The 56,723-nt window shown below is 70.0% G+C and carries 52 protein-coding genes and 3 tRNA genes (1 of these 55 running past the window's edge); 35 read left to right on the plus strand and 20 right to left on the minus strand.

Annotated elements, in window-relative coordinates:
- Positions 1-62 precede the first annotated feature (62 nt).
- Positions 63-1,364, minus strand: coding sequence for an outer membrane protein assembly factor BamB family protein (locus ACWDU4_RS01960; RefSeq protein ID WP_450112157.1), 1,302 nt, complete (start codon positions 1,362-1,364; stop codon positions 63-65).
- Between the two features lie 271 nt (positions 1,365-1,635).
- On the opposite strand from ACWDU4_RS01960, the gene ACWDU4_RS01965 reads away from it, so the two are divergent.
- On the plus strand, positions 1,636-1,905 hold the full coding sequence (locus tag ACWDU4_RS01965; RefSeq protein WP_450112158.1) for a hypothetical protein: 270 nt from the start codon (positions 1,636-1,638) through the stop codon (positions 1,903-1,905).
- A 17-nt stretch (positions 1,906-1,922) separates the two neighbouring features.
- Positions 1,923-2,666, plus strand: a complete 744-nt coding sequence (locus ACWDU4_RS01970) for an acyltransferase (RefSeq protein ID WP_450112159.1) — start codon at positions 1,923-1,925, stop codon at positions 2,664-2,666.
- Between the two features lie 68 nt (positions 2,667-2,734).
- Here ACWDU4_RS01970 and ACWDU4_RS01975 read toward each other — a convergent pair whose 3' ends face one another.
- Genes ACWDU4_RS01975 through ACWDU4_RS01985 form a run of 3 tightly spaced genes read right to left on the minus strand, consistent with a single transcriptional unit; the run spans position 2,735 to position 6,353 of the window.
- Entirely contained in the window at positions 2,735-3,979 is a 1,245-nt protein-coding gene (locus ACWDU4_RS01975; protein ID WP_450112160.1) for a glycosyltransferase family 4 protein, read from the minus strand.
- Positions 3,976-5,532 carry a 1,4-alpha-glucan branching protein domain-containing protein gene (locus ACWDU4_RS01980; protein WP_450112161.1) on the minus strand — a complete coding sequence of 519 codons (1,557 nt, stop codon included), beginning with the start codon at positions 5,530-5,532 and terminating at the stop codon, positions 3,976-3,978. Before ACWDU4_RS01980 ends, ACWDU4_RS01975 begins: the two co-directional genes overlap by 4 nt.
- Complete coding sequence (locus ACWDU4_RS01985; RefSeq protein WP_450112250.1) at positions 5,529-6,353, minus strand: methyltransferase domain-containing protein; 825 nt, start codon at positions 6,351-6,353, stop codon at positions 5,529-5,531. Before ACWDU4_RS01985 ends, ACWDU4_RS01980 begins: the two co-directional genes overlap by 4 nt.
- A 255-nt stretch (positions 6,354-6,608) precedes the next feature.
- Between ACWDU4_RS01985 and ACWDU4_RS01990 the strand changes: the two genes are divergently transcribed.
- The 9 genes from ACWDU4_RS01990 to ligA all read left to right on the plus strand — a co-directional run bounded on the left by ACWDU4_RS01990 (position 6,609) and on the right by ligA (position 16,414).
- The gene (locus ACWDU4_RS01990; RefSeq protein ID WP_450112162.1) at positions 6,609-7,394 is read left to right on the plus strand and encodes an electron transfer flavoprotein subunit beta/FixA family protein; all 786 of its coding nucleotides are present in this window, start codon (positions 6,609-6,611) and stop codon (positions 7,392-7,394) included.
- A 45-nt stretch (positions 7,395-7,439) separates the two neighbouring features.
- Positions 7,440-8,393 (plus strand): electron transfer flavoprotein subunit alpha/FixB family protein, encoded by a 954-nt coding sequence (locus ACWDU4_RS01995; protein WP_450112163.1) that lies wholly within the window; start codon positions 7,440-7,442, stop codon positions 8,391-8,393.
- A 198-nt stretch (positions 8,394-8,591) separates the two neighbouring features.
- Positions 8,592-9,386: a GNAT family N-acetyltransferase gene (locus ACWDU4_RS02000; protein ID WP_450112164.1), complete on the plus strand. Its 795-nt coding sequence runs from the start codon at positions 8,592-8,594 to the stop codon at positions 9,384-9,386.
- Between the two features lie 41 nt (positions 9,387-9,427).
- Positions 9,428-10,234: a lysophospholipid acyltransferase family protein gene (locus ACWDU4_RS02005; protein ID WP_450112165.1), complete on the plus strand. Its 807-nt coding sequence runs from the start codon at positions 9,428-9,430 to the stop codon at positions 10,232-10,234.
- Positions 10,235-10,405: 171 nt separating this feature from the next.
- Positions 10,406-11,692, plus strand: coding sequence for a cysteine desulfurase family protein (locus ACWDU4_RS02010; RefSeq protein WP_450112166.1), 1,287 nt, complete (start codon positions 10,406-10,408; stop codon positions 11,690-11,692).
- On the plus strand, positions 11,692-12,807 hold the full coding sequence (gene mnmA, locus ACWDU4_RS02015) for a tRNA 2-thiouridine(34) synthase MnmA (RefSeq protein ID WP_450112167.1): 1,116 nt from the start codon (positions 11,692-11,694) through the stop codon (positions 12,805-12,807). Before ACWDU4_RS02010 ends, mnmA begins: the two co-directional genes overlap by 1 nt.
- Positions 12,804-13,829, plus strand: a complete 1,026-nt coding sequence (locus tag ACWDU4_RS02020; RefSeq protein WP_450112168.1) for a methionine synthase — start codon at positions 12,804-12,806, stop codon at positions 13,827-13,829. The genes mnmA and ACWDU4_RS02020 overlap by 4 nt, the downstream gene beginning before the upstream one ends.
- A gap of 9 nt (positions 13,830-13,838) precedes the next feature.
- Entirely contained in the window at positions 13,839-14,282 is a 444-nt protein-coding gene (locus ACWDU4_RS02025; RefSeq protein WP_450112169.1) for a DUF1801 domain-containing protein, read from the plus strand.
- Positions 14,283-14,323: 41 nt separating this feature from the next.
- Positions 14,324-16,414, plus strand: coding sequence for an NAD-dependent DNA ligase LigA (ligA, locus tag ACWDU4_RS02030; protein ID WP_450112170.1), 2,091 nt, complete (start codon positions 14,324-14,326; stop codon positions 16,412-16,414).
- Between the two features lie 31 nt (positions 16,415-16,445).
- Here the strand turns inward: ligA and soxR are convergent, their stop codons facing one another.
- On the minus strand, positions 16,446-16,919 hold the full coding sequence (soxR, locus tag ACWDU4_RS02035) for a redox-sensitive transcriptional activator SoxR (protein WP_450112171.1): 474 nt from the start codon (positions 16,917-16,919) through the stop codon (positions 16,446-16,448).
- A 299-nt stretch (positions 16,920-17,218) separates the two neighbouring features.
- Between soxR and ACWDU4_RS02040 the strand changes: the two genes are divergently transcribed.
- Positions 17,219-17,707 carry a GNAT family N-acetyltransferase gene (locus tag ACWDU4_RS02040; protein ID WP_450112172.1) on the plus strand — a complete coding sequence of 163 codons (489 nt, stop codon included), beginning with the start codon at positions 17,219-17,221 and terminating at the stop codon, positions 17,705-17,707.
- A 31-nt stretch (positions 17,708-17,738) separates the two neighbouring features.
- Here the strand turns inward: ACWDU4_RS02040 and ACWDU4_RS02045 are convergent, their stop codons facing one another.
- Positions 17,739-18,389, minus strand: coding sequence for an amino acid-binding protein (locus ACWDU4_RS02045; RefSeq protein ID WP_450112173.1), 651 nt, complete (start codon positions 18,387-18,389; stop codon positions 17,739-17,741).
- Between the two features lie 298 nt (positions 18,390-18,687).
- Between ACWDU4_RS02045 and gatC the strand changes: the two genes are divergently transcribed.
- Positions 18,688-18,987, plus strand: a complete 300-nt coding sequence (gatC, locus tag ACWDU4_RS02050) for an Asp-tRNA(Asn)/Glu-tRNA(Gln) amidotransferase subunit GatC (protein ID WP_450112174.1) — start codon at positions 18,688-18,690, stop codon at positions 18,985-18,987.
- On the plus strand, positions 18,984-20,459 hold the full coding sequence (gene gatA / locus ACWDU4_RS02055) for an Asp-tRNA(Asn)/Glu-tRNA(Gln) amidotransferase subunit GatA (protein ID WP_450112175.1): 1,476 nt from the start codon (positions 18,984-18,986) through the stop codon (positions 20,457-20,459). Before gatC ends, gatA begins: the two co-directional genes overlap by 4 nt.
- A gap of 121 nt (positions 20,460-20,580) precedes the next feature.
- Here the strand turns inward: gatA and ACWDU4_RS02060 are convergent, their stop codons facing one another.
- The 4 genes from ACWDU4_RS02060 to ACWDU4_RS02075 form a co-directional block, all read right to left on the minus strand.
- Positions 20,581-22,740 carry a molybdopterin-dependent oxidoreductase gene (locus tag ACWDU4_RS02060; RefSeq protein WP_450112176.1) on the minus strand — a complete coding sequence of 720 codons (2,160 nt, stop codon included), beginning with the start codon at positions 22,738-22,740 and terminating at the stop codon, positions 20,581-20,583.
- Positions 22,741-22,842: 102 nt separating this feature from the next.
- Positions 22,843-23,979, minus strand: coding sequence for an NAD(P)/FAD-dependent oxidoreductase (locus ACWDU4_RS02065; protein WP_450112177.1), 1,137 nt, complete (start codon positions 23,977-23,979; stop codon positions 22,843-22,845).
- Between the two features lie 55 nt (positions 23,980-24,034).
- Positions 24,035-25,375, minus strand: a complete 1,341-nt coding sequence (locus ACWDU4_RS02070; protein WP_450112178.1) for an alpha/beta-hydrolase family protein — start codon at positions 25,373-25,375, stop codon at positions 24,035-24,037.
- Positions 25,372-26,004: a hypothetical protein gene (locus tag ACWDU4_RS02075; RefSeq protein ID WP_450112179.1), complete on the minus strand. Its 633-nt coding sequence runs from the start codon at positions 26,002-26,004 to the stop codon at positions 25,372-25,374. The genes ACWDU4_RS02070 and ACWDU4_RS02075 overlap by 4 nt, the downstream gene beginning before the upstream one ends.
- Positions 26,005-26,170: 166 nt before the next feature.
- On the opposite strand from ACWDU4_RS02075, the gene ACWDU4_RS02080 reads away from it, so the two are divergent.
- Positions 26,171-27,406, plus strand: a complete 1,236-nt coding sequence (locus tag ACWDU4_RS02080) for a sensor histidine kinase (protein WP_450112180.1) — start codon at positions 26,171-26,173, stop codon at positions 27,404-27,406.
- Positions 27,407-27,415: 9 nt separating this feature from the next.
- Complete coding sequence (locus ACWDU4_RS02085; RefSeq protein ID WP_450112181.1) at positions 27,416-28,078, plus strand: response regulator; 663 nt, start codon at positions 27,416-27,418, stop codon at positions 28,076-28,078.
- A gap of 59 nt (positions 28,079-28,137) precedes the next feature.
- Here the strand turns inward: ACWDU4_RS02085 and ACWDU4_RS02090 are convergent, their stop codons facing one another.
- Entirely contained in the window at positions 28,138-29,091 is a 954-nt protein-coding gene (locus tag ACWDU4_RS02090; protein ID WP_450112182.1) for a quinone oxidoreductase family protein, read from the minus strand.
- A gap of 102 nt (positions 29,092-29,193) precedes the next feature.
- On the opposite strand from ACWDU4_RS02090, the gene ACWDU4_RS02095 reads away from it, so the two are divergent.
- Positions 29,194-29,769 (plus strand): TetR/AcrR family transcriptional regulator, encoded by a 576-nt coding sequence (locus tag ACWDU4_RS02095; RefSeq protein ID WP_450112183.1) that lies wholly within the window; start codon positions 29,194-29,196, stop codon positions 29,767-29,769.
- A 24-nt stretch (positions 29,770-29,793) separates the two neighbouring features.
- On the opposite strand, the gene ACWDU4_RS02100 is transcribed toward ACWDU4_RS02095, so the two are convergent.
- Positions 29,794-30,321 carry a mycothiol transferase gene (locus tag ACWDU4_RS02100; protein ID WP_450112184.1) on the minus strand — a complete coding sequence of 176 codons (528 nt, stop codon included), beginning with the start codon at positions 30,319-30,321 and terminating at the stop codon, positions 29,794-29,796.
- 119 nt (positions 30,322-30,440) lie between these two features.
- Between ACWDU4_RS02100 and ACWDU4_RS02105 the strand changes: the two genes are divergently transcribed.
- The 3 genes from ACWDU4_RS02105 (at position 30,441) to ACWDU4_RS02115 (ending at position 34,416) form a co-directional block, all read left to right on the plus strand.
- Positions 30,441-31,472 (plus strand): ATP-dependent 6-phosphofructokinase, encoded by a 1,032-nt coding sequence (locus ACWDU4_RS02105; protein WP_450112185.1) that lies wholly within the window; start codon positions 30,441-30,443, stop codon positions 31,470-31,472.
- 75 nt (positions 31,473-31,547) lie between these two features.
- Positions 31,548-33,059: an Asp-tRNA(Asn)/Glu-tRNA(Gln) amidotransferase subunit GatB gene (gatB, locus tag ACWDU4_RS02110; protein WP_450112186.1), complete on the plus strand. Its 1,512-nt coding sequence runs from the start codon at positions 31,548-31,550 to the stop codon at positions 33,057-33,059.
- Between the two features lie 133 nt (positions 33,060-33,192).
- A complete protein-coding gene (locus tag ACWDU4_RS02115) occupies positions 33,193-34,416 on the plus strand; it encodes a cation:proton antiporter (RefSeq protein ID WP_450112187.1) in 1,224 nt (407 codons plus the stop codon).
- Between the two features lie 56 nt (positions 34,417-34,472).
- On the opposite strand, the gene ACWDU4_RS02120 is transcribed toward ACWDU4_RS02115, so the two are convergent.
- Positions 34,473-35,612 carry a PQQ-dependent sugar dehydrogenase gene (locus ACWDU4_RS02120; RefSeq protein WP_450112188.1) on the minus strand — a complete coding sequence of 380 codons (1,140 nt, stop codon included), beginning with the start codon at positions 35,610-35,612 and terminating at the stop codon, positions 34,473-34,475.
- A gap of 76 nt (positions 35,613-35,688) precedes the next feature.
- Here ACWDU4_RS02120 and ACWDU4_RS02125 point away from each other — a divergent pair, with 76 nt between their 5' ends.
- Positions 35,689-36,510: a DoxX family protein gene (locus ACWDU4_RS02125; protein WP_450112189.1), complete on the plus strand. Its 822-nt coding sequence runs from the start codon at positions 35,689-35,691 to the stop codon at positions 36,508-36,510.
- Between the two features lie 88 nt (positions 36,511-36,598).
- Here the strand turns inward: ACWDU4_RS02125 and ilvD are convergent, their stop codons facing one another.
- Entirely contained in the window at positions 36,599-38,440 is a 1,842-nt protein-coding gene (ilvD, locus tag ACWDU4_RS02130; RefSeq protein WP_450112190.1) for a dihydroxy-acid dehydratase, read from the minus strand.
- 188 nt (positions 38,441-38,628) lie between these two features.
- Positions 38,629-39,171 (minus strand): PH domain-containing protein, encoded by a 543-nt coding sequence (locus tag ACWDU4_RS02135; protein ID WP_450112191.1) that lies wholly within the window; start codon positions 39,169-39,171, stop codon positions 38,629-38,631.
- Positions 39,172-39,455: 284 nt separating this feature from the next.
- Between ACWDU4_RS02135 and ACWDU4_RS02140 the strand changes: the two genes are divergently transcribed.
- The 6 genes from ACWDU4_RS02140 (at position 39,456) to ACWDU4_RS02165 (ending at position 47,663) form a co-directional block, all read left to right on the plus strand.
- Complete coding sequence (locus tag ACWDU4_RS02140; protein ID WP_450112192.1) at positions 39,456-41,399, plus strand: acetolactate synthase large subunit; 1,944 nt, start codon at positions 39,456-39,458, stop codon at positions 41,397-41,399.
- Positions 41,396-41,899: an acetolactate synthase small subunit gene (ilvN, locus tag ACWDU4_RS02145; RefSeq protein ID WP_387469874.1), complete on the plus strand. Its 504-nt coding sequence runs from the start codon at positions 41,396-41,398 to the stop codon at positions 41,897-41,899. The genes ACWDU4_RS02140 and ilvN overlap by 4 nt, the downstream gene beginning before the upstream one ends.
- Positions 41,900-41,962: 63 nt before the next feature.
- Positions 41,963-42,964: a ketol-acid reductoisomerase gene (gene ilvC, locus ACWDU4_RS02150; protein ID WP_450112251.1), complete on the plus strand. Its 1,002-nt coding sequence runs from the start codon at positions 41,963-41,965 to the stop codon at positions 42,962-42,964.
- A gap of 150 nt (positions 42,965-43,114) precedes the next feature.
- Entirely contained in the window at positions 43,115-44,803 is a 1,689-nt protein-coding gene (locus ACWDU4_RS02155) for a SulP family inorganic anion transporter (protein ID WP_450112193.1), read from the plus strand.
- Positions 44,804-44,959: 156 nt separating this feature from the next.
- Complete coding sequence (gene serA, locus ACWDU4_RS02160; protein WP_450112194.1) at positions 44,960-46,552, plus strand: phosphoglycerate dehydrogenase; 1,593 nt, start codon at positions 44,960-44,962, stop codon at positions 46,550-46,552.
- A gap of 97 nt (positions 46,553-46,649) precedes the next feature.
- Positions 46,650-47,663: a 3-isopropylmalate dehydrogenase gene (locus ACWDU4_RS02165; RefSeq protein WP_450112195.1), complete on the plus strand. Its 1,014-nt coding sequence runs from the start codon at positions 46,650-46,652 to the stop codon at positions 47,661-47,663.
- Between the two features lie 106 nt (positions 47,664-47,769).
- On the opposite strand, the gene ACWDU4_RS02170 is transcribed toward ACWDU4_RS02165, so the two are convergent.
- Positions 47,770-48,984: an MFS transporter gene (locus tag ACWDU4_RS02170; protein ID WP_450112196.1), complete on the minus strand. Its 1,215-nt coding sequence runs from the start codon at positions 48,982-48,984 to the stop codon at positions 47,770-47,772.
- A 75-nt stretch (positions 48,985-49,059) separates the two neighbouring features.
- Between ACWDU4_RS02170 and ACWDU4_RS02175 the strand changes: the two genes are divergently transcribed.
- The 5 genes from ACWDU4_RS02175 to ACWDU4_RS02195 all read left to right on the plus strand — a co-directional run bounded on the left by ACWDU4_RS02175 (position 49,060) and on the right by ACWDU4_RS02195 (position 51,875).
- Positions 49,060-49,833, plus strand: coding sequence for a fumarylacetoacetate hydrolase family protein (locus ACWDU4_RS02175; protein WP_450112197.1), 774 nt, complete (start codon positions 49,060-49,062; stop codon positions 49,831-49,833).
- 96 nt (positions 49,834-49,929) lie between these two features.
- Positions 49,930-51,405, plus strand: a complete 1,476-nt coding sequence (gene gltX / locus ACWDU4_RS02180; RefSeq protein WP_450112198.1) for a glutamate--tRNA ligase — start codon at positions 49,930-49,932, stop codon at positions 51,403-51,405.
- 137 nt (positions 51,406-51,542) lie between these two features.
- Positions 51,543-51,614 (plus strand) — tRNA-Gln (locus ACWDU4_RS02185).
- A gap of 84 nt (positions 51,615-51,698) precedes the next feature.
- A tRNA-Glu gene (locus ACWDU4_RS02190) sits at positions 51,699-51,774 on the plus strand.
- A gap of 28 nt (positions 51,775-51,802) precedes the next feature.
- Positions 51,803-51,875, plus strand: a tRNA-Glu gene (locus ACWDU4_RS02195).
- A 65-nt stretch (positions 51,876-51,940) separates the two neighbouring features.
- Here ACWDU4_RS02195 and ACWDU4_RS02200 read toward each other — a convergent pair.
- The 3 genes from ACWDU4_RS02200 to ACWDU4_RS02210 form a co-directional block, all read right to left on the minus strand.
- Positions 51,941-52,108 carry a DUF5302 domain-containing protein gene (locus ACWDU4_RS02200; protein ID WP_450112199.1) on the minus strand — a complete coding sequence of 56 codons (168 nt, stop codon included), beginning with the start codon at positions 52,106-52,108 and terminating at the stop codon, positions 51,941-51,943.
- 80 nt (positions 52,109-52,188) lie between these two features.
- The gene (locus tag ACWDU4_RS02205; RefSeq protein ID WP_450112200.1) at positions 52,189-52,692 is read right to left on the minus strand and encodes a pyridoxamine 5'-phosphate oxidase family protein; all 504 of its coding nucleotides are present in this window, start codon (positions 52,690-52,692) and stop codon (positions 52,189-52,191) included.
- A 93-nt stretch (positions 52,693-52,785) separates the two neighbouring features.
- Positions 52,786-53,505, minus strand: coding sequence for an IclR family transcriptional regulator (locus ACWDU4_RS02210; protein WP_450112201.1), 720 nt, complete (start codon positions 53,503-53,505; stop codon positions 52,786-52,788).
- A gap of 158 nt (positions 53,506-53,663) precedes the next feature.
- Here ACWDU4_RS02210 and leuC point away from each other — a divergent pair, with 158 nt between their 5' ends.
- The 3 genes from leuC to ACWDU4_RS02225 all read left to right on the plus strand — a co-directional run bounded on the left by leuC (position 53,664) and on the right by ACWDU4_RS02225 (position 56,592).
- The gene (gene leuC / locus ACWDU4_RS02215) at positions 53,664-55,097 is read left to right on the plus strand and encodes a 3-isopropylmalate dehydratase large subunit (protein ID WP_450112202.1); all 1,434 of its coding nucleotides are present in this window, start codon (positions 53,664-53,666) and stop codon (positions 55,095-55,097) included.
- Between the two features lie 28 nt (positions 55,098-55,125).
- Positions 55,126-55,740 (plus strand): 3-isopropylmalate dehydratase small subunit, encoded by a 615-nt coding sequence (gene leuD / locus ACWDU4_RS02220; protein ID WP_450112203.1) that lies wholly within the window; start codon positions 55,126-55,128, stop codon positions 55,738-55,740.
- 153 nt (positions 55,741-55,893) lie between these two features.
- Positions 55,894-56,592 (plus strand): HU family DNA-binding protein, encoded by a 699-nt coding sequence (locus tag ACWDU4_RS02225; protein WP_450112204.1) that lies wholly within the window; start codon positions 55,894-55,896, stop codon positions 56,590-56,592.
- 98 nt (positions 56,593-56,690) lie between these two features.
- Here ACWDU4_RS02225 and ACWDU4_RS02230 read toward each other — a convergent pair whose 3' ends face one another.
- A protein-coding gene (locus tag ACWDU4_RS02230; RefSeq protein WP_450112205.1) for an NUDIX hydrolase crosses the window boundary here: on the minus strand, positions 56,691-56,723 show its 3' portion. Its footprint extends 906 nt past the window's final position; only the last 33 of its 939 coding nucleotides appear in the window; its start codon lies off the right edge, out of view; the stop codon is at positions 56,691-56,693.

A 56,723-nucleotide genomic window follows, 5' to 3' on the forward strand; every position in this document is an offset into this window, starting at 1 on the left:
CGGACAAGAGCGGGGCCCGGTGGTTCTCACCACCGGGCCCCGTTTCGTGTCTCGGGCGCCGCTCAGGGCTTCAGGACGAACAGTTCGCCGATCAGGGTGGGGGTCAGGACCTCGCCGCCGGGCCCGATGGAGGTTCCGACGGTGAAGCCCGTGCCTCCCGGCAGGGTGTCCTGGTCGACGGTTTCGCCGGTGGCGGTGTCGAAGGTGATCACGGCGAGGCCGTCCGTGCCCTCACGGACGGCCGTGTATGCGGTCCCGCCTGCGGTCTGGGCGGGGACGCCGAGGTGCAGCAGATCCTTCCGCTCCCAGATCACCTCGGCATGGTCGCCGCGGTCGCGGAGCGCGAGCAGGTGCCCGTCGCGGCCGCCCGCCGGAATGATCAGACCGTCCCCGGAGGTGGAGGGACTGCCCGCGGCGGCGTACCCGATGTCGTGGTGCCAGCGCGGCTCGCCCGTCGACGCGTCGAGCGCCCAGAGTGCGCCCTCGTTGTCGTTGACGTAGACGGTGGCGCCGTCGGCGGAGATGTCGGGGCTCGATGCGCTGCCCCCGGGCAGGACGTCGGAGGACCACTCCTCGGTCAGCGCGCCGCCCTGGTAGCGCATCGCCACCAGGTCTGCCTGTGGCCGGCCCGGCCGCCAGAGCGTCAGGTAGAAGCGACCGGTGGACAGATCTATTGCCGGGGTGTTCGCGACCGGGCACTCCGCGGATCCGAAGAAGCACTTGTCGAGTCCCTGCGCGGCGGCGGGCAACGGGACGTTCTGGGCCTGGTCCGCCGTCGGTGCCGGGATCAGCTGGTAGGACGGGACGATCTCCTTGCCGGTCTGGGGGCTGAGCACGGAGACGACACCGAAGTGGGTGACGAAGAGCAGGTTGCCGTCGCCGGTGAACTGCGCCGAGAGCGGGGTGCCGCTGACGACCGTCCGCCACCGCAACTGTCCGTGTTCGTTGAACGAGTTCATCGCGCCGTCCTCGCCGATGTACACGTTCGTTGCGGAGTCGACGAGGGGAGTGGATGCCGCGACGCCGGGGCCTAGTCGCGTGCACCAGCGTTTGCGTCCGGTTTCCATCTGAAATGAGAACAGGTTGCAGCCGTTGTCGCTCCGGGTGGTGACGAATATCTGGCCGGTGGCGGCCACGGAGGCATAGGTGGCGGTCGGGGCGCCGAGTGGGCGGGACCAGTCGAGTGAAATCGAGCGGGAGCCGGTCACCGGGCTGGTGTCGCTGTTGCGGGCGTCGGCGTGCATGGCGGGCCAGCCGCCCGGCGAGTAGTTGCCGATGACCTGCGAATCGCTGCCGCAACCGGCTGTGACCAGCGCTGTCGTCGCTGTCAGTGCCACCGCTGCCGACCGTAGGACCCGCCGCATGCATCACTCCTCGTGTGGATTTCGCTCGCTGCACACTATCCGGAGGACGGAGCGGGGTGAGCACCCGACCTGGGTGGCTCTCGGCCCCGGTTGGACACGCGATGTCCGGCCCAATTCCCCAATTACTGAATGGTAATAATTGCTTGAAATGTGACGGATGGGAACCCTGTGACCTCGTGATTGTTCTGTGATTGATTGTTGGACAATTGTCCTGAAATGTTAGTCATTCAAATTAGGAGAAATTCGGCGGCCGTGTGTGTTGAAATGACTCATGGCATCGGTCGGGGTGAACGCCGGAACGACGCGCTCGTCCGGAATCGACGGCGACGTCGACCACCTGCTCGGGTCGCCGGTCGCGGGTGTCGTGATCGTCGTCGCTCTCATCGTGGGCAGTGCCGCGCTGATCGGCGTGATGACCAGTTCGCTGCTCGCCGTCGCGGTCGTCGGGGTCGGCGCGGTCGGGGTCGCGCTGATGCTCAGTGGGCTCGATCGTGCGGGACGGCGCTCGGGACCGGGCAGTGACCGACCTCACCATCGGTGAACGTAGGCTGTCGGGTCATGACCAGCATGTGGGGCGCACCGTTGCGCACGAGGTGGCGTGGATCCCGGCGGACCGACCCGGATCAGGCCAAGTTCCTTACCCGTGACTCGCTGCGGTGGGTGATCGCGAACAAGGCGTACACGCCGTGGTACCTGGTGCGGTACTACCGGCTCGCGAAGTTCAAAATGGCCAACCCACACGTGATCCTGCGCGGGATGGTCTTCCTCGGCAAGCGGGTCGAGATCCACTCCACGCCGGGCCTGTCGCGGCTCGAGATCGGCCGGTGGGTCCACATCGGTGACGGCAACGCCATTCGCTGCCACGAGGGCTCGCTGCGGATCGGCGACAAGGTCGTCTTCGGTAAGGACAACGTCGTCAACACCTACCTCGACATCGAGATCGGCGCCTCGACCCTCGTCGCGGACTGGTGCTACATCTGCGACTTCGACCACCGCATGGACGACGTCAACACCCCGATCAAGGATCAGGGCATCGTCAAGGGTCCGGTGCGTATCGGACCCGACACGTGGATCGCCGCGAAGGTGACCGTCCTGCGCAACACCATCACCGGCCGTGGCTGTGTCCTCGGTGCACACGCAGTGGTCAAGGGCGTGGTACCGGACTACAGCATCGCGGTCGGCGCGCCGGCGAAGGTCGTCAAGAACCGCAAGGAGGCGTGGGAGGCCGGTGCGGAGGAGCGCGCGAAGTACATCGCCGCGCTCGAGGACATCGAACGCAAGAAGGCCGCGGCCGCCGGATAGGCGCGTCGCGCCTGTGCGCCTTTCCGGTGGTTCTCGCTACCGGAAGCGCGCACAGGCGCAGTGGCCCGTCAGCGGCCGGGCAGGGGACGCTGGGGGATCTCGGGGCGGCCGAGGGGGTGCCGGACGCGACGCTTGGCGCTCAGATACACCTGTGCGGTGTCCAGCGCCACCTGGTGCCAGTCGAAGTCCTCGGTCAGCCGCTCCCGGGCGGCTCGGGCGCGGCGCTGAGCCGCCGTCGGGTTGTCGAGCACCTCCCGGACCGCGGAGGTCAGCCCGTCCACATCCCCTGGCTGGAACGACAGCCCCGTCAGCCCGTCGACGACGGCCTCGCCGAGTCCGCCCGCGGTCGAGGTGACCAGTGGGGTCCCCGCGGCCGCGGCCTCGAGCGCGATGATGCCGAACGGCTCGTACCGGCTGGGCAGGACGATCGCGTCCGCGCCGTGCAGCCAGCCGAGCAGCTCCGTGTGATCGAGTGGGCCGAGGAAGTTCACCGACCGCAGCACCCGATGCGTGCGGGCCTGTTCGCGCAGCCACTCGTACTGGGTGCCCTCCCCGGCGACCGCGAGGGTTGTGCCGGGGTGGCTGCGCCGGATTCGCGGCAGTGCGGCGATCGCGTCCTGCACGCCCTTCTCGTACTCGAGCCGGCCGACGAACAGCAGCCGCGGCGGCCCCGACCGTGGCGCGCGGTCCCGGTAGCTCCACGTGGCGACGTCGATGCCGTTGCGGATCACCGTGACCGGCGCGAGGTTCGGGCCGTAGAGTTCGCTGACCTCCTCCTCCATCGACGCCGAGCACGTGATGATCGAGTCGGACTCGTTGGCCAGCCACCACTCCACCGAGTGCACCTGACGGTTGATCGTCCCCGAGAGCCATCCGCTGTGCCGTCCTGCCTCGGTGGCGTGCAGCGTCGACACCAGCGGGACGTCGTAGTACTCGGCCAGTGCGATCGCCGGGTGCGCGACCAGCCAGTCGTGCGCGTGCACGACGTCGGGCCGCCAGCCCTCGCCGATCCCCGGGCGGGCCAGGCCGACTCCGGCCCGGACCATCGCGTGCCCCATCGCGAGGGTCCACGCCAGCATGTCCTCGCCGAAGACGAAGTGCGGCGCGTCCTCCGCGACCGCCACGACCAGCACGCCCTCGGCGATGTGCGTGACCGTCGGGTGGGTCGACGCGTCGGTGCCGGTGGGGCGCCGCGAGAGCACCACAACCTCGTGCCCGGCCTCGACCAGTTCGGTGGCCAGGTGGTGGACGTGCCTGCCGAGGCCGCCGACGACCACCGGCGGGTACTCCCACGACACGATCAGGACCTTCATCTCGTCACCCCCACCTCGACGTCGGCGGGCAGTCGCCGGGCGTCCAGCCCGGGGAACAGTCCGTCGGCGTGATTCCAGCCGTCCGCGAGCCGCCGGGCCCGGTCGGGATGTCCCGACGCGAGGGCCTCGGCGATCTCCCGGGTCGCGTGCGCGTGTTTGTGGGCGCGGTCGCGGGCGTATCCGGCGGCCGAGTCCTTGCTGACCATGAATGCCCAGTCGCTCTGCACCGTCATGATCGCCTCGCGCAGGATCTGGTCGTTGACCCGGTCGCGCAGTTCGGGTCGGCCGGGAGCACGGGTGGCGCCGCGGGCCTTGTCGACGGTGTCCAGCGCGGTCTGCACGACCTCGGCGTTCAGCTGCACCAGATCCGCGACCTGATCGCCCGCCCACACCCGCCAGTCCTTGCCGCTGCCCCACGAGGAGTCGGCGAGCTCGACCGGCTCGCCGACGTAACCTTCGGCCCGCGCCTGCGCGAGGGTGCCGACACGGACACCTGCCTCCGGCAGCGCGCGCAGCACCTTCTCCAGCCACTGCGGTCCCTCGAACCACCAGTGGCCGAACAGTTCGGTGTCGAACGCGGCGACGACGAGCGCGGGCCTGCCGGTGCGGTCGTGTTCGCTGCGGATCCGGTCGACGACGGTGCGCACGAAGTCCTCGACGTGCCGGTCCACTGCCGCGGCCGCCAGTTCGGGGTCGTAGGGCGCCTTGTCCTTCGAGTCGACGGTCTTGCCCGTCACCCGCGACGGTTTCAGCCCCGTGTCGTGGTCGTAGGTGTGGAAGTCGCGGTAGGCCGCGTGCCCCGGGTAGCCGGACTTCGGCGACCAGACCCGGTAGGAGACCTGCAGGTCGCGACCGAACGCGACGACGTCCGACTCGCGCACCGGTCGGCCGACGGAGGTGTCGCCGCGCAGCGAGGGGCCGTCCACCATGAAGTGGGTGATCCCGGCGTCGGCGTACTCGCGTTCCATGCCGGGGGTGTACCCGCATTCGGGCGCCCAGATGCCGGAAGGCTTTGTGCCCCAGCGCATCCGAGCGTCCTCCAGGCCCTCCGCGAGTTCGAAGCGACGCAGTCGCGGATGCAGCAGCGGCTGGAACGGGTGCGCGAGCGGCCCGCCGAGCAGTTCGATCGTGGAGTCGTCGATCAGCCGGCGCAGCACCGGGGACGCGCCGTGCCGCCAACGCTCCTCGAATTCGGTGAGCGCCTGGGCGGAGAGCCGGTGCTCCCTGGCGCCGAGGTCGCGGCGCGCGCGGTCCGGCATCAGGGCGGCCTCGTGGGCGCGCAGCTGCCAGTTCCCGAGCCAGTGGTGCATGCCCGCCAGGCAGTGCGGGTCGTCGAGCATGGCGGCGAGCACGGGGGTGATGCCGAGCGTCAGCAGGTTCTCGCGGCCCTCGTCGGCGAGCGTGCGGAGCACCCGCGTCACCGGCAGGTAGGTCGCCGCCCACGACTGGTAGAGCCACTCCTCGCCGACCGGCCAGCGGCCGTGGTTGGCCAGCCACGGCAGGTGCGAGTGCAGCACCAGGGCGAACATGCCCGGTTGGGTGGGGCTCGTCATTTGTCGACCTCGGGAACTCGGGGGGTGGTGCCTGCCCCCGGCTTGCGCGCGATGGCGACCAGATCGAGGCTGGCGTCGATGTCGGCCTCGGTGAGGGCGAAGTCGTCGATCGTGATCGACTCGACGTCGCGGACCAGGTCCGCCGGCCACGGCTCGCCGGCCAGGGCACGGTCGATCTGGGCGTCGATGAACGATCCGCCGTGTGCGGCATCGAGTTCGCGCAGGCGCGCGCCGTGGTGCACGCCGGTCATCGTCGTCACCTCGAAACCGGCCTCCTCGAGCAGCTCGGTCAGTTCGGCGGCGTTGAGCTCGCGGGTGTGGAACGGGTTGAGCGGGGTGTCGCGGCCGGGGGAGAAGGTGATCCGGTTCGGGGTGCTGATCAGCAGTTCGCCGCCCGGCTCCAGGACCCGGAAGCACTCGGCGAGGAACTGCGCCTGATCCCACAGGTGCTCGATCACCTGGAAGTTGACGACCGTCCCGACGGTGGCGGCGTCGAGGGGCAGCTCGGCGAGGTTGCCCTGGCGCATGTCGATCCGCGGGTACCGCGCGCGGACGTGTTCGACCGCCGAGGTGTCGTAGTCCAGGCCGATGACCTGCTCGGCGACGTCCGCGATCATGTTCGCGCCGTATCCCTCCCCGGATCCGGCCTCGAGAACGACACGCCCGGCGCAGCGGCCGAGCAGGCGCTGGTAGACCACCTCGTGGCGGCGGAACCAGTAGTTCTCCTCGGGCACGCCGGGGACGGTGCGCTCGCCGGTCAGCGGCAGGGTCGCGTGGTCGCCGGTCGTGGCGGTGGAAGGCGCACCGGCGGTGCCGGTCATCGGCGCAGATGAGTCACTCACCGGTGCCAATTTACTGCTACGTGTTCCAGTGCGGGTCGTGGTGGTTCAGATCACAGGCCCGGCAACGGGGTTCGGGGCCGTGAACGCCGGAAATTCAGCCTAAGTTACCCATCGGTAACTTAGCGTGTTGTAGTGTGACGCACGGTCATCGTGCGAAGTAGATGAATACCCGAGAGCTCGGCCACCGCAGAGCAGCTCACTGAGAAGACAGACACAGGAGGTCGACGAAGACCCATGACGAACATCGTCGTTTTGATCAAGCAGGTTCCCGATACCTGGTCCGAGCGCAAGCTCACCGACGGTGACTTCACGCTCGACCGTGAGGCCGCGGATGCCGTGCTCGACGAGATCAACGAGCGCGCCGTCGAGGAAGCCCTGCTCATCAAGGAGGCCCAGGGCGGTGAGGTGACCGTGCTGTCCGCCGGTCCCGACCGTGCCACCGACGCCATCCGCAAGGCGCTGTCCATGGGTGCCGACAAGGCCATCCACCTCAACGACCCGGCTCTGCACGGCTCCGACGCGATCCAGACCGCGTACGCGCTCGCCGCCGCACTCGGCCAGATCGAGGGCGTCGAGCTGGTCATCGCAGGCAACGAGGCGACCGACGGCCGCGCCGGTGCCGTGCCCGCGATCATCGCGGAGTACCTGGGCCTGCCGCAGCTGACCCACCTGCGCAAGCTGACCGTCGCCGACGGCAAGGCCACCGGCGAGCGCGAGACCGACGAGGGCGTCTTCTCGCTCGAGGCCCCGCTGCCCGCGATCGTCTCGGTCACCGAGAAGATCAACGAGCCGCGCTTCCCGTCCTTCAAGGGCATCATGGCCGCGAAGAAGAAGGAAGTTCAGGTCCTGACCCTCGCCGAGATCGGCCTGGACCCGTCCATCTTCGGTGTCGCGAACGCCGCCACCACGGTCACCGCGTCCACCCCGAAGCCCCCGCGTACCGCTGGCGAGCGCATCACCGACGAGGGAGAGGGCGGCAACCAGATCGCCGCCTACCTGGTCGGTCAGAAGATCATCTGATTCGCGCCCCACAACCAGCAGACTCACACGTAGGAGAAAGAAGCAATGGCTGAAGTACTCGTGCTCGTCGAGCACGCCGAGGGCGCGCTCAAGAAGGTCAGCACCGAGCTGATCACCGCCGCCCGTGTCCTGGGTGAGCCCTCCGCCGTCGTCGCGGGCCCCGCCGGCACCGCCGACAAGCTGCAGGACGCCCTGGCCGCCGCCGGTGCCGCCAAGGTGTACGCCGCCGAGTCCGACGACATCGACGGCTACCTGATCACCCCGAAGGTCGACGTCCTCGCCTCGCTGGTCGAGTCCGTCTCCCCGGCAGCGGTCCTGACCGCCGCCTCGACCGAGGGCAAGGAGGTGTCCGGTCGCCTGGCCGCGCGCATCGGTTCCGGCCTGCTGGTCGACGTCATCGAGGTCAAGGCCGACGGCGCCGTGCACTCCATCTTCGGTGGCGCGTTCACCGTCGACGCCAAGGCCAACGGCGAGGTCCCGGTCATCTCGGTCCGCCCGGGTGCCGTCGAGGCCCAGCCGCAGGCCGGTGCCGCCGAGCGCGTCGCGGTCGAGGTCCCGGCGCAGGAGGAGAACGCGGTCAAGGTCACCGCGCGTCAGCCGATCGTCGGTGGCGACCGCCCCGAGCTCACCGAGGCGTCCGTCGTCGTCTCCGGTGGCCGTGGCGTCGGTTCCGCCGAGAAGTTCTCGGTCGTCGAGGAGCTCGCCGACGCGCTCGGTGCCGCCGTCGGCGCCTCGCGTGCCGCCGTCGACTCGGGCTACTACCCGGGCCAGTTCCAGGTCGGTCAGACCGGTAAGACGGTCTCCCCGCAGCTGTACATCGCCCTCGGCATCTCCGGCGCCATCCAGCACCGCGCCGGCATGCAGACCTCGAAGACCATCGTCGCGGTCAACAAGGACGAAGAGGCCCCGATCTTCGAGATCGCGGACTACGGCATCGTCGGCGACCTGTTCAACGTCGCCCCGCAGCTCACCGAGGCCGTGAAGGCCCACAAGGGCTGACAGGCGGGCACTGCCCGCGACGGCTGACAGGCGGGCACCGCCCGCGAGGGCTGATTCACGCCGCTCGCGGCACGCGCGGCCCCGCTCCCCTCGAGGGAGCGGGGCCGTTGCCGTTTTCCGGGCATGTTCATCGACCCGCCATCGACGTGACATGCCGGCGACGCCGGGTCGCCGCCCGGCAGGTCGACGCTTCCCGGTATGAGTGCCATCGAGGTCACGGCTCCGATCCGCCCCGACGTTCTCACCTCCCGATATCGACTGCTGCTGTCCTCCGATCGCGAACACCGCGAGGCGGCACAACGCCTGCGCCACACCGTGTTCGCCGCCGAACCCGGATTCACCGCGGCCACCGGGCCGGGTGACCGGGATGTGGACCGCTTCGACGAGTACTGCGAGCACCTGCTGGTCCGCGACGAGACGGCCGACGAGACCGTCGGCTGCTACCGCATCCTCACCCCGGAGGCCGCGCGTGCGGCCGGTGGCCTCTACACGGCAACGGAATTCGATGTCGATGCCCTCGACCCGCTGCGCGCGGACATGGTCGAGTTGGGCCGGGCGTGCGTGCATCCGGGCCACCGGACCGGTGCGGTGCTCGCCATGATGTGGGCAGGGATGCTGAACTTCCTCGACCTCTCCGGTCACCGGTGGGCCGTCGGCTGCGTGTCGGTGCCCATGCGGCTGCGAGCCGACGACGCCGAGGGTGCCAACGTCCGCGCGGTCCGCGACCGGTTGCTCGCCGACCATTCGAGCGGGGCGGATCTTCGGGTCCGCCCGCTGCGGCCGGTTCCGGGAATCGACACCCTTGTGCCCCCGGCGAGGCCGGAGCTGCCGCCCCTGTTGCGTGGCTACCTCCGTCTCGGCGCCCGGATCTGCGGAGAACCCGCCCACGACCCGGACTTCGGGGTCGCCGACTTCGTGGCGCTACTCGGCATGCACGACGTCGACCCGCGATACCTGCGGCGACTGCGGTCGGTCCCGGTGGCGATGCGATGAACCACGCCTGGATGCCGTCGAGCCCCTGCGGGGACGGATGCATGACCGACCACGGGATCCGCGCCGGAGCTGTGCGTATCGGACTGCGGGGTGCAGGGCTGGCCGTGCTGCTGTCGGGGTTGCCGATGCTGGCGGTTGGCGCGGCCCTGCCGTCGCCGTGGCGGCGCGGCATGCACCGCGGCTACGCGCGGTCGGCGCTGCGGGTGCTGGGACTGCGGCTGCGGGTCAGCGACGAACGGGACCGGACTCCCGAGAGCGGGGGAGTGCTTGTCGTCGCGGGCCACGTCTCGTGGCTCGACGTGCTCACGCTGACGGCCGTCGAGCCCGGCGCGTTCGTCGCCCGCTCCGACCTGCTCGACTGGCCGCTGATCGGACCGTTCGTCCGGCGCGTGCGGGTCGTGCCGATCGACAGGGCGCGGCTGCGGGCGCTGCCCGCGGTCGTCGGCGACGTGGCGACGCGCCTTCGCGGCGGAGCTCGTGTGGTCGTGTTCCCCGAGGGCACCACCTGGTGTGGGAGGGCGTACGGTCGCCTGCGCCCGGCGCTGTTCCAGGCCGCCGTCGACGCGGGCGTCGCAGTGGCCCCGATCGGGTTGCGGTACGTGGGTCCGGACGGGACGACGGCGACCGGGGCCTGTTTCGTCGGAGACCAGACCTTCGTGGCGTCGCTGCGGCGGATCGTCCGGCTGCGCGAGGTGCACATCGAGGTCCGCCTGGCCCCACTGCAGCAGCCGGGCACCGATCGCCGCGAGCTGGCCGCCCGATGTGAGCGGCTGATTCGCGACGGTCGCCGCGAGTCCGGCGCGGCACCGTCCGCGTTCCCGCGGAGCCGAGCGTCGCTCGCCGCGTGAAAGCGCCGGGCACCGCCGGCCGCGTGAAAGGGCCGCGTGCCGCCGGCCGCGTGAAAGGGCCGCGTGCCGCCGGCCGTGGGAAAGCGCCGAGCACCGCCGGTCGTGTGAACCCGCCTACCTGCGCGGTCGGCGTCCGGCCCGACACGGGGGACGGGCTATCCTGGTCGGGTCATGACTTCGCCCCGCCCCCACACCACCGGAGCCGGTGATCACGGCCGCGCCGACGCGCCGCGGCCCGCCCCGTCGCACCCCGTGTATCTGGATCACGCCGCAACCACGCCGATGCTGCCGGAATCGATCGCCGCGATGACCGACGTCCTCGCGACCGTCGGCAATGCCTCGTCCCTGCACGGCTCCGGTCGCGCGGCCCGTCGCCGGGTGGAGGAGTCGCGGGAGTCGATCGCCGCCGACCTCGGTGCGCGGCCCTCGGAGGTCGTCTTCACCTCGGGTGGCACCGAGTCCGACAACCTCGCGGTCAAGGGCATCTACTGGGCGCGCCGGGACGCCGACCCGCGCCGTCGCCGGATCGTCACCAGCACGGTCGAGCACCACGCCGTTCTCGACGCGGTCGAGTGGCTGGCGGCGCACGAGGGTGCCGAGGTGACCTGGCTGCCGGTCGACGCGGACTGCCGGGTGGACCCGGACGACCTGCGCCGCGAACTCGAGATCCATGCAGACGAGACCGCGCTGGTCACCGTGATGTGGGCGAACAACGAGGTCGGCTCGATCATGCCGATCGCCGAACTCGCCGCGGTCGCAGCGGAGTTCGGTGTGCCGATGCACAGTGACGCCGTCCAGGCCGTCGCGCAGCTGCCGGTGGACTTCGCCGCGAGTGGACTGTCCGCGCTCAGCGTCGCGGCTCACAAGTTCGGCGGTCCTCACGGGTCCGGTGCCCTGCTGCTCGGCAGGCAGGTGCCGTGTGTGCCGCTGGCTCACGGCGGCGGGCACGAACGAGACCTGCGCGCGGGCACGCTGGACACGGCCGCAACGGTGGCCACCGCGGCCGCACTGCGCAAGACGGTGTCGGACAGGGAGTTCCGTGCCGCCGAACTGACCCGGTTGCGGGATCGGCTGATCGACGGCGTGCGCGCACTGGTGCCGGACGCGGTGCTCAACGGTCCGGCCGGCGCCGACCGGCTGCCCGGCAACGCGCACTTCACCTTCCCCGGCTGTGAGGGCGACTCGCTGCTGATGCTGCTGGATGCGGCCGGCGTCGAGTGCTCCACCGGGTCGGCCTGCACGGCCGGAGTGGCCAGCGCCAGCCACGTGCTGCTCGCGATGGGGGTCGACTCCCGCATCGCGCGCGGGTCACTGCGATTCTCGCTCGGTCACACGTCCACCGACGCGGACGTCGACGCCCTGCTCGCGGCGCTGCCGCAGGTCGTCGAACGGGCCCGTGCGGCGGGGTTGGCGGGCTCGAGGTCGAGGCGCATGCAGAGCACGGGAGGAGCGCGCTGATGCGGGTACTGGCGGCAATGAGCGGCGGGGTCGACTCCGCGGTGGCGGCGGCCCGGGCGGTCGAGGCCGGGCACGAGGTGGTCGGGGTGCACCTGGCGCTGTCCACGGCCCCGGGCACCTTGCGCACCGGGTCGCGCGGCTGCTGTTCCAAGGAAGACGCCGGTGACGCGCGTCGTGCCGCGGATGTACTCGGAATCCCGTTCTACGTCTGGGATTTCGCGGACCAGTTCAAGGAAGACGTGATCGACGACTTCGTCGCGGCCTATGCCGCAGGCGAGACGCCGAACCCGTGCCTGCGGTGCAACGAGAAGATCAAGTTCGCCGCCCTCGCCGACCGGGCGATCGCACTCGGCTTCGACGCCGTCGCCACCGGGCACTACGCACGTTTGGAGGACGGGGTCCTGCGCCGGGCCGTGGACGAGGACAAGGACCAGTCCTACGTGCTCGGTGTGCTGACCGCCGAGCAGCTCGCGCGGGCGATGTTCCCGGTCGGGGACACCCCGAAGCCGCAGATCCGGGAGGAGGCCGCGGCGCGCGGACTCGCGGTCGCGGACAAGCCGGACAGCCACGACATCTGCTTCATTCCGTCCGGGGACACCCGCGCGTTCCTCGGCGCGAAGATCGGTGTCCGGCCCGGGAAGGTCGTCGACGCGGACACCGGCGCCGAACTCGCCGACCATGACGGCGTGCACGGATTCACCATCGGTCAGCGGAAGGGTCTCGGTGTCGAGGGCCCGGCCGCCGACGGCAGGCCCCGCTACGTCACCGCGATCGAACCCGACACGGGGACCGTGAAGGTCGGGTCCGCGGAACGCCTGCAGGTGTGGACGATCCGCGCCGAGAGGGCGATCTGGACCTCCGGTTCGGCGCCGGACGGGCCGATCGAGTGCACCGTCCAGGTGCGTGCCCACGGTGGCCTCGCAGACGCCGTCGTCGACGACGTCGACGGCGGACTCGTGGTGCGACTGCGCGAACCGTTGACCGGTGTCGCGCGGGGGCAGGCGGTGGTCCTCTACCGCCGTGACCCCGCCGGTGACGTCGTGCTCGGCAGCGGCACCATCGCCGGCACCGGCGGTGCCGACGAGCCCGGCGCCGCCGGCAGTGAATCACGGTGACGGACAACGTCTTTCCCGTCGGTGTCGCGACGGGCGTCGGCTCGTGGCCGGGCGTCGACGCTCGCGAGGCCGCCGCGATCGTGGTCGGCGAACTGCCGGAACTGCCGCACCTGGTGGAGCTTCCGGCGCGGGGGCTCGGCGCCGACATGATCGGCCGTGCCGCCGCCCTGCTGGTCGACCTGCCGCTCGACACCTCGACGACGGGCTACCGCGTCGCGCAGCGGCCAGGGCCGGTCACCCGTCTCGCCCGCGACCTGCTCGCCCGCGACCTCGATGCGCTCGAGGAGTCGTGGGAACTTGCCGGCCGGCGTGGTACCGACCAGCCGGTGAAGGTGCAGGCCGTCGGACCGCTCACTCTGGCCTCACAGGTGGAACTCGTCGGCGGGCACCGCGCGCTGACCGACCCCGGGGCACTGCGGGATCTGGCCGAGTCGCTGGCGGAGGGCGTCCGCGGGCACGTCGCGGAGGTTGCGCGGCGGCTGGGCTCGCCGGTGGTGCTGCAGTTCGACGAGCCGGGACTGCGATCGGTACTGGACGGATCGCTGTCCGGGGTGTCGATCCTGCAGACGCCGCGCGCCCTCCCCGAACCGGAGGCGCTGGCGGTCCTGCAGTCGGTGATCGCGGCCGTGGACGTTCCGGTCCTCGTGCACTGCTGCGCCGCGACCCCGCCGCTGGATCTGCTGCGTCGCAGCGGTGCCGCGATGGTGGGGCTGGATGTCGGCGTGCTCCGGGCCGCGGATCTGGACGGGGTCGGGGAGGTGCTCGAGTCGGGACTGTCGCTCGCCCTGGGCCTGGTGCCACCGGTCGCGCCCGAGCGGGTACCCGGCTGGCGGGACCTGGCGCGACCGGCGGTCACTCTCGTCGACCGGCTCGGTTTCCCGCGCACCGTGCTGGCCGAGCGGGTGCTGATCACCCCGGCCTGCGGGCTGGCCGGGGCGGGCGCCGAATGGTCCCGACGGGCGTTGCGCGGTGCGGCCGAGGTCGCCCGGGCGTTCGCCGACGGAGCCGAGTTCGACCAGTAGGCTGCCGCCATGGCAGATCCTCGTGGGCTGGACCCGGCGGTGCGGACCTTCCTGGACGGGGTGAGTCACCGGGTCCGCAGGCGCGACGCCGAAACCCTGCTGGCACTGATGGAGTCCGTGACGGGGGAGCGCGCCGCACTGTGGGGGCCGTCGATCGTCGCCTTCGGCAGCTACCACTACAAGTACGAGAGCGGTCGCGAGGGCGACGCGCCTGCGGCGGGTTTCTCGCCACGTAAGGCCGCGTCGGTGGTCTATCTGTCCGACGGTGTCGGTGCGCATGCCGACCTCGTCGACCGTCTCGGGCCGCACACCTCCGGGGTCGGGTGCCTCTACATCAAGGACCTCACGCAGGTGGACCTCGGTGTGCTCGAACAGCTGGTGGCGCGCTCGTACGCCGCGCTCACCGCCGGAACCCACGGGTTGCGGGCGAGGGAGGGCGGCGCGGGCTCCTGAGGCGTCGGGAGGTGTCGGCGCGCTGGGATAGCCTTTCTGGCGTGACCGAGAACGTGGCGGCGACCGCCGAGGAACGTGACGAGTGGCAGCGGCTCGCGGAGGAGGTGCGTGAGCACCAGTTCCGCTACTACGTCAAGGACGCGCCGACCATCTCGGACGGCGAGTTCGACGCGCTGCTGCGGCACCTGACCGACCTCGAGGACCGTCACCCGGACCTCCGCACCCCGGACTCGCCGACCCAGCTCGTCGGTGGCGGCTTCGCCACCGAGTTCACCGCGGTCGACCATCTCGAACGAATGCTCAGCCTGGACAACGTCTTCGACGAGGCGGAACTGCGCACCTGGATCTCCCGAGTCGAAGCCGAGACGGGCCCCGATCTGCACTACCTGTGCGAGGTGAAGATCGACGGCGTGGCGCTGAGCCTGGTCTACGAGAACGGCAAGCTGGTTCGGGGCGCCACCCGCGGCGACGGCCGCACGGGGGAGGACGTCACCCTCAACGCCCGCACCATCGACGACATCCCCCACACCCTCACGGGAACCGACGAGTACCCGGTGCCCGCGCTGCTGGAGGTGCGCGGCGAGGTGTTCTTCCGGCTCGAGGACTTCGAGGCGCTCAACGCCTCCCTCGTCGCAGAGGGCAAGGCGCCGTTCGCGAACCCCCGAAACTCCGCCGCCGGTTCGCTGCGGCAGAAGAACCCCGCGGTCACCGCGAAGCGACGGCTCGGGATGATCTGCCACGGCATCGGCCGCACCGAGGGTTTCGACCCGGTCAGTCAGCACGACGCCTACACCGCGCTGGCCGCGTGGGGGCTGCCCGTCTCGACGCACACCGCGCGGGTGCAGGGCGCCGACGCGGTCGTCGCCAAGGTCGCCTACTGGGACGAGCACCGGCACGACGTCGAGCACGAGATCGACGGCCTGGTCGTCAAGGTCGACGAGATGTCCCTGCACCGCCGCCTCGGGGCCACGTCGCGGGCGCCGCGGTGGGCAACTGCCTACAAGTACCCGCCGGAGGAGGCCACCACCAAGCTGCTCGACATCCGGGTCAGCGTTGGCCGCACCGGTCGGGTCACCCCGTTTGCGTACATGGAACCGGTCACCGTGGCCGGGTCGACGGTGGCGCTGGCGACGCTGCACAACGGGTCCGAGGTCAAGCGCAAGGGTGTGCTGATCGGCGACACGGTCGTCATCCGCAAGGCGGGCGAGGTGATTCCCGAGGTTCTCGGCCCGGTCGTGGACATGCGCGACGGCACGGAACGCGAGTTCGTGATGCCGACGCACTGCCCCGAGTGCGGAACGGAACTGGCGCCCGCGAAGGAGGGCGACGCGGACATCCGCTGCCCCAACACCAGGTCCTGCCCGGCCCAGTTGCGGGAGCGCGTCTTCCACGTCGCCGGTCGAGGCGCGTTCGACATCGAGGTGCTCGGCTACGAGGCCGCGACCGCACTGCTCGAGGCGGGGGTGATCCGTGACGAGGGGGATCTCTTCTCGCTCACCGCGGACGACCTGATGAAGACGGCGCTGTTCACCACCAAGGCGGGCGCCCTGTCCGCGAACGGGAAGCGTCTCCTCGACAACCTGGACTCATCGAAGACGCAGCCACTGTGGCGGGTGCTGGTGGCCCTGTCGATCCGGCACGTCGGCCCGACCGCGGCCCGCGCGCTGGCCTCGGCGTTCGGCAGCCTGGAGCGGATCGAGTCGGCGTCGGTGGAGGAGCTGGCCGCGGTGGACGGCGTCGGCGGCACCATCGCCGCGGCCGTTGTCGAGTGGTTCGCCGTCGACTGGCACCGCGACATCGTCGAGAAGTGGCGCGCCGCAGGCGTTTCCATGGAGGACGAACGGGACGAGTCGATCGAGCGCAACCTGGAGGGGCTCTCCATCGTGGTCACCGGGTCGCTGGTCGGATTCACCCGCGACGGCGCGAAGGAGGCCATCCTGCAGCGCGGCGGCAAGGCCGCCGGCTCGGTGTCGAAGAAGACCGCGTTCGTGGTCATCGGCGATGCACCGGGCTCGAAGGCGGACAAGGCCGAGCAGCTCGGCGTTCCCATCCTCGACGAGGACGGATTCGTCCGGCTGCTCTCGGGCGGTCCGGAGGCGGTGACCGCGGCGGTCGAGGGCGAGTCGGACTGACGACTGCGAGAGTTGCTCTGCCGCAACCGGATCAGTGGTGGTGATCTCCGCCGTCGCGGTGGAGGGCCTCGGGTAGGAAGGCGGCGCCGGGACCGTAGGTGGCGGCGGAGTCGTTCGGGTTCGAAAGCGCGCAGGTCTGGAGCGACAGGCAGCCGCAGCCGATGCAGGACTCGAGGCCGTCGCGCAGCGCCTCCAGTGCATCGATCTGCTCGTCGAGGCGGGCGCGCCAGCTACGGGACAGGCGCGCCCAGTCGGCCCGGGTCGGCGCTCGCCCGCCGGGCAGGGTGTCCATGGTCTCGGCGATCTCGTCGAGGCTGAGCCCGATGCTGCGGGCGGCCCGGATGAACGCGATCTTGCGCAGCACGCTGCGCTGGTAGCGGCGCTGGTTGCCGGACGTTCGGGTGCTCTCGATCAGCCCCTGGCTCTCGTAGTACCGCAGGGCGGATGCGGCCAGCCCACTGCGTTCGGACACCTCGCCGACCGTCAGTAGATCCGTGGTGCGCACGCGGTTCCTCCTCTGCGGGTGCCGTCAACACAGGTGAAGTCGACTTCAGCTTCCGCTCGGACGGGGCCGGCGGCAAGTGGTCGATCTCACGACGAACCGCCCGTGGTGGTGATCATCACTCGATGCGCGCCGTGGTGGTCGCTGAACGCCTTGCCGGCGATTCCGTCACAGCCGACGATTGTGCAGGTGAGCGGGCTGTCGGTGATTGCGGGACCGTCCGCCCGGGGTGCTGCTCCGGGCCCCGACCTGCCCGTTCGGGGAGGTTGAGGCGGGTACGCCGTTGCTGCGATAGTGACGCCATGATCTCCATTCGCCCCGTCGACCCCGCCGATTTCGACGCCGTCGCCGAACTGACCGTCGACTCCTATGTCGGCGGCGGATTCGTCGCCGAGGCCAGCGGCTACGTCCAGCGGCTGCGTGACACCGCGACCCGCGCCGATCAGGCCGAGGTGCTGGTCGCGGAATGGGACGGCGAGGTCGTCGGATCGGTCACGATCGCCGAGCCGGGCACCCCGTTCTCCGATGTCGCGCAGGACGGCGAGCTCGAGTTCCGGATGCTCGCGGTCTCCTCCGAGGCCCGCGGCAAGGGTGCCGGTTCCGCCCTGGTGCGGCACGTGCTCGACACCGCCTACGACCGGGGGTTGCAGGCGGTGGTCATCTCCACCGAACCGGAGATGGTCGACGCCCGCCGCATCTACGACCGCAACGACTTCGTACACGTCCCCGACCGGGACTGGCAGCCGGTGCCGGGAATGGAGCTGACCGTCCTGGTCCGCGAGATCGTCTGACCGGTCGCCGGCCCGGAGGCCGGGCGCCGGATCACCCCAGGACGGTCGCCACGATGCCGGCGAGGTAGCCGAGGCGCGCGATCTCGGACGGCCGGAATTCCGGACCGCCGGAGCGCCCGAGCAGCAGCACCCGGCCGGAGTGGCCCAGCGGAGCCGCGGCGAGGGTGGTGTCGACGTTCCTCCACGTGTCCGGCACCCAGTCGGCCTGGTCGTCGAGGATCGTGGGCTTCTGCAACGGCATCCACGGCACGTCACCGGCGTGCGTCTCCGGTGCACCGCCGCTGCCGACGACGCGGAAGGCGCCGTGCGGCCCGATCCCGATCACGGTCGCCCAACTGACGCGCAGCACGCGGGCGGCGCCGTCGACGAGGACCTGCAGCCGATCGTCGCGCGCGGTCGCGACCTGGTCGATCAGTTCCAGCTCGCGGTGTGTGTCGAGCAGTCCGGTGTACGGGCGGATCGAATCGACCCGAACGCCGGAGAGGTTCTCGGCGGCGGTGATGAGGGTGTCCGGCAACGATCCCTGCGCCACGTCGACCACCAGGTCGTCGACGGCGAAACCGGCGCCGCGCTCGACGACGTCGAGGGAGAGGATGTCCGCGCCCACGGAGCCGAGCGCGACGGCGAGCGAGCCCAGGCTGCCGGGTCGGTCGGGTAGCTGGACACGCAGTAGGTACGACACGGAATTCCTTTGTCACAACGGTTCGGCGGCGGTCGAGGCGGCTCGGCCGCCCGGCCGGACGGGGAGTCGTCGATGCCCCCGCGGCAACCATCCTTCCACCCCGGACCGACCGGTGAGGGCTGTGCCGGAACACCCCGTGGGAAACGCCCAGCTCGCCGCAGAATCGTCACCGCCGGGACATGCAGGCGTTCCGAGACGGAAACAGATCGCCCGAGCGAGGCGCTGGATGCAGGCCGCCGCGGCGCAGCCGATAGGCTGGTGGGCATCGTGTGTTCGCCGACCTGAAAGGGGCCCACGGGTGCCTGCCATCTCCCGCGACGAGGTCGCCCACCTCGCCCGGCTGTCCCGGCTCGCGCTGACCGACGCGGAACTCGACGAGTTCGCCGGCCAGCTCGACTCGATTCTCAGCCACGTCAAGACCGTCGCAGAGGTCGCCGCGGATGACGTGCCGCCCACCGCGAACCCGTACGCGCTGGTCAACGTGACCCGCCCCGACGTCGTCGTGCCGGGACTGTCTCCCGAGCAGGCGCTGTCCGGTGCGCCCGCCGTCGAGCAGGAACGTTTCGCCGTCCCGCAGATCCTGGGAGAAGAGCAGTGACCGCCGAGCTGACCGCACTCGACGCCTCCGTCCTCGCGTCGAAGATCCATGCCCGCGAGGTGTCCTCGGTGGAGGTCACCCAGGCGCATCTGGACCGCATCGCCGCCGTCGACGGCGAGTACAACGCCTTCCTGCACGTGTCCGGCGAGGCGGCGCTCGCCGCGGCCAAGCAGGTCGACGACGCCCTCGCGGCGGGTGAGGCGCCGGCCTCGCCGCTCGCCGGAGTCCCGTTGGCGCTGAAGGACGTTTTCACCACCACCGACGCCCCGACCACCTGCGGATCGAAGATCCTCGAGGGCTGGGTCGCGCCGTACGACGCGACGCTGACCACCCGGTTGCGCGAGGCGGGCATCCCGGTGCTCGGCAAGACCAACATGGACGAGTTCGCGATGGGCTCGTCGACGGAGAACTCCGCGTACGGCCCGACCCGGAACCCGTGGGACACCAGCCGGATTCCCGGCGGCTCCGGCGGCGGCAGCGCGGCCGCGCTGGCCTCGAACCAGGCGCCGCTCGCGATCGGCACCGACACCGGCGGCTCCATCCGGCAGCCGGCCGCTGTCACCGCCACCGTCGGCACCAAGCCCACCTACGGCACCGTCTCCCGTTTCGGCCTGGTCGCCTGCGCGTCGTCGCTGGACCAGGGTGGCCCGTGTGGCCGCACCGTCCTCGACACCGCGTTGCTGCACGAGGTGATCGCCGGGTACGACCCGCGCGACTCCACGTCGATCGACGCGCCGGTGCGTCCGGTTGTCGAGGCCGCCCGCCAGGGCGCGACCGGAGACCTGAAGGGTGTCCGGATCGGTGTGGTCAAGGAACTGCACTCCGACAGCTACCAGCCCGGCGTGATCGCCTCATTCGACGCCGCCGTCGCCCAGCTGAAGGAACTCGGCGCCGAGGTCGTCGAGGTCTCCTGCCCGAGCTTCGAGTACGCGCTCGCGTCCTACTACCTGGTGCTGCCCAGCGAGGTCTCCTCGAACCTGGCCCGATTCGACGCGATGCGGTACGGCATGCGCGTCGACGACGGCAACATGAGCGCCGACCAGGTGATGGCCGCGACCCGTGCCGCCGGTTTCGGCAAGGAAGTCAAGCGCCGCATCATGATCGGCACCTATGCGCTGTCGTCGGGTTACTACGACGCGTACTACGGCTCCGCGCTCAAGGTTCGCACCCTGATCGCCCGCGATTTCGACGCCGCGTACGAGAAGGTCGACGTCCTCGTCTCGCCGACCAGCCCGTTCACCCCGTGGAAGCTGGGGGAGAAGGTCGACGATCCACTGGCGATGTACCTGTCCGACCTGTGCACGCTGCCGACCAATCTGGCCGGGCACTGCGCGATCTCGGTGCCGTCCGGTCTCTCGGCGGACGACGGCCTGCCGGTCGGCCTGCAGGTGATGGCCCCGGCTCTCGCCGACGAGCGGCTCTACCGGGTCGCCGCGGCCTACGAGGCCGCCCGCGGACCGATCACCCGCTGATGTAGCGGCACGGCCCGGGATCCGAATCGCCGGATCCCGGGCCGTTTTGCGTCGAGTGAACGGAGCGTTCAGTCGATCTGATCGACTGAACGCTTCCGTTCATTCGTGGGGGAGGGCTCGGTCACGAGTCGGCCGGCGCGGTCACGCACACCATGGTCGCGTTCACCGCGGCGTTCCCGGTGAACCTGTCGGTCACGGCGGGATCGTGGAGCAGGTTGACGTTCGCGCCCGGGTGCGCCGCGGCGGTCGACCAGCCGACCCCCTTCTCGCCGTGTCCCCATCCGTGTGGGATCGCGACGGTGCCGACCCGGATCTCGTCGCTGACCTCGACAGGGACCTCGATGCTGCCGACGCGTGAGCGCACCGTCACCGGCTGCCCGTCGACGAGTGCCCGGGCCGCGGCGTCGTCCGGGTGCATCAGTACGGTGCAGCGATCACGGCCCTTGACCATGGCCGGCACATTGTGCAGCCACGAGTTGTTCGATCTCAGGTGCCTGCGGCCGATCAGCCTCAGATCGAATTCGTTTTCGAGGCACTCGGTTTCGTTCGTCTCGACGAGTCGCCGGGCCTCCGCGACGAATTCCGCAGGCGCGAGTTGCACCCGCCGGTCCGGGGTCGAGATCAGCGACGCGAGGCGGGGCTCGAGAGGGCCGAGGTCCACGCCGCCGGGCGTGCGCCGGATCCGGTTCATCGTCAGCCCGCCGCGGCCGCGGCGCAGCATGCCGTGCGGGCCGGTCAGGACGCCGAGCGCACCGATCCGGAGCGGGCTGATCCGGTCGATCACTCGCCGAAGCGGTGTCGTCAGCAGCGATCGCAGCGGAACCGGCACCACCTCCAGCAGCAGCCGGGCGAGGATCTGCCAGTCCTCGAGCGCGTCCTCGGGCGGATCGAAGACGCGCGCATTGAAGCGGGCGTTGTTTCGAACCGAGAAGACCGGGAACAGGAAGTCGAACTCCTCCCGCTCGAGGTGTGACGTCGGCGGCAGTACGACGTCGGCGTGCCGCGAGGTCTCGGTGAGGTACATGTCGACCGCGACGTAGAAGTCGAGTGCGTCGAGCGCCTCGTCGAGCCGGCCGCCCTGCGGGGTGGACAGCACCGGGTTGCCCGCGTAGGTGATCAGCGCCCGGACGGGTCCCGGTGATCCGGGCCCGTCGCCGAGGATCTCGTCGGCGAGCCCGACCACGGGGAGCTCGGTGCGGAAGGCCTTGCGGTCCCCGCCGCGGTTCGTCCACCGTCCGTATCCCGACCCGAGGCGGCGCACGAATCGCGCGGCGTCGATCGGGGGCGTCGCGTACATCTGCCCGCCGGGCCGGTCCAGATTGCCGGTCACGGCGTTGAGCGTGTTGACCAGCCAGTGCGTGATGGTCCCGGTGACCTGGTGGCACACGCCGATTCGGGCGTACGCCACCGCCGAGGTCGCGTCGCGATGGTCGCGTGCGAGCCGCCGGATCGTGCCCGCGTCCACCCCGGCCCTCGGTGCCATCGCTTCGGGCGTGCACGGGCGGACCAGGTCGGCCAGCTCACGCCAGCCCGCGATCGGCATGGTGCCCTCGGGTTCGGTTGCGCCGTCGGCAACGAGGGTGTGCAGCATTCCCAGCAGCAGGTACGGGTCGCCGCCCGGCCTGATCGCGACGTGCTCGTCCGCCAGTCGCGCGGTCTCCGTGCGGCGCGGGTCGACCACCACCACCGTCCCGCCGCGGCGGCGGATCGCGCGAATACGGCCCCGGGCGTCCGGCATCGTCGTGATCGAGCCGTTCGACACGGCGGGATTGGCCCCGAGGATCAGCAGCCGGTCGGTCCGGTCCACGTCGGCGATCGGCATCAGCACGTTCGAGCCGTACATCTTCCACGCAGCGAATTCCTGGGGGAACTGGTCGATCGACGAGGCCGAGTAGAAGTGCCGGGTGAGCAGGGCGACGCGCAGCGCCATCCCGTAGACCACCGAGGAGCTGTGCGCGGCCGGGTTGCCGAGGTACATCGCGATCGCGTCGCGGCCGTGCCGACGCCGGACCGCACGCAGGTTACGACCGACCAGCGCGAGCGCCTCGTCCCAGCCGATCTCCTCGAAGCCGTCACCCACTCGGCGCAGGGGGCGCCGCAACCGCTCCGGATCGTGGTGCAGGTCGCCAAGCGCGGTCGCCTTCGGGCAGATGTACCCGTGGGACAGCACGTCGTCCGGGTCGCCCTCGACGCGGGTGACATGGTCGTTCTCGACTGTGACCAGGACGCCGCAGTGTGCCTCGCAGAGCGTGCACTGCCGGGCGACGGTACGTGTGGACATGCTCGGGCCCCTCCACGGTTGTGCCCGGAACTTAGCACCGGCGAGTCGGTCCGGTGAGCGGTTCCGCCGTGCCGGACGACAGGTGGAACCTGGCCTGCCGTCTCAGGGCCCGAACCAGCGCCGCCGACGGTCGGCTGCGAACTCGGCCTTCTCGCTGGCGAATTCGACCGACGGTCCGCGGAACGGGGCGACCGGGGTCGGACCGGACAGGAAGTCCGCCTCCACCTTCCCGACTAGACCGCCACCGAACTCGATGTGGCACGTGCCCTGGCCGAGATACCTGTCCCCGTGCGGGCTGTCGTGCAGGTGGGCGATGATGTCCACCGCGACGGTCCGCGCGGCGGTCTCGGCGAACACCCCCGCCCGGGGGACGGGTGCGTCCGCGCAGTCGCCCAGCGCGTACACCCCGGGGTACGGGGTCGCGAGGGTCGCCGCATCGACGTGGATCCAGCCGTCCGCGCCGCCCTCCGTCAGTCCGGAGGTCTGCACGACTTCGGGAACCCGGTGGTGGGGGATCCCGATGAACAGGTCGTAGGCGAGGTCGCCGTCGTGTGTCGACGCGGTGTGCGCGGCCGGGTCCAGAGCGTGCACCCGTGTGCCGGTCGTGTACTCGATGTCGCGGTCCGCGAGTGCACCGACGATCGCGGCGTTGGAGCTGGGGGACACGGGGATGGGGGAGTCCATCGGGGAGAGAAGCCGCATGCGGGTCGCACCGCGCAGGTCGCGACGGACGAGTTCCTCGTGGAGCAGCAGCGCGCCCTCGTACGGTGCCGGCGGGCACTTGAAGGGGACACTGAGAATCGAGAGCAGGATGGTGCCGCCGGTGAAGGCGTCGAGGCGCTCTCGCAACCGGTGGACGCCCTCGAGCGAGTAGAACTCGTGACCGTCCTCGACGAATCCGGGGGTCGCACCGCAGTCGTACTCCGCGCCGAGCGCCACGACGAGCGTGTCCGCCCTGTACTCGCCGCGGTCGGTGGTGACGTGACGCGTGGCGGGATCGATCGCGGTGACCGTCTCGCGGCGGAACTCCACGGCCGGAAGGTTGAGGCTGTCGTACGGAATCCGGACGTCGTCGATCGTGCGGCCCCGGAACAGCACGTCCATCTTGGCGAAACCGAACACGAATCCGTCGGCGCGGTCGAGGAGGGTGACCCGAACCTCGTCCGGCACGGACCGGGACAGGCTGGCGGCGAGTTCGAGCCCACCGAACCCCGCTCCCAGGATCAGCACGGTGTGCATCGTTCGAGTATCCACCCTCCCGCGTACGAAACCCAGGGGTTGACAGCCGGAACGGTCACCGTGCCGGTCGGCAGTCCGGCAGTGCGGTGCCCTGGTCGGTGCCGTACCGATGGCCGTGGCCGGGTGCGGCGCCCAGCGAGGTGACCAGATCGACCGTGGTCTGCAGGAAACTCACCACCGGCAGCCATGCCGGGGTCGGGGCATCCGGCCGCACGCCGTCCAGTCGGGGCGGCGCCACCAGCAACCGGGGCGACCAGTGCACGACCGGGTCGGACGCGTTGGCGAGCACCGTCGTGCCCGGACGGATCGGTGCGCCCCCGGGCGGCCCGGCGAGCAGGACGCCGCACTCGGCGCCAACGGCCGCGGCTCCGAGCGCGCCGAGGCTCTGCCCGTACAGATGCAGCGCGGGACGTTCGTCCGGTGACATTCGCGAGATTCTCTGCGCGAGTGCCGCATAGAGGGCGCGAGCCGACTCCGTCGCGCCGGCGCGGTCGGTGACGAAGGTGACCCAGCTCGGCGCCGCCGAGTACTGAACCGCGATCTCGGCGACGTCCCCGCCGAAGCGTCGTTCGAACCCGGCGACCGCGTTCGAGTCGATCCACCCCGATCCGGTCGGCACCGCGACCACCACGTGCGACCGCGCCAGTCCACCGGCCCGGTCCAGTTCCCGGACGGCCAGATCGACCCGGGCGTCGAGGCTCGGTGCGCTGTCCAGACCGACGTAGGTGCGCACCGTCCCCGGGGCGGCCGGGGCCGAGACGAACCGCCGTCCGTGCGCGCCGAGCGACTCCCAGGGGACGAGCGAGTCGGCTGCTCCCGACATCGACGACGTCGCCGGACCGGCAGGGCCGCTGGCGTCCGCGGTCCGGGAGAGTGCGGCCGGCGCAGCCCAGACCGTCGCGGTGACCGCCGTGACGAGCACCGCGGCGCCGACCCGTCTCCCGTGCGGCCGCCGCGCCAGCGCGCCGAGCCCACGAGCACCGCCGATCAGGACGGCGGCCACCACGCCGCCGAGTACCAGGACCAGTGCCCAGTGGGTGGGCCCGACCGCGGCGACACCCATCGCGGACCGCACCCCGTTCTGCCAGTGGTCGGCGATCAGCACCGCCCACCCCACCGTCACTGCGCCCGCACCTGCGGCCACTGTCCGCGTCGTCGATCCGGATTCGGTTGTCGCCGAGCGCCGGCCGGGGCGCCGATGCCGCAGCGCTGCGAGTCCCCATCCGGCCGCCACGAGCAGGCCGGTGAGGAGCGCCTGCACGAGCGCGGGGCGGGGCAGCAGTGACGGCGCGAGCGACGCCGCCGCGGCGGACGCCACGGCCACCGTCGTGGCGATCCGGGGCGCGGTGATCGTGACGCCGGGCAGCGACAGCGCCCGGGGGAGGGTCGCCGTCACGCCGGCACCACCGGTGCGACGGTGCCGGTGCTCCCCGACCGGCGGCGGAGGGCGAAGGCGCCGCCGAGCGCCGCCGTACCCAGGACGGCCGCCGACAGGCCGATCGGTTCGGGGCGCGGTGCGGCGTAGTTCTGCCGCCACGAATTCGAGTTCACCGCGGTCGCCGCGACCATCGCGACCGCCCGGCACGAGGCCCGGGTGACATCGTCGGGGCGGGCGGCGCACGCGGCGTGCAGCCGTTCGTCGAGCTGCCGGTCCAGATCCAGCCGGGCCCACGCACCGACCGGCGACCCGGCCCGGTCCGCGTAGCGGAGCAGGTCGTACCCGAGGTCGTGCCCCATGCAGGCGGTGTCGAACTCGGCCGGCAGCGGGACCGGCGACGAGCAGGTGCCGCGCGGGTTGACGAGCATCCCGTCCCGGATCACGGGCCGGTACCCGAAGTCCTGCTCGAAGTCGGCGGGAATCCGCGCCGCGGCGGCGATCGGATCGGCGGTCGTGAGGGCCGCGATCGCGAGCGCGGCCGGAGCGTCGCGTTCGTCCGGAGTGGCGCCGGCGGTGTGCGGCGGGAGGAGGGTGGAGGCGGCGATCGCGCATCCCACCGCGAGGACTGTCCAGGTCGATTTCCGCATGGTTCCGACGCTAGAAATCGCCCGTACCTGCGAACATCACTCCGCGGCTTGGTTCGCTGCCGGCACCGTGGCGTCGGGGAACCGCCCGGACTCACCCGTCGGTGCCAGGGCGATCTCACCCCACGGTATGAGGACATCTCGGGTCCCGCTTCCTAGGGTTCTTCGCGTGGGTAGGACGAAACGAGCACTCCGCAGGACCGCACAGGGAGCCGCGACGAGAGCGAGACCGAGGCTCGCGCGACTGAGCGGCGGCCAGTGGCTCGACATCGGCGTGGTGTTCGTGACCGCGGTGCTGTTCGCGATCGCGTGGCCGACACTGCAACTGACCCACCGGGTGCCCGCGGGAGTGCAGCCGGTGATCGCCGGCCTCGCCGCGCTGCCGCTGCTGTTCATTCGAGCGAATCCAGCTCTGGGCTGGGCGATCTCGGCCGCCGGGGCATTGGTCATCCCGGTCGCCTACGACCGCACCGCCGACTACGACTTCCCGTGGCAGGTCGTGCACGTGATGGTGCTGATGGCCCTGCTGCTGGCCGTCAGCCTGCGGTCCCCGCTGCCGGTGGTTGCCGTCGCGGGAGTGTCGACCGCTCTGCTCTTCCTCGCGAACGCCCCCGGCCAGGACGGACGCGGGTGGGCCGTCGGGCTCACCGCCCTCGTCGCGTTCGGGTTGCTGATCCGCTGGCTGGTGCTCTCCCGGCGGCAACTCGCCCGGCAGGAGGAGGAGAACGAGGTCGAGCGGGCGCGCCGCGCGATCCTGGAGGAGCGGGCGAGGATTGCTCGCGACCTGCACGACGTCGTCGCCCACCACATGTCGCTGGTCGTCGTGCAGGCGCAGAGCGCCCCCTACCGCCTCGGCGGCCTGTCGCCCGAGGCGACAGCCGAATTCGACTCGATCGGTGCGACCGCCCGCGAGGCGTTGAACGAGATTCGCGGCATGCTCGGCGTGCTGCGCAGCGACGGTCAGGCCCCCGAAAACGCCCCGATGCCCGGACTCGACCGGATCGACGAGTTGATCGACGCCGGCCGGCGGGCCGGAATGGCGGTGACCGTCGAGCGCGGGCCGCTGCCTGCGTTGCCCGAGACGTCCGGACTCGCGCTGTACCGGATCTTGCAGGAGTCGCTGGCGAATGCGGCGCGCCACGCACCGGGCGCGGCCGTGCGGGTGGACCTGGCCGGGGACGCGGCCGTGACCGAACTGGTGGTCGTCAACGAGGCCGCGGCGCAATCCGTGCCCGCCTCGAATTCCGGTGGCGGCCACGGCATCGTCGGGATGCGGGACCGGGCCCGGTCGGTCGGGGGAACGCTGACCGCGCATCCGGCGGTGGGCGGCGGATTCGAGGTGCGGGCCCGGATCCCGTCCACCGCGGGCGGCTCGGTGCCCGAACCGGGCGTGGGTCGGGCCTAGGCTTGCCGGGTGGCGATCACGGTCTTCATTGCAGACGATCAGGCGATGGTGCGGCAGGGGTTCGGGGCGCTGCTCGCCGCACAACCCGACATCAGCGTCGTCGGCGACGCCCCGAACGGGAAGGTCGCGGTCGACGAGGTGCTCCGGCTGCGGCCCGACGTCGTGCTGATGGACGTGCGGATGCCGGAGCTGAACGGACTGGAGGCCGCAGAGCGAATCCTGTCCGCGGCGCTGCAGCCGCCGGTGCGGGTGCTGATGCTCACCACCTTCGACATCGACGACTACGTGTACGAGGCGCTTCGGGTGGGGGCGAGCGGCTTCATGCTCAAGGACGCGCCCGCCGACGAACTGGTCCGCGCGGTCCGTGTCGTCGCGGACGGTGAGGCGCTGCTCGCGCCGTCGGTGACCCGCCGCCTGATCGCAGACGTCACCAGTCGGCGTGCTGCCCGCCGGCCGGAGCCTGCGCAACTCGCGACGCTGACGCCCCGCGAACGGGAGGTGCTCGAGCTGATCGCCCGAGGGCTGTCCAACACCGAGATCGCCGAGTCGTTGTTCGTCGCCGAACAGACCGTCAAGACCCACGTGGGGAAGGTGCTCGCGAAGCTGCACCTGCGCGATCGCGCGCAGGCGGTCGTCCTCGCCTACGAGGCCGGGGTGGTCACTCCCGGCTGACGCCGGCCGCGAGCCGATCCTGTTTCGCCGAGCGACGTACCGGACGGCCCCGCCCCGGTTCAGGGGGTGAGCACGAACATGCCGTTCGCATGCCGCATTTCGATCCGGTCGTGTGCACGCCCCGCGTCGTCGAACCCGATTACGCTGTCGATGATCGGGGTGATGGCGCCGCCCGCCGCGAGTTCGAGGACCGCCGATCGCGCGGAGGCAACCCGATCGAGCCAGGCCGGGCCACTGCAACCGGTGAGCGACAGCCCGCGGGCCAACAGGTCCGAGGACGTGATGGCGGCGGGTGCGCCACCGAGCATTCCGTAGTAGAGCATTCGCCCGCTCAGTGGAGTCATCGCGTCGAGGACGGCGAGTGAGCCGGCGCCGCCGATGGATTCGAAGGCGACGTCGATCGTGGCGCCCCGCAACGCCTCCGGGAGGCGAGCGGCCCAGTCCGGTTCGGTGTGGTCGATGACGACGTCCGCACCGAGACTGCGGGCGCGTTCCCGGTTCGCGGGGTTGCCTGCGGTCGCGACGATCCTGCCCGCGCCCCGCGAACGCGCGAGCTGGGTCAGGTAGCCGCCGACGCCGGTACCGGCGGCTTCGATCAGGACCGTGTCGTCACGCGTCAGGCGTGCGGTCTCGAGCAGGGTCATGGCGACGGATCCGCCCATCATGACCGCGGCGGCATCGACGGACGAGAGCCCGTCGGGGATCGGGACGGTGGATGTCGCAGGCGCGCACACCAACTCGGCATGAGCGCCGATCCCCATGCCCGCGACCATCACTCGGGTGCCGACGAGCTCCGTGTCGACGCCTGCGCCCACCTGGGTGACGACGCCGGCGGCCTGCGTACCGAACACCGCCGGTGGCCCCGCCGGGGCGGGAAAGACGCCGGATCTGATCTGCGTCTCGACGAACAGAATCGGGGTGGCCTCGGTGCGGATCAGCACCTCCCCGTCCGCCGGGGACGGCGCGGGGACCTCTCGGGTGACGAGAACGTCGGGGCCACCAGTGGCCGTCATCACGACTGCTTTCATTATGATCTCCCCTAATCTGACCGTCGGTCCGGTTCCTGGTGCACTCGAACGATATGGACCGCCGGTCAAGTTGTCAATGGAGGTTTTGTGTCGTCCGACGGCCAGAGAACAGAGCGAGCCGATGCCGCGCGGAACAGGCGTGCGATTCTCGATGCGGCAGGTCGGCTGCTCGCAGAACACGGCCCGGGCGAGGTGTCGATGGAGCAGATCGCGGCTGCCGCCGGCGTCGGGAAGGGGACCCTCTTCCACCGGTTCGGCAGCCGCGCCGGCCTGATGCGCGCGCTCGTGCTCGAGCGCGCCGAGGACCTGCGCCGGGCCGTGGTGAGCGGCGAGCCGCCGCTCGGCCCGGGGGCGCCGGCAGGCGAGCGGCTGCTGGCCTACTTCGACGCCATGACCGACCTCGTCGTCGCCAACATCGGGCTGATGGTGGCCTACGACACCGCCGCCGACGATCCGCACGCCGACGAGATCCACGCCTTCTGGTACCGGCACATCGCCGAACTGCTGTCGCAGGCCCGACCGGACGTCGACGCCGACATGCTGGCACGGCTCCTGCTCGGCACTCTCGGTGGCGAGCTCGTGCTGCATCTCATCCAATCGGGGCAGACCGCGCGACTCAAGGCCGGTGTCCACCAGCTCGTCGACTCCGTTCTGCGCACCTGAACCGACGGAGCGCGGACAACCCGATCACCGCGCCTGGTGCAGGCCCCGCACATACGCGGCCTGCCCCAGGTGCTGCAGGCAGTCGCCGATGACGCTGACCAGACGCACCGTGACCGTGACCGGGGGATCCCACCGCCGGTCCACGATGCGGTCGAGCTCGGTGGGGGTGAGCTCGTCGACGTACTCGAGCGTCGCGAGGTGCACGTCGCCGTGGTAATCGGCGAGCAGGGCCGCCTCCGGGTGCACGGCGGCGACTTCGGAACTGCCGTGCCCGTAACCCGTGTCGGAGGCTGGGAACGGCAGATCGAACCGCTCCCGCCAGCCTCGGGAGGTCCACGCCTGCTCCACGTCGGCGGCATCGCTGACATGATCGTCCTGCACGCGGGTCAGGTGCCAGACCAGCCAGGCGATCGAGTTCGCCTGCGGGCCGGGACGATAACCGGCCACCTCCGGTGTCAGGCCGTCGGTCACCGCGACCACCAGTTCGCGGATCCTCTCGAACTGATCCCGCAGGACTGCGCGCGCCGCGTCCGTCTCGGTGTCCCGGCTCATCCCTCCACGGTAGGAGCGCGCGGGGAAGTGCGCAGCCGATCGATCAGGATGCCGCGGGCACCCGGCGGGTGCAGTATTGGTCACGGACCCAGCCGAGGGTGCGCGGACAGGGGTGTGCGATGACGAAGGTCGGGATTCTCACCAGTGGCGGTGACTGCCCGGGACTGAACGCGGTCATCCGGGGTGCGGTGCTCAAGGGCACCACCGTGTACGGGCAGCAGTTCGTCGGGTTCCTCGACGGGTGGCGCGGCCTGGTCGAGGGCGATGTGATGGACCTCGACCGCCCGACCGTCCGAGGGTTGTCGCACGAGGGCGGAACCATCTTGGGCACCAGTCGATTCGGTCCGTACCAGGGCCCGCACGGAGGGCCGGAGAACATCGCGCGAACCATGGAACGCCTCGGTGTCGACTCGGTGATCGCGATCGGTGGTGAGGGCACCGCGGCCGCCTCGCAGCGTCTGTACGACGCGGGCATCAAGATCGTCGGGGTCCCCAAGACCATCGACAACGACGTCGACCAGACCGACTACACCTTCGGCTTCGACACCGCCGTCGAGATCGCCACCGAGGCGATCGACCGGCTGCGCACCACCGGCAACTCGCACAAACGGTGCATGGTGCTCGAGGTGATGGGGCGCGGCGCCGGCTGGATCGCGCTGCACTCGGGCACCGCGGGCGGTGCGCACGCGATCCTCATCCCCGAGCACCCGGAGAGCATCGAACAGATCTGCGCGTGGGTCACCAGCGTCCGGGATCGGGGTCGCGCGCCGATGGTCGTCGTCGCCGAGGGGTTCACCCTGCCGGACATGACCGAGGCGTACTCGACGAAGGGGCTCGACGGGTTCGACCGGCCGCGCCTCGGCGGCGTTGCCGAGGTGCTGGCGCCGATGATCGAGGAACGCACCGGGATCGAGTCACGCGCGACCGTGCTCGGGTACATCCAGCGTGGCGGCGTGCCCACGGCCTTCGACCGGGTTCTCGCGACCCGCCTCGGGATGGCGGTCACCGACCTCGTCGCGCGGCAGGAGTGGGGAAACATGGTCGCGTTGCGCGGCACCGACATCGTGCAGGTGCACTTCGACGAGGCCCTCGCCGACCACAAGAGTGTCCCGCTGGAGCGATATCAGGAGATGCGGGTCATCTTCGGCTGAGCCGGATGCGAGTCGTGCCCGGCCGAGCCGGATGCGAGTCGTCCCTCCCCGGCGGGGGCGAATAAACTCGGGACCATGACTGCCGCCATGTCCGATGCCCTGCTCGCCTACGACGAGGTGCTCGCGAAGTTCGAGCCCGTGATGGGCATGGAGGTGCACGTCGAGCTGCACACCGCCACCAAGATGTTCTGCGGCTGCCCGACCACGTTCGGAGCCGAGCCGAACACCCAGGTGTGCCCCGTGTGCCTGGGCCTTCCGGGTTCGCTGCCGGTGGTCAACCGGTCCGCGGTCGAGTCCGCGATCCGGATCGGTCTCGCGCTGAACTGTTCGATCACCCCGTGGGGACGGTTCGCGCGCAAGAACTACTTCTACCCGGACCAGCCGAAGAACTACCAGATCTCCCAGTACGACGAGCCGATCGCCACCAACGGCTACCTCGACGTGGTCCTCGACGACGGCACCACCTGGCGGGTCGACATCGAGCGGGCGCACATGGAGGAGGACACCGGCAAGTCGCTGCACGTCGGCGGCGCGACGGGACGCATCCACGGCGCCAGCCACTCGCTGCTCGACTACAACCGCGCCGGTGTGCCGCTGGTCGAGATCGTCACCAAGCCGATCACCGGTGCCGGCGAGCGGGCACCGGAGGTTGCGCGCGCCTACGTCACCGCGCTGCGGGACCTGCTCAAGGCCCTCGACGTCTCCGACGTCCGGATGGATCAGGGGTCGATGCGCTGCGACGCGAACATCTCCCTGATGCCGATCGGTGCGCAGGAGTTCGGCACCCGCACCGAGACCAAGAACGTCAACTCGCTCAAGTCCGTCGAGGTCGCGGTGCGCTACGAGATGCGCCGGCAGGCGGCGGTCCTGGTGTCCGGCGGTGAGGTGATCCAGGAGACCCGGCACTTCCAGGAGGCCGACGGCACCACGTCCGCCGGGCGCCGTAAGGAGACCGCCGAGGACTACCGCTACTTCCCCGAGCCCGATCTCGAACCGGTCGCACCGAACGCCGAATGGGTCGAGGAACTGCGTGGCACCCTGCCCGAGCTGCCGTGGCTGCGCCGCGCCCGGATCCAGGCCGAGTGGGGCGTGTCCGACGAGGTGATGCGCGACCTGGTCAACGCAGGCGCGCTCGACCTGGTCATTGCCACCACCGAGGCCGGTGCGCCCGCCGACGCGGCGCGGTCCTGGTGGGTGTCCTACCTGACGCAGCAGGCCAACACCCGCGGCGTCGAACTTGCCGATCTGCCGATCACCCCGGCTCAGGTTGCTCAGGTCGTCGCGCTGATCGACAGCGGCAAGCTCAACAACAAGGTCGCCCGTCAGGTCGTCGACCACGTGCTCGCCGGCGAGGGCGACCCGGAGCAGGTCGTCGCCGCCCACCCGGAGCTGGTCGTGGTTCGTGACGACACCCTGATCAAGTCCGCCGTCGACGAGGCTCTGGCCGCGAACCCCGATGTCGCGGAGAAGATCCGCAGCGGCAAGGTCGCCGCGGCGGGCGCCATCGTCGGCGCCGTCATGAAGGCCACCAAGGGACAGGCCGACCCGGCCCGCGTCAAGGAACTGGTCATCGAGGCCTGCTCCTGACCCACACCGGCTGACGCCGGGTGCGCGGTTGCCGTCGTCGCCTCTGACGCGATGCGACGGTATCTGCACACTCGGCGGGCCGGACCGGCGCGGGCTGACCCGAAACGAGCTGCGCGGCCACCATAATCGGGCAATGCCCTCGGTCGGAGCCTCCCTCTTCTGGATAGCCCTGTGCGCGGTGATCGCGCCGCTGCTCGCGGGTCTGGTGCCGCGCAAGCTGGTGCCCGAGGTCGTGCTGCTGTTGATCGCGGGCATCGTCATCGGCCCGCACGTCCTCGATCTCGCGGTCCAGGGGCCGGAGATCGGGCTGCTGCGTGAACTCGGGCTGGGCATGCTGTTCCTGCTCGCCGGCTACGAGATCGACACCGACGAGCTGACCGGGCGGGGCGGACGCCGCGCGTTGGTCACCTGGCTGGTGTGTCTTGCGCTCGCGTTCACCGTGATCGGACTGCTCGGGATGGCCGAGGTGATCAATGCCGAGGTCGCGATCGCGATCGCGCTGACCTCGACCGCACTCGGCACGTTGCTCCCGATCCTCAAGGACAGCGGGGTGATCGACACCCGACTCGGGAAGACGGTGCTCAACCACGGCGCGGTCGGGGAACTCGGGCCGGTCGTCGCGATGGCGGTGCTGCTCGGCTCGCGCGGCACCGTCGGTTCGCTGATCGTGCTGGCGCTGTTCGCCGCTGCGGCGGTGGGCGTCGCGTTCATTCCGGCGACGGTGCGCCGTGAGGGCTCGAAGGTGCTCTCGATCATCCGCCTCGGGTCCGAGACGACAGCCCAGACCACGGTGCGGTTGACGATCCTGCTGCTGGTCTCGCTCGGGGCGCTGGCGAGTATCTTCGACGTGGACGGCATCCTGGCCGCGTTCGCCGCCGGCTTCATCCTCCGCCGGGCGTTCCCGCGCGGAGACGAGAAGCTCGAGGCCAAGCTCGACGGGTTGGCGTTCGGACTGCTCATCCCGATCTTCTTCGTCACCTCGGGCATGTCGATCGACGTGTCCGCGGTGGCCGCCCATCCCGGCGTCCTGGTGGCCTTCTTCCTGCTGATCCTGCTGGTGCGTGGGTTGCCGGTGTTCGTCGCGGAGCGCTTCGACCGGGGCGGCGACGGGGCGCAGCAACCACCGACGGTCCGCGAGCGGGCCCGGGTGGCGCTGTACGCGGCGACGGGTCTGCCGCTGATCGTCGCGGTCACCGAGGTCGCGGTGAACGCGGGACAGATGACCACGGCGAACGCGTCGATCCTCGTCGCGGCCGGGGCGATCACCGTCCTCCTGCTGCCCACCGCCGCATCGCTTCTCGGCGGATCGAGACGGGACGCGGCCGCCGTGCCGCAACCCGCTGGCGAGACGAGCTGACCGGAGGGAGACGGCGGTCCGCGGATTCGCCGTTGCAGCGCCCGCGGGGCGCGCGGTCAGTCGAAGCCGCCGCCGCCCTGGGGTGCGGGGATCCGGACCACGCGGTCGTCGCTCGGAGCCGGGACGTCGCCACCGGACTTGTTCACCGTCGACACCCACACCTCGCTGTTCGCGCCGAGGGCGGCCCCGCCGAGTCGGCCGTACTTGTCCTGCGCGACAAGGGACGGTGCGGCCTGGGCGGCACCGGTGTGCGCGTCGAGCGGCAGCACCGCGAGGGCCTTGCCCGCCGACAGGGACACCGCGATGCCGCCGTCGACCGGGGTGCACCCGGCCACCCCGGGACGATCGGGCCAGGTCCACACCGGCATCCCGGTGGCGCCGTCGGCCGCGACCCGCTGCAGGCGGTCCTCGAGGACGGTCCGGTCGGTGATCCAGACGCCACCACGGGGGTCCGGGCAGACGTCGCCGGCGGTACCGATCCCGGACAGCACGATCTGGGGCATCGGCTGCACCGGCGCCGGTGTCAGGGCGGTCACCCGCAGGACCTTTCCGGCCAGCGATCCGGGATCGTTTGCCGCAGAGGGGTTCCCGGCATCGCCGGTGAGAACGGTCAACTCGTCGGGGGCGGTGAAGAGGAGTGCGCCCGCATTCCCGCTCGCGCCGCGCGGAATGCCGGTGAGCACGTCCTTCGGGGTGTCGCCGGGGGCGATCCGCACCACCCGGTTGTCGCCACCGGTGGTGACGTACGCGTACAGCAGGTTGTCCTCGGTGTACGTGGGGGAGAGCGCGACGTCGAGTAGTCCGCCGTCGCCGGATCCGTCGACGGCGAGCCGGGCCACCTCCTGGACGGGTGTGCCGGGCGTCACCCGCAGGATCCGTCCGGTCCGACGCTCGGTCACCAGCACCGACTGCCCGCCGGGCAGCATCGTGACCGAACCGGTGGTGTCCAGGCAGGTGGCAACCACGGCCGGGTCGGGATCGGCGCAGGGCATCGGTGTGGCGGTCGGCGCGGCCGCACCCGGTGTCGGGGTGGGCGGTGCACTGGGCTCGCGGGGTCGGACCTCCCCGGCGGAGAACGACGGTACCGGGGTGAACGGGCTGGACGCGCTGTCGTCGAAGCGTGCGCAGCCGGCGACGGCGACCGCGGCGAGGGTGGACAGCACCGCGGTGCGGTACGCCGCACGAGAGATCGCCATACCTGGCACGGTACGACAAACGTTGTCCCGCGCGCCGAACCGGTCGGTGGTCCTCACCCGTTCTACGCTGGGATTCGTGACCGACAACCCGCGACAGAACACGGACACCGAGAGTTTCGGCCGGTCCGCGTCCAGCCCGTTCGACCAGCCGACGGAACGGTTTCCGACCACCGACGACGACCTCGGGTTGATGCCGACCGAGCAGATTCCGACGTACTCCGGGGCCCGCATCCCGGACCCGGAGGACGACGTGGTGGCTCCCGCCATGCATCCGACCGAGGAACTGCGGACCGCCGACTCCTACGACCGCGAGCTGGCGGCCGCGCTGGCCGCGCCTGTCGCGGCACCCGAGGTGGTGGCACCGACGCCGGCGCCGGTCACCCCACGAGGCACGCTCGACCTCGGGCTGCTCGTGCTGCGGGTGGCGGTGGGTGCGTTGGCGCTCGCGCACGGGCTGCAGAAACTGTTCGGCCTCTGGGGCGGGCCGGGTCTCGACGGTTTCGAGATGTATCTCGTCGACTCCGGGTATCAGCAGGCGAAGCTGCTGGCCACCGCCGGGGCGATCGGTGAGGTCGTGGCCGGTGGGTTCCTGATCCTCGGCCTGTTCACCCCGCTCGCCGCCGCCGGGTTGCTCGCCGTGCTGATCAACGCGTGGTGCGTCCGGCAGGCCGCCGAACCCGGACTGCAGTGGTTCGCGCCGGACGGTCCCGAACTCGAACTGCTCCTGGTGGCGATGCTGGTCGCGATCATCCTCGCCGGCCCGGGCCGGATCTCGGTCGAGGGACGGCGCAAGTGGGCCACCCGCCCGCACGTCGGGTCGTTCCTGGCGTTGGTGCTCGGTGTCGCGGGCGGTGTGTGCCTGTGGATCTTCCTGAACGGGGCGAATCCACTGGTCTGACCGGGCCGGGCGCGAACCCGAACGGCCGGAAGCAGGCAGTCGATCGGATCGACTGCCTGCTTCCGTTGTTCTGTCTCGTGCCGTGGAGTTACGGGACCTGTCGGACCGCGCCCTTGTCCGCGGAGGTGGCCAGCGCCGCGTAGGCGCGCAGCGCGGTGGTCACGGTGCGCTGCCGGTCGACCGGCTGCCACGGGCGCTCGGACGCCTCCATCTTCGCGCGCCGCTCGGCGAGCACGCCGTCGTCGACGAGCACCTCGAGGGTGCGGGTCGCGACGTCGATCCGGATCTGGTCGCCGTTCTCGACGAGTCCGATCACGCCACCGGCCGCGGCCTCGGGGGAGATGTGGCCGATGGACAGGCCGGAGGTGCCGCCCGAGAAGCGGCCGTCGGTGATCAGCGCGCACACCTTGCCGAGACCGGCGCCCTTGAGGAATGCGGTCGGGTGCAACATCTCCTGCATGCCGGGACCGCCCTTGGGGCCCTCGTAGCGGACCACGATCACGTCGCCCGGCTTGATCTGCTTCTGCAGGATCACCGAGACCGCCTCCTCCTGCGACTCGACGACGACCGCCGGGCCCTGGAAGGAGAAGAGGTCTTCGTCGATGCCCGCCGTCTTGAGGATCGCGCCGTCGACGGCGATGTTGCCGCGCAGCACGCAGAGGCCGCCCTCGACGGTGTAGGCGTGCTCGAGGTCGCGGATGCAGCCGCCCTCGGCGTCGGTGTCGAGCGCGCTCCACCGGTTGTCGGTCGAGAACGGCTCGGTGGTGCGGACGCCACCGGGCGCGGCGTGGAACAGTTCGAGCGCCTCGTCGGACGCCTTGCCGGAGCGGATGTCCCAGGTGTCGAGCCACTCGTCGAAGCTCTTGGTGTGCACCGTGGAGACCTCGGTCTCCAGCAGGCCGGCGCGACGGAGCTCCCCGAGCAGGGCGGGGATGCCACCGGCGCGGTGCACGTCCTCCATGTGGTAGTCGGAGTTCGGGGAGACCTTCGACAGGCACGGCACCCGGCGGCTGATCTCGTCGATGGTGGACAGGTCGAAGTCGACCTCGCCCTCCTGAGCCGCGGCGAGGGTGTGCAGCACCGTGTTGGTGGAACCGCCCATCGCGACGTCGAGCGCCATTGCGTTGCGGAAGGCCTTGGGGGTGGCGATGTTACGGGGCAGGACCGACTCGTCCTCGTCGCGGTAGTAGCGCAGCGCGGCCTCGACGACGGTGGTGCCGGCCTTGCTGAACAGCGCGCGGCGGGCCTCGTGAGTGGCCAGCGTCGAACCGTTGCCCGGCAGCGCGAGGCCGAGAGCCTCGGTGAGGCAGTTCATCGAGTTCGCGGTGAACATGCCCGAGCACGAACCACACGTCGGGCACGCGCTGCGCTCGACCTCGTCGAGGCCCTCCTCGGACACGGAGTCGTTGGCGCTCGCGGAGATCGCGGTGATCAGGTCGGTGGGAGCCTGCGCGACGCCTCCGACCACGACGGCCTTGCCGGCCTCCATCGGACCGCCGGAGACGAACACCGTCGGGATGTTCAGGCGCATCGCGGCATTGAGCATGCCGGGAGTGATCTTGTCGCAGTTGGAGATGCACACCAGCGCGTCGGCGGTGTGGGCGTTGACCATGTACTCGACCGAGTCGGCGATGATCTCGCGGCTCGGCAGCGAGTACAGCATGCCTCCGTGGCCCATCGCGATGCCGTCGTCGACGGCGATCGTGTGGAATTCGCGCGGGACACCGCCGGCGGCGCGGACGGCCTCGGCGACGATCTCGCCGACGTTCTTGAGGTGCACGTGACCCGGGACGAACTGGGTGTAGGAGTTCGCGATCGCGACGATCGGCTTGCCGAAGTCGGAGTCCGTCATTCCGGTGGCACGCCACAGCGAGCGGGCTCCGGCAGCGTTGCGTCCGACAGTGGTGGTGCGTGACCTCAGCGGGGGCATGGGTGTCCTTCGCTCATCGGGGCGCGTCCGCCGGGCCGGTGGGCTGGGACCGTCGGGTGCGCCGTGAATCGTCGAACCCGACGTGCGGGGCTGTTTCGGACGGTCACAGGGGCTGTGCCCAGGAGGTCGACAGAGCCGAAGGACCGCCCGACCGACGTCGGGTGCTCGTCGTCAACGGTACGCGCGTGTTATTCGGTGTCCGGAGCCGACTCGGCCCCATGCTCCTCGGCGGCCTCGCGTTCGGCCCGCTCCTGCTCGCGCCGTTCGCGTTCGATGCGGTCGGCGACCGCGTACGGGTCGGTGACCCGGCCGCCGCTCGCCTCGGCGATCAGGGGGAGCCGACCGAAGGTGACCACCGGCAGTGTCTTCTCGGTGCCGTCGGTCAGTTCGGCGCGCGCCCAGCCGCTGCGCTTCGGGAACCGGATGCCCTTCACCTGGTCCCAGGTGATCACCTCGCTGCTGAACGGTCGGCGAACGTGCAGGCCGACGGTGTCGACGACGGTCCGGACGCGCAGCATCCAGTAGGCGACGGCGATCGGGATCAGCCACAGGACCGACACCCACGGCGGGCTGGGGAAGATCACGAAGCTCAACCCGAAGGCGAGCAGGAACACCCCGAGCAGGCCGAGGCTCGAGATCTGGATGGAATGCCGGACCGGCTCCGTCGCGGCGGCGGGCTCGGCGGCGGTGTGGGACGGCTCGCCGGTGTGGGAGGATGAGGGCGGTGGCACGGGCTGCGATGGGGACGACACAGCACCATCCTCGCATTGCGGCCGGCGCTTCTCACATTCTGGAACAGCTTGCTCAAAAAGTTGACTGTTCACCCTTGACGCGCCTACCTTCGATCGCGTGAAGCAGAATGAGTTGCTCGTAATCGGCCGGCGCGTCGTCGCCTGAGTCGATTCCACGTCAACTCGCAAAGCACGACGCGCCACCCTCGTACAGCAGACAATGCTGACGGGGGTTTTTTGTTGCCCGGAGTCAGCTCGAACCGTCAACGCCAGAGGAATCACCAGTGAGCGCACCAACCGCACGGCCGCAGCCCACGCCGCGCAAGACCGGGGCTCAGCCCGGCCCCACGGCGGCCGCACCCCAGCCCGGAACCCGACGCCAGGTCGCCCCCGAGCGGGTCACCGGCGCCCAGTCTGTCGTCCGCGCACTCGAAGAGCTCGAGGTGGACACCGTGTTCGGTATTCCCGGCGGCGCGGTCCTCCCGGTCTACGACCCGCTCTTCGATTCGCAGAAGGTTCGGCACGTCCTCGTCCGGCACGAGCAGGGCGCCGGCCACGCGGCGACCGGCTACGCGCAGGCGACCGGCAAGGTCGGTGTCTGCATGGCCACCTCCGGTCCCGGTGCCACCAACCTGGTGACCCCCCTCGCGGACGCCCAGATGGACTCGGTCCCCGTCGTCGCGATCACCGGCCAGGTCGGTCGCGGTCTGATCGGCACCGACGCATTCCAGGAAGCCGACATCTCCGGCATCACCATGCCGATCACCAAGCACAACTTCCTGATCACCGACGGCATCGACATCCCGCGCATCATGGCCGAGGCGTTCTACCTGGCGTCCTCGGGACGTCCGGGTGCCGTCCTCGTCGACATCCCGAAGGACGTGCTGCAGGCGCAGACGACGTTCTCCTGGCCGCCGGAGATGCGGCTGCCCGGCTACCGCCCGGTGTCCAAGCCGCACGGCAAGCAGGTGCGTGAGGCGGCGCGGCTGATCGCGGAGTCCAAGTCGCCCGTGTTCTACGTCGGTGGCGGCGTCATCAAGGCCGAGGCCAGTGCGGAGCTGCTCGCGCTCGCGGAACTGACCGGCATCCCGGTGGTCACCACCCTGATGGCGCGTGGCGCGTTCCCCGACAGTCACCCGCTGCACTGCGGCATGCCCGGCATGCACGGCGCGGTCGCCGCCGTGGCCGCACTGCAGAAGTCGGACCTGCTGATCACCCTCGGTGCCCGCTTCGACGACCGGGTCACCGGCCAGCTCGACTCGTTCGCACCCGACGCCAAGGTCATCCACGCGGACATCGACCCCGCGGAGATCGGCAAGAACCGCTACGCGGACGTGCCGATCGTCGGTGACTGCAAGGAGGTCATCGTCGAGCTGATCGAGGCGATCCGCGCCGACCAGGCCACCGGCACCACCCTGGACCTGACCACGTGGTGGGAGTACCTCGACGGTCTCCGCAAGACCTACCCGCTGGCGTACGGCAAGCCGTCCGACGGCGCCCTCTCGCCCGAGTTCGTCATCGAGGCCGTCGGCCGGCTCGCCGGACCCGACGCCATCTACTGCGCCGGCGTCGGCCAGCACCAGATGTGGGCCGCGCAGTTCGTCAAGTACGAGAAGCCGCGCACCTGGCTCAACTCCGGTGGCCTCGGCACCATGGGTTACGCGGTCCCCGCCGCGATGGGCGCCAAGATGGGCATGCCGGACAGGGAAGTGTGGGCCATCGACGGTGACGGCTGCTTCCAGATGACCAACCAGGAGCTCGCGACCTGCGCGGTCGAGGGCGTGCCGATCAAGGTCGCGCTGATCAACAACGGCAACCTCGGCATGGTGCGGCAGTGGCAGACCCTCTTCTACGAGGAGCGCTACTCGAACACCAACCTGGGAACGCACGGCACGGTCCGGATCCCCGACTTCGTCAAGCTCGGTGAGGCCCTGGGCTGCCATTCCATCCGCGTCGAGCGTGAGGAGGACGTGGAGGCCGCGATCCGCGAGGCGCAGTCGATCAACGACAAGCCGGTCGTCATCGACTTCATCGTCGGCGCGGACGCCCAGGTGTGGCCGATGGTCGCCGCGGGCACCAGCAACGACGAGATCCAGGCGGCGCGGGGCTTCCGTCCGCTGTTCGACGACGACGAGGCCGCCGCCGAGCCTGCCGTCATCCACGAGGCCATGGAGCGCGAGCAGCGCTCCGGCGCCGCCGCTGCCACCGAAACGGAGGACACCAAGTGAGCACCAGTCACACCCTCAGCGTTCTCGTCGAGGACAAGCCGGGCGTGCTGGCGCGAGTCGCGGCGCTGTTCTCCCGGCGTGGGTTCAACATCGAGTCCCTCGCCGTCGGTGGCACCGAGCTGCCCGACATCTCGCGCATGACGATCGTCGTCACCGTCGACGAGTTCCCGCTCGAGCAGGTCACCAAGCAGCTGAACAAGCTCGTCAACGTCATCAAGATCGTCGAGCAGGAAGGCGAGGCTTCGGTCGCGCGGGAGCTCGTGCTGATCAAGGTGCGTGCCGACGCCAGTGTGCGCACCCAGGTCATCGAGACGGTGAACCTGTTCCGCGCCAAGGTGATCGACGTCTCGCCCGAGTCGCTCACCGTCGAGGCGACCGGCACCCGGTCCAAGCTCGACGCGCTGCTGCGGATGCTCGACCCGTACGGCATCAGGGAGATCGTCCAGTCCGGTGTCGTCGCCGTCGGACGTGGCCCGAAGTCGATCACGGCCACTCGCTAGCTAAGTTCTACATATTCACGCAAGGCTCTAACCAGAGGAGAGGTAATACCAGTGGCAGTCGAGATGTTCTACGACGATGACGCCGACCTGTCGATCATCCAGGGCCGCAAGGTCGCGGTGATCGGCTACGGCAGCCAGGGCCACGCGCACTCGCTGAGCCTGCGCGACTCCGGTGTCGACGTCCGCATCGGCCTCAAGGAGGGCTCGAAGTCCCGCGCGAAGGCCGAGGAGCAGGGCCTGACCGTCGGCACCCCGGCGGAGGTCTCGGAGTGGGCCGACGTGATCATGGTGCTCGCACCCGACACCGCGCAGGCGTCGATCTTCAAGAACGACATCGAGCCGAACCTCAAGGACGGCGACGCGCTGTTCTTCGGTCACGGCCTCAACATCCACTTCGACCTGATCAAGGCTCCGGAGTTCGTCACCGTCGGCATGGTCGCCCCGAAGGGCCCCGGCCACCTGGTGCGCCGCCAGTTCGTCGACGGCAAGGGCGTTCCGGCCCTGATCGCCGTCCACCAGGACCCGAAGGGTGAGGGCCAGGCCCTGGCTCTGTCCTACGCCAAGGGCATCGGCGGCACCCGCGCCGGCGTCATCAAGACCACGTTCAAGGAAGAGACCGAGACCGACCTCTTCGGCGAGCAGGCCGTGCTCTGCGGTGGCACCGAGGAGCTCGTCAAGACCGGCTTCGAGGTCATGGTCGAGGCCGGCTACGCGCCCGAGATGGCCTACTTCGAGGTGCTGCACGAGCTCAAGCTCATCGTCGACCTCATGTACGAGGGCGGCATCGCCCGCATGAACTACTCGGTCTCCGACACCGCCGAGTTCGGTGGCTACCTCTCCGGCCCGCGCGTCATCGACGCCGGCACCAAGGAGCGCATGAAGGAGATCCTGGCGGACATCCAGTCCGGCGAGTTCACCCGCCGCCTGGTCGCCAACGTCGAGAACGGCAACACCGAGCTCGAGGGCCTGCGCAAGGCGAACGCCGAGCACCCGATCGAGGTCACCGGCAAGAAGCTGCGCGACCTGATGAGCTGGGTCGATCGCCCGATCACCGAAACCGCTTAGGCGGCTGCGCCACCCGTGCGCTGATTTCACCCTTCACGGGTGAGAGCGCGGACGGCGCGAAGCGCATTTCGGGACCCGATGTCCCTCTCCGGCAGTGCACACTGTTCGGGAGGACATCGGGTCCTCGCGTTTTTGCGAGGCGGTGGGCGCATGGCACGTGAATCGTTGTTGCGCACGTGGTTACCGGGCGTCGTGGTCGCCCGGAACTATGAGCGGTCCTGGCTGCGTTCCGACATCACCGCCGGTATCGCGCTGACCGCACTGCTGATCCCGGCCGGGATGGGCTATGCGCAGGCGGCAGGTCTTCCGCCGGAGACCGGCCTGTACGCGACCATCGTGCCGCTCGTCGTCTACGCCCTGGTCGGTCCCTCCAAGATCCTGGTGCTCGGCCCCGACTCCTCACTCGCCCCGATCATCGGCGCGGCCGTCCTCCCGCTCGCTGCAGGAAGTCCGGACCGGGCCGTCGCCCTCGCGGGACTGCTCGCGATCCTCATGGGCGCGATCCTGATCGTCGGCGGACTGCTCAGACTGGGCTTCGTCACCGACCTGCTGTCCAAACCGATCCGGCTCGGCTACCTGAACGGTATCGCGCTGGTCGTCGTCGTCAGCCAGATCCCGAAACTGCTCGGATTCTCCGTCGACGGGGTCAACCTGATCGACGAGATCCGGCAGACGGTGTCCGCGATCGTCGGAGGCGAGATCGACGGCCGAGCGGCGGCCATCGGTGTCGGCGGTATCGCGGTGATCCTGGCGTTCAAGCTGTTCCACAGTCGCATCCCCGGTGTGCTGGTCGCCGTGATCGGATCGATCGTGGTCGCATATCTGCTCGGCCTCGCCGACGAGATCCCGATGGCCGGCGCACTGCCACACGGTCTGCCCGCGCCCGCCCTCGGCGGCCTGCAGTGGTCGGACGTCGGCGAACTGATCGGGCCCGCAGCGGGAATCGCGCTCGTCGCATTCGCCGACACCGGCGTCCTGTCGCGGACGTTCGCGGCCCGCCGCGGCGAATCCGTGGACGGCAGTCACGAGATGCGGGCGATCGGGACCGCGAATGTCGCGAGCGGACTGCTCGGCGGGTTCCCGATGTCGGCGAGCTCCTCCCGAACACCGGTCGCCGAACAGAACGGTGCCCGAACGCAGCTCGCCGGTGTGGTCGGGGCGGTCCTGATCGTGGTGTTCATCCTGGTCGCGCCGCGTGTCACCGCCTACCTGCCGTCGGCTGCCCTGGCCGCCGTCGTGATCGTCGCTGCGACGTCGCTCGTCGACATCCGGAGCATTGTCGAGATGTGGCACATGAGCCGGGTCGAGACCGGCCTCGCGATCGCCGCGTTCCTCGGGGTCGCCCTCGTCGGGGTACTCGAGGGCATCCTCGTCGCGATAGCCCTGTCCTTCGTGTCGGTGGTGGTGCACGCGTGGCGTCCCTACCGGACCGAGCTGGTGGTGACGCCGGAGGTGGCCGGCTATCACGACATCAAGCGCTACCCGTCCGGTGCCCGGATCCCGGGATTGGCGATCGTGCGGTTCGACGCGCAACTGTTCTTCGCCAACGGCGCGATCTTCGACGACTACACCCGACGGGTCGTAGCCCGTGCGCCGGAGCCCGTCCAGTGGGTGGTCATCGCCGCCGAACCCATCACCGGTGTCGACACGACCGCGATGGACGAACTCGTCGAACTCGATCAGTACCTGTCCGGCAACGGGATTCAACTCGTCTTCGCCGAAATGAAGGACCCGGTCAAGGACAAGCTGCGCGCGCTCGGACTGGGGGAGCGGTTCGGGACCGACCACTTCTATCCGACCATCGACACGGCGGTGGAGGCGTTCCGGAGCCGGTCGTGAACACTTCCGTCGGCGTCCACGATGTGGTATTGCCGACCCGCGGGGTGATATCGGGCCGTCCGGGCCACTAAGCTGTTCGGGTCACGAACTCGTGGGCGCCGATGGGGCCCGGTTCGCGGACGATCCGCCCAGACACCTAGCACAGGGAGTTCACTCGTGAGCCAGAATGGCCGCCCCGTTGTCCTGATCGCCGACAAGCTCGCACAATCGACCGTCGATGCGCTCGGAGACGGTGTCGAGGTGCGTTGGGTGGACGGCCCGGACCGTCCCGCCCTGCTGGCCGCCGTGCCGGAGGCCGACGCGCTGCTGGTGCGCTCCGCGACCACCGTCGACGCCGAGGTGCTCGCCGCCGCGACCAAGCTGAAGATCGTCGGCCGCGCGGGCGTCGGCCTCGACAACGTCGACATCCCGGCCGCGACCGAGCGTGGCGTGATGGTCGTCAACGCCCCCACCTCGAACATCCACTCCGCCGCCGAGCACGCCGTGTCGCTGCTGCTGTCGACCGCCCGCCAGATCCCGGCCGCCGACCGCACCCTGCGTGAGAAGACCTGGAAGCGGTCCAGCTTCAACGGCACCGAGATCCTCGGCAAGACCGTCGGCGTCGTCGGCCTCGGTCGCATCGGCCAGCTGTTCGCCCAGCGCCTCGCCGCGTTCGAGACCAACGTCATCGCGTACGACCCCTACCTGCCCGCCGCGCGCGCCGCGCAGCTCGGCATCGAACTGGTCGACATCGACGAGCTCGTCGAGCGCGCCGACTTCATCTCCGTGCACCTGCCGAAGACCAAGGAGACCGCCGGCCTGATCAACGCCGAGCGCCTCGCCAAGGCCAAGGACGGCGTCATCATCGTCAACGCCGCCCGCGGCGGCCTGATCGACGAGGACGCGCTCTACGACGCGCTCGTCGGCGGCAAGGTCCGTGCCGCCGGCCTCGACGTGTTCAACACCGAGCCGTGCACCGATTCCAAGCTGTTCGACCTCGACAACGTCGTCGTCACCCCGCACCTCGGCGCCTCCACCTCCGAGGCGCAGGACCGCGCAGGCACCGACGTCGCGAAGAGTGTCCTGCTGGCCCTGGCCGGCGAGTTCGTGCCCGACGCCGTCAACGTCTCCGGTGGCCCGGTCGGCGAAGAGGTCGCACCGTGGCTCGAGCTGGTCCGCAAGCTCGGCCTGATCGCCGGCACGCTGTCCCCGGAAGCCGTGCAGAACGTGCAGGTCGTCGTCAGCGGTGAACTGTCCGCCGAGAACGTCGACATCCTCGGACTGGCGGCGCTGCGTGGTCTGTTCTCCGCGAGCAGCGACGAGGCCGTCACCTTCGTCAACGCCCCGCAGCTCGCCGAGCAGCGTGGGGTCGCGGTCGAGGTCGACAAGCACAGCGAGGCACTGACGCACCGCAGCGCCGTCGAGGTGCGCGCGGTCGCCGCGGACGGCACCGTCACCGCCGTTGCGGGCGCGCTGACCGGTCTCCAGCAGGTCGAGAAGATCGTCAACATCAACGGCCGCAGCTTCGACCTGCGCGCCGAGGGCCACAACATCGTGGTCCACTACGCGGATCGTCCCGGTGTGCTCGGTGTGCTCGGCACGGTGCTCGGCACCGCCGGCATCGACATCCAGGCCGCCGCGTTGAGCCAGGACGTCGAGGGCGAGGGCGCCACCGTCATCCTGCGTGTCGACCGTGTCGTCGGTGACGCCGAGGTCGCGCAGGTCGTGGAGAAGCTCGACGCCCGCGTCGCGCAGGTCGACCTGTCCTGATCCCCCCCATCTCCACCCGGTGGCCGCGATCGTCGACGACGGTCGCGGCCACCGTCGGATTCTCCCGCTGTCGGTTCTACGAGAAGAGAGTGTGTCCATGAAGCTTGCGGTCATCCCCGGTGACGGCATCGGTGTCGAGGTCACCGCAGAAGCGCTGAAGGTACTGCGGAAGCTGGTGCCCGACGTGGAGACCACCGAGTACGACCTCGGTGCCAAGCGCTACAACGAGACCGGCGAGCTGCTGCCCGAGGCGGAGCTCGCGGAGATCCGTCGGCACGACGCGATCCTGCTCGGTGCGATCGGTGACCCGCGCCTCGTCGGTCCGGGCATCCTCGAGCGGGGCCTGCTGCTGAACATGCGGTTCCTGCTCGACCACCACGTGAACCTGCGCCCGGCCCGCACCTACCCGGGCTCGAGCTCGCCGCTGGCGGCCAACCCGGACATCGACTTCGTCGTCGTCCGCGAGGGCACCGAGGGCCCGTACACCGGCAACGGCGGCTCGATCCGCGTCGGCACGCCGCAGGAAGTCGCGACCGAGGTGTCGGTCAACACCTGGTTCGGTGCCGAGCGTGTCGTCCGCTACGCCTTCGAGCTGGCGCAGACCCGGCGCAAGCACCTGACGCTGATCCACAAGACCAACGTGCTCTCGAACGCGGGCCGGATCTGGACCCGCGCCGTGGAGACCGTCGGCGCCGAGTTCCCCGACGTCGAGACGGCGTACTGCCACATCGACGCAGCCACGATCTACATGGTCACCGATCCCGCGCGCTTCGACGTGATCGTCACCGACAACCTGTTCGGCGACATCATCACCGACCTCGCAGGCGCGGTCACCGGTGGCATCGGTCTGGCCGCGAGCGGCAACATCGACGCCTCGGGCACCAACCCGTCGATGTTCGAGCCGGTTCACGGCTCCGCGCCGGACATCGCCGGTCAGGGCATCGCGGACCCGACCGCCGCGATCCTGTCCGTCGCGCTGCTGCTGCGTCACCTCGGCCGCGAGGACGACGCCGCTCGCATCGAGCGGGCCGTCGAGGCCGATCTCGCCGCGCGCGGTGACGCCCCGATCGTCACGGCACTGGTCGGAGACCGGATCGCCGCCGCGCTCTGATCCACACGAGCACACGACACCGCCCGCGCACCGATCGGTGCGCGGGCGGTCTTGTCGGTCGGGGTGCCCTGCCTGTCCGCCCGCGTGAACGGAGCGTTCGGCCGGTCTACTCGACCGAACGATCCCGTTCGGTCGAAGCATCGGAGGGGACGAGGGGTACCGCGAGGGCCGGAACCAGCGCCGCCAGGGCGAACGCGGCCGGGAACCCGATGGCGCCGACAGCGGCACCGAACACCGGACCGACTGCCGCTGCGGCGATGAACTGGCCCGTGTTCTGGACGCCAAGCGCCCGTCCACCCCAGTAGGGGCCTGCGATCTCGGCCACCGCCGTGAAGGCCAGGCCGTTGGGGGCGACGGTGGTCACCGACGCGATCACCAACAGCACGACGGCGACCGGAGAGCCGGTGGCGGCGGCGGCCGCCAGTGCGCACATGGACGCGACCACTGCCACCGCCACGAGCCGCAGGGGGCGCAGCCGGCTGCCGACCCGATCGGACCACACACCCGCCGCGACCCGGCCCGCCGCACCGAGGAACTGTGCCGCGGTGATCACGATGCCTGCGGCAGACTCGGCCCACCCCTGATCGGTGACCAGCCACACCAGCGCAAACGTCCACACCACGTATTGCGGCACCACCAGCAACACCGAGGTGGCGTGGATGCGTTGCAGGACGCTGCCCTGCCGGTACGGATTGGCGAGCAGGCCGAGCTGCGCGGCGTGACCGCGTTCGGGGCGCGGCGGATCGGCGATCCCGACGGCGCACGCCACAGCCGCGAGCGCGGCCACCGCCGCGGGGAAGGCGAGTGCCCAGCCGATCCCGTGGTCGCGGGCGAGCAGTGGGATCGTCAGGGCCGCGAGCGCGACACCGAGGGGAATCGACATCTGTCGGATTCCCATGGCGAGTCCGCGTTGGTCCGGTGGGAACCACCCGACCACGACCCGCCCGCTGGCGGCATTGGCCGCCGCGCTCGCGGCGCCTCCGAGTGCCAGCAGTACCGCCAGCGCGGCCGTGGGCGAGGTGGCGGCCGCAGCGGTGGTGGCCACGGCCGCCAGCGCCAGGCCGGCGGTCAGGACGAGGCGTTCGCCGTACCGGTCGGCGAGTGCGCCCCAGGCGACGAGGGTCAGCATCACGCCGAACACCGGTGCGGAGGCGAGGGTTCCCGCCTGGGCGAGGCTCAGCCCGTACTCGTCGTGCAGCGTCGGGATCAGGAACGCGGTTCCGTTGACCAGGACGGCCTGGGCCGCCTGGGCGAAGACGCCGAGCCCGAGGACGACCCAGCGCCGGGCGGTGTGGCCGGGGGGCGCCTGAATGCTGGTCATGCCTCCACGGTACGTAGCCCTTCTCAAAGAATGAAACGCATTTCTCATAATGTGAAACAGCGCTAGTATTCGCACATGCGCCTAGGTCGAATTGCCAGCCCGGACGGGGTCGCCTTCGTGTCGATCGAGGGGGAGGGGGACGCGCGGACCGCGAAGGAGATCGCCGAACATCCCTTCGGGACTCCGACGTTCACCGGTCGCAGCTGGCCGCTCGCCGATGTCCGGCTGCTCGCGCCGATTCTCGCGAGCAAGGTGATCTGCATCGGCAAGAACTACGCCGCTCACGCCGCCGAGATGGGCGGTGAGGCGCCGGAGGATCCGGTCATCTTCATCAAGCCAAACACCTCGATCGTCGGCCCGGGTGCGCCGATCGTGTTGCCGCCCAGCTCGAACGAGGTCCACTACGAGGGCGAGCTCGCGATCGTCATCGGCCGGCCCTGCAAGGAAGTGCCCGCGTCCAAGGCCCTCGACGTGGTGCTCGGTTACACGGTCGCCAACGACGTTTCGGCCCGCGATCACCAGCGCCAGGACGGTCAGTGGACCCGAGCGAAGGGTCACGACACCTTCTGTCCGCTCGGCCCGTGGATCGAGACGAACCTCGACGCCTCCGATGTCGAGATCCGCACCGAGGTGAACGGCGAGGTCAAGCAGCGCAGCCGGACTTCGCTACTGCTGCACGACATTCCGAAGATCATCGAGTGGATCTCGGCGGTCATGACGCTGTTGCCCGGTGACGTCATCCTGACCGGGACGCCCGAGGGTGTCGGTCCGATCGTCGCCGGGGACAGCGTGAGCATCACGGTCGAGGGCATCGGAACGTTGACCAACCCGGTGGTCGCGAAGGGCTGATCACCGCCCTCGCCGTGGCGACGGCACGCACGCGGCATTTGCGTCGGGGAGGACTAACCTGGGAGTGACCCCTGTCCTCCTCGACCCAAGTGAGCCATGACCACCAGCGAAGTGCGCGTCCGTTTCTGTCCGTCTCCCACCGGAACCCCGCACGTCGGGCTCGTCCGCACCGCCCTGTTCAACTGGGCCTATGCGCGGCACCACGGCGGCAAGTTCGTCTTCCGCATCGAGGACACCGACGCCGCCCGCGACTCGGAGGAGTCGTACCAGGCGATCCTCGACGCGTTGCGTTGGCTCGGCCTGACCTGGGACGAGGGTCCCGAGGTCGGCGGCCCGTACGAGCCGTACCGGCAGTCCCAGCGCCGCGATCTGCACCTGGACGTCGTCGCGAAATTGCTCGCGGCCGGTGAGGCGTACGAGTCGTTCTCCACGCCCGAGGAGGTCGAGGCTCGGCACATCGCCGCGCGCCGTGACCCGAAGCTCGGCTACGACAACTTCGACCGCGACCTGACGCCGGAGCAGCGGCAGGCGTACCTCGACGAGGGTCGCAAGCCCGTCGTGCGCCTTCGCATGCCCGACCACGACCTGACCTGGGTCGACCTGGTTCGGGGGGAGACCACCTTCAAGGCGGGCACGGTTCCCGACTACGCGCTCACCCGCGGCAACGGCATCCCGCTGTACACGCTCGTCAACCCGGTCGACGACGCGTTGATGAAGATCACACACGTGCTGCGCGGCGAGGACCTGCTGTCCTCGACCCCGCGGCAGCTGGCACTGTACGAGGCGCTGCAGCGCATCGGTGTGGCGGATTTCACTCCGGAGTTCGGCCACCTGCCGTTCGTGATGGGGCAGGGCAACAAGAAGCTGTCCAAGCGTGATCCCGAGTCGAATCTGTTCATCCACCGGGATCGGGGCTTCATCCCCGAGGGCCTGCTGAACTACCTGGCACTGCTCGGCTGGAGCATCGCCGACGACCGCGATGTGTTCTCCCTCGACGAGATGGTCGCGGCCTTCGACATCGGCAAGGTCAACTCGAATCCGGCGCGGTTCGACCAGAAGAAGGCCGACGCCATCAACGCCGAGCACATCCGGCTGCTCGAGGCGGCGGACTTCTCGGCCCGCCTCCGGGCGTACCTGACGTCGCACGGCCATCCTGTCGACGCGGTGACCGCCGATCAGTTCGACGTGGCCGCCGACCTCGTGCAGACGCGCATCGTGGTGCTCTCGGACGCCTGGGACCTGTTGAAGTTCCTGTTCGTCTCCGAGGGCGAGTTCGCGATCGATCCGGCGGCCGCGGCGAAGAACCTGGGTGCCGACGCCGCACCGGTGCTGGACGCGACCATCGCGGCGCTCGAGGGCCTCGCCACGTGGGCGACGGCCGACCTGGAGGAGTCGCTCAAGGTCGCACTCATCGAGGGGCTGGAGCTCAAGCCGCGCAAGGCGTTTGCCCCGGTGCGGGTCGCGGTCACCGGCTCGCACATCAGCCCGCCGCTGTACGAGTCGATGGAACTGCTCGGCCGGGAGACGACCCTGAGCCGGCTGCGCGCCGCTCGCGCGACCATCACCCAGTGACTCCGTCGGCTGGTCGGGCGGCTCAGTTAGGGCCCCTGACCAGCCGATTTGGAGGATTGCGGGTGGGCTTTGCTATTGTTCTCCTCGGTTCGAACGACGGCCGAAGCCGCGCAGCGGAGGTCGTCGGGACAAGCCATTGGGGTATGGTGTAATTGGCAACACAGCTGATTCTGGTTCAGCCATTCTAGGTTCGAGTCCTGGTACCCCAGCGGAAATCCGGTGAACGTTCACTGTGATGCTCAGGCATCGCGGCGGTCGAATATCGGGTTGCCATGCAGTACGGCACGTTCCCTGGCCCCGTCGTCTAGCGGCCTAGGACGCCGCCCTCTCAAGGCGGTAGCGCGGGTTCAAATCCCGTCGGGGCTACCACGGAGAGCGTGCCTGTTCTGCAAGTCCTGGCCCCGTCGTCTAGCGGCCTAGGACGCCGCCCTCTCAAGGCGGTAGCGCGGGTTCAAATCCCGTCGGGGCTACAAAGCGAAGGTCCCTCCGGCACACGCCGGAGGGACCTTCGTCGTTGTGGGGGTCGCCGCGTCCATCAGCCGCTCTTGCGGCGGAATTCACGCTTGTGGTCGGCGGGCCCGTGGGTGTGATGAATCTTCGAATCACCGGCGGTCGCCGTGGTCGGCGCCGCGTTCTTGTGGTTCTTCTTGTCGAGAGCCTCGCGGAACTGTTGCTTGATTTGTTCGTTCTCGGACTCGGTCACGATGCGTTCCTCCTGTTTGTCGGTCGCATCGTGACCGTACCGCCGTACGGGCGCCGCGTCGCGCCCATTTTCGACCGGAACTACTCCGGCAGGTACTGCGCGGTGCTGCCGCCGAGCGGCATTGCCGGCAGCCCGAGCTTGCGGTGGTCCCAGGAGCGCACCCGGTCCGGCTTCACCCGGACCGCAACGCGCTTGTTGAGCATCATCTCGATCGCCGGATCGACGTCCTTGGTGTACGGACCGGTGTAGCGCTCCCAGATGCTCACGCCGACCGCCCACAGCGCGGCGGGGTCGTCGACGATCTCGGCGGTGCCCTCGAAGGAGACCCCGCGGAGGGTGTCGTAGGTTTCGCCGTCCTCGATCATCACCGTGATGCGGTTGTCGCGGCGGAGATTGACGGCCTTCTGCGACTTCGCCTTTGTCTCGAACCACAATTCGCCGTCGACGATCGCGTACCACATGGCGATCAGATGCGGGGCGCCGTTCGGCCCGATGGTGGCCATCGTCGCGACCCGGCTGCGTTCGACGAATTCGGTGATCTCGGCGTCGGTCATGGTGACCTGCGCCCGCTGGTTGGTGCCCACTGCGGCGGCTCCCGTTCGGATCGAAGGAACGTGTTCTCGCAAGCACTGTGCCACGAGCGGACCGCGCAGGAAACGGTGATGGACCGGCGGATTTCAGAGTCGCTTGTGCAAGGCTTCCGCGGCCGCAAGCAGATCCGCCGCCCAGCGGGCCCCCGGGCGACGACCCATTCGGTCGATCGGCCCGGACACCGAGATCGCGGCGACGACTGCACCGGTGCGGTCCCGGACTGGAGCCGCCACGCTCGCGACGCCGGGTTCGCGCTCGGCCGCACTCTGCGCCCAGCCGCGCTTGCGGACCTCGGCGATGACCCGTTCGCTGAAGAGGGCGTCGGGCAGGACGGTTCGCTGCACCTGGGGGTCCGCCCACGCGAGCAGCACCTTGGCGCCGGAACCCGCGGTCATGGGCAGGCGGGCGCCGACGAGGACCGTGTCGCGCAGGCCGGTGGGCGGTTCCATCGCGGCGACGCACACGCGCTGCACGCCCTCGCGCCGGTAGAGCTGAACGCTCTCGCCGGTGATCTCACGCAGTCGGGGCAGCACGAGTGCGGCGGCCTCGAGGAGGTTGTCGTTCGCGGTCGGTGCCAGCTCCGCCAGTCCGGGACCCGGTCGCCACAGTCCGTCCGCGTCGCGCGCGAGCAGTCGGTGCACCTCGAGTCCGACGGCCAGACGGTGCGCGGTCGCGCGGGGGAGTCCCGTTCGTGCACACAGCTCGCCGAGATTGCAGGGCGCTTCGGCCACCGAGTGGAGAACCGACATCGCCTTGTCGAGAACCCCGATCCCGCTGACAGCCGCAGGGGCGCTATGCTTTCTCATAGATCGATACTAGCGTCTCGCATTCTGAGAATCCCAATCGAATCCGAATCGGGATCGACATCCGGTCGAGACGGTGGCAACGACACGAACCGAGAGATGATGGAGGTCGGATCCCGGCGGGCCAGCCCGTAGCCCGCGAGCCGACCGATCACGAAGAGGTGGAGAACATGGCCAGCAGAGGGCGCACTCTGGCGGAGAAGGTGTGGGATGACCACGTCGTCGTCCGCGGTGAAGGTGAAGGCGCTGCGCGTCAGCCCGACCTGATCTACATCGACCTGCACCTCGTGCACGAGGTGACCAGCCCGCAGGCGTTCGACGGGCTCCGGTTGGCGGGACGCCGGCTTCGGCGCCCGGACCTGACGATTGCGACCGAGGATCACAACGTCCCCACCGTCGACATCGACCAGCCGATCGCCGATCCCGTTTCGCGACTTCAGGTCGACACGTTGCGACGCAACTGTGAGGAATTCGGCGTCCGACTGCATCCGATGGGTGATCTGGACCAGGGCATCGTGCACGTGGTCGGTCCGCAGCTCGGTCTGACCCAGCCGGGCACGACGGTCGTCTGCGGTGACAGCCACACCTCCACGCACGGCGCGTTCGGTGCTCTCGCAATGGGAATCGGCACCAGCGAGGTCGAGCACGTGATGGCGACGCAGACGCTGTCGCTGCGTCCGTTCAAGACGATGGCCATCACCGTCGACGGTGAACTCGCCCCCGGTGTCACGAGCAAGGACCTGATCCTCGCCGTAATCGCCAAGATCGGCACCGGTGGCGGTCAGGGCTACGTGCTGGAGTACCGGGGCGAGGCCATCCGCAAGATGTCGATGGAAGCCCGAATGACGATCTGCAACATGTCGATCGAGGCGGGCGCCCGGGCCGGGATGATCGCCCCCGATCAGACGACGTACGAATTCATCAAGGGTCGCCCGCACGCCCCGAGCGGTGCCGACTGGGACGCCGCCGTCGCCGCGTGGGATCAGCTGAAGACCGACGACGACGCGGTTTTCGACGCCGAGGTGCACATCGACGGGGCGAGCCTGACACCGTTCGTCACCTGGGGTACCAACCCCGGTCAGGGTGCCCCGCTGGGCGACTCGGTGCCGAACCCCGCCGACATCGTCGACGAGAGCGACCGTGCCGCAGCCGAGAAGGCGCTCGACTACATGGGTCTCGAAGCGGGTACGCCGCTGCGCGAGGTCGCCGTCGACACCGTCTTCGTCGGCTCGTGCACCAACGGCCGGATCGAGGACCTGCGGGCGGTGGCCGGAGTCCTGAAGGGCCGCAAGGTTGCAGATGGGGTGCGGATGCTGATCGTGCCGGGCTCGATGCGGGTGCGAGCGCAGGCCGAGGACGAAGGTCTCGGTGAGATCTTCACGGCCGCCGGAGCGGAGTGGCGTCAGGCCGGGTGCTCGATGTGCCTGGGCATGAACCCGGACCAGCTGGCTCCGGGTGAGCGTTCGGCATCGACGTCCAACCGGAATTTCGAGGGACGTCAGGGCAAGGGCGGTCGGACCCACCTGGTTTCGCCGCTCGTCGCCGCGGCGACTGCGGTCCGCGGAACGCTGTCGGCGCCGGCGGACCTCGACTAGAGACTGGGAACGAGTAGGAGATATTTCGATGGAAGCCTTCACCACTCACAAGGGCATCGGCGTCCCGCTGCGACGTTCCAATGTCGACACCGACCAGATCATCCCCGCGGTCTACCTAAAGCGCGTGACCCGCAGCGGTTTCGAGGACGGCCTTTTCGCCGCCTGGCGCACCGACCCCGGATTCATCCTGAACACCGAGCCGTACGACAAGGGCACCGTTCTGGTGGCCGGTCCGGACTTCGGAACCGGGTCCTCCCGCGAGCACGCGGTGTGGGCGCTGTCGGACTACGGTTTCCGTGTCGTCATCGCCTCCCGCTTCGCGGACATCTTCCGCGGCAACGCCGGCAAGGCCGGTCTGTTGGCCGCTCAGGTCGAGCAGTCGGACGTCGAATTGCTCTGGAAAGCGCTCGAAGAGCAGCCCGGTCTGGAAATTGTCGTGGATCTCACTTCTCGGACCGTGAGCGCCGGAACTTTGGTGGTGCCCTTTGCCATTGACGACTACACGCGCTGGCGTCTGCTGGAGGGTCTCGACGACATCGGGCTGACATTGCGCCAGGTAGACGCGATTTCCGAGTTCGAAAAGTCAAGGCCGTCATGGAAACCGGTGACCCTCCCGGCCCGGGTTGAGGGCACCGACTCGTAGGGGCGCTAAGCACATCGGAAGCCGGAATTGGGTAGCCACGCCGCTGAGAGAGGCATGAGAATTGGCGTGGCACATAGACTCTTGCCCAATTCCGGTTTAACGTGTTTGCTAGTCGGTCCATCAGTGGGCCATTGGTATGCGGAGGAACATCCAATGAACAAAGCAGAGCTCATTGATCAGCTGACCGAACGGTTGGAGTCTGATCGACGCAGCGCCACCGATGCGGTCGAGCACATCGTCGACATCATCGTCCGTGCGGTCCACGCCGGCGAGAACGTCACCATCACCGGTTTCGGTGTCTTCGAGCAGCGTCGTCGCGCGGCTCGCGTCGCGCGCAACCCGCGCACCGGTGAGACCGTCAAGGTCAAGCCGACGTCGGTTCCGGCGTTCCGTCCCGGCGCTCAGTTCAAGGCCGTCATCGCGGGCAAGCAGAAGCTGCCGGCGTCCGGTCCGGCCGTGAAGCGTGGTTCGGCGGCTGCGGCTCCGGCGAAGAAGGCGGCGGCGAAGAAGACCGCGGCGGCCAAGAAGGCTGCGCCCGCGAAGAAGACGGTCGCGAAGAAGGCGGCTCCCGCGAAGAAGGTCACCGCGGCGAAGAAGACCACCGCCACCAAGGCGACCGCGGCGAAGAAGACCGCCGCGGCGAAGAAGACCACCGCCACCAAGGCGACCGCGGCGAAGAAGACCACCGCGGCCAAGAAGACCACCGCCACCAAGGCGACCGCGGCCAAGAAGACCACCGCGGCCAAGAAGGTGGCACCGGCGAAGAAGACCGTCGCCAAGAAGGCTGCGCCCGCCAAGAAGGCTCCGGCCAAGAAGGCTCCGGCCAAGAAGACCACCGCCCGCAAGCGGTGACACGGGTCTGAACCAACGAGGGTGGCGACGGAGAAATCCGTCGCCACCCTCGTTTTCGTGTGTACACGGGACGGGGCCTGCCCGCACAGGCCGGTGGTTCAGGCTTCGGGGAGTGCGCTGTCGATGTGGTT

The sequence above is a fragment of the Rhodococcus sp. NPDC003348 genome (assembly GCF_053589375.1).

Excerpts from the sequence above, each read along its gene's own strand:
- ACWDU4_RS02120 (WP_450112188.1), bottom strand. The coding sequence starts at position 35,612 with ATGGCGATCTCTCGTGCGGCGTACCGCACCGCGGTGCTGTCCACCCTC.
- ACWDU4_RS02000 (WP_450112164.1), top strand. The coding sequence starts at position 8,592 with ATGAGTGCCATCGAGGTCACGGCTCCGATCCGCCCCGACGTTCTCACC.
- ACWDU4_RS02115 (WP_450112187.1), top strand. The coding sequence starts at position 33,193 with ATGCCCTCGGTCGGAGCCTCCCTCTTCTGGATAGCCCTGTGCGCGGTG.
- ACWDU4_RS02175 (WP_450112197.1), top strand. The coding sequence starts at position 49,060 with ATGCGCCTAGGTCGAATTGCCAGCCCGGACGGGGTCGCCTTCGTGTCG.
- ACWDU4_RS02010 (WP_450112166.1), top strand. The coding sequence starts at position 10,406 with ATGACTTCGCCCCGCCCCCACACCACCGGAGCCGGTGATCACGGCCGC.
- ACWDU4_RS02005 (WP_450112165.1), top strand. The coding sequence starts at position 9,428 with ATGACCGACCACGGGATCCGCGCCGGAGCTGTGCGTATCGGACTGCGG.
- ACWDU4_RS02155 (WP_450112193.1), top strand. The coding sequence starts at position 43,115 with ATGGCACGTGAATCGTTGTTGCGCACGTGGTTACCGGGCGTCGTGGTC.
- ilvD (WP_450112190.1), bottom strand. The coding sequence starts at position 38,440 with ATGCCCCCGCTGAGGTCACGCACCACCACTGTCGGACGCAACGCTGCC.
- ACWDU4_RS01980 (WP_450112161.1), bottom strand. The coding sequence starts at position 5,532 with ATGACGAGCCCCACCCAACCGGGCATGTTCGCCCTGGTGCTGCACTCG.
- ACWDU4_RS01960 (WP_450112157.1), bottom strand. The coding sequence starts at position 1,364 with ATGCGGCGGGTCCTACGGTCGGCAGCGGTGGCACTGACAGCGACGACA.
- leuD (WP_450112203.1), top strand. The coding sequence starts at position 55,126 with ATGGAAGCCTTCACCACTCACAAGGGCATCGGCGTCCCGCTGCGACGT.
- ilvC (WP_450112251.1), top strand. The coding sequence starts at position 41,963 with ATGTTCTACGACGATGACGCCGACCTGTCGATCATCCAGGGCCGCAAG.
- ACWDU4_RS02060 (WP_450112176.1), bottom strand. The coding sequence starts at position 22,740 with ATGTCCACACGTACCGTCGCCCGGCAGTGCACGCTCTGCGAGGCACAC.
- ACWDU4_RS01975 (WP_450112160.1), bottom strand. The coding sequence starts at position 3,979 with ATGAAGGTCCTGATCGTGTCGTGGGAGTACCCGCCGGTGGTCGTCGGC.
- ACWDU4_RS02170 (WP_450112196.1), bottom strand. The coding sequence starts at position 48,984 with ATGACCAGCATTCAGGCGCCCCCCGGCCACACCGCCCGGCGCTGGGTC.
- ACWDU4_RS02075 (WP_450112179.1), bottom strand. The coding sequence starts at position 26,004 with ATGCGGAAATCGACCTGGACAGTCCTCGCGGTGGGATGCGCGATCGCC.
- gltX (WP_450112198.1), top strand. The coding sequence starts at position 49,930 with ATGACCACCAGCGAAGTGCGCGTCCGTTTCTGTCCGTCTCCCACCGGA.
- ACWDU4_RS01985 (WP_450112250.1), bottom strand. The coding sequence starts at position 6,353 with ATGACCGGCACCGCCGGTGCGCCTTCCACCGCCACGACCGGCGACCAC.
- ACWDU4_RS01990 (WP_450112162.1), top strand. The coding sequence starts at position 6,609 with ATGACGAACATCGTCGTTTTGATCAAGCAGGTTCCCGATACCTGGTCC.
- ACWDU4_RS02025 (WP_450112169.1), top strand. The coding sequence starts at position 13,839 with ATGGCAGATCCTCGTGGGCTGGACCCGGCGGTGCGGACCTTCCTGGAC.
- ACWDU4_RS02210 (WP_450112201.1), bottom strand. The coding sequence starts at position 53,505 with ATGAGAAAGCATAGCGCCCCTGCGGCTGTCAGCGGGATCGGGGTTCTC.
- ACWDU4_RS02225 (WP_450112204.1), top strand. The coding sequence starts at position 55,894 with ATGAACAAAGCAGAGCTCATTGATCAGCTGACCGAACGGTTGGAGTCT.
- ACWDU4_RS01995 (WP_450112163.1), top strand. The coding sequence starts at position 7,440 with ATGGCTGAAGTACTCGTGCTCGTCGAGCACGCCGAGGGCGCGCTCAAG.
- ACWDU4_RS02105 (WP_450112185.1), top strand. The coding sequence starts at position 30,441 with ATGACGAAGGTCGGGATTCTCACCAGTGGCGGTGACTGCCCGGGACTG.
- ACWDU4_RS01965 (WP_450112158.1), top strand. The coding sequence starts at position 1,636 with ATGGCATCGGTCGGGGTGAACGCCGGAACGACGCGCTCGTCCGGAATC.
- ACWDU4_RS02090 (WP_450112182.1), bottom strand. The coding sequence starts at position 29,091 with ATGACGGCCACTGGTGGCCCCGACGTTCTCGTCACCCGAGAGGTCCCC.
- ACWDU4_RS02165 (WP_450112195.1), top strand. The coding sequence starts at position 46,650 with ATGAAGCTTGCGGTCATCCCCGGTGACGGCATCGGTGTCGAGGTCACC.
- ACWDU4_RS01970 (WP_450112159.1), top strand. The coding sequence starts at position 1,923 with ATGACCAGCATGTGGGGCGCACCGTTGCGCACGAGGTGGCGTGGATCC.
- mnmA (WP_450112167.1), top strand. The coding sequence starts at position 11,692 with ATGCGGGTACTGGCGGCAATGAGCGGCGGGGTCGACTCCGCGGTGGCG.
- gatB (WP_450112186.1), top strand. The coding sequence starts at position 31,548 with ATGACTGCCGCCATGTCCGATGCCCTGCTCGCCTACGACGAGGTGCTC.
- ACWDU4_RS02100 (WP_450112184.1), bottom strand. The coding sequence starts at position 30,321 with ATGAGCCGGGACACCGAGACGGACGCGGCGCGCGCAGTCCTGCGGGAT.
- ACWDU4_RS02065 (WP_450112177.1), bottom strand. The coding sequence starts at position 23,979 with ATGCACACCGTGCTGATCCTGGGAGCGGGGTTCGGTGGGCTCGAACTC.
- ACWDU4_RS02040 (WP_450112172.1), top strand. The coding sequence starts at position 17,219 with ATGATCTCCATTCGCCCCGTCGACCCCGCCGATTTCGACGCCGTCGCC.